Here is a 57,671-nt window from a genome sequence, read left to right on the forward strand (position 1 = left end):
GCTGGCTCTGGGGTTAATTCGGCGGTGTCGTCCACGGTCGGCTGGGTGATGCACTCATCTGTGGACGGCGTGGCCTGCGGTGTCGATGTTGGGACAGGGACAGCCGTCTCGGTAGCTACCGGTGTGGTGGTTACGGCAATGGGACTGCATGCGTTGACCGAAGGGTCGGGAGCCTGTGAGCCGGTTTCCGACTGGCTCGATACGTCAGGGGCAGTGGTCGGCTGTGCCGTTGCCGCTGCTCCGCCGGTGGCCAGAAGGATTGCGACGGCACCGGCAGCCGCGAAACCTCTTGCAGCAGATGGAGGGCAAGGTATTCGACGCAACCAGGGTTTCGATGGGATTTGCATGGACCAACTTCCGATAGAGGCGACTGGTCGGTTCGTCGCGCTCACAGCATCCTGTAAGAGAATTCACAGAATCACAAGAGCAACATTGACCTCACCTGCCACATCGACCGGTTTCGCCAGTCGAATATGTTTTCGTTCGGGCTGAAGACTCGAAATACAATCCATTGAAACGTTTCCCCTATAGGTACCAACCGATTTCCCTCGCCTCTCAAGCGATCCCGCCAAGGCGGGCGAGGAGTCATGCGAAGGCGCATCGTCACCAATCTGTGTCGTTCCGTCCTATCGATCCGTCGTTCTGCGGTGTGGCGACACCGGTGACGGCCGTGGGCCTCTTAGGGTTCGGCCCATGGAATCGCGCGATACAGGTGACGCCGATCGACAACCCACAGACGACACCGACAGCAATAGCAGCGGCGCGGACGCCGCCCCTCCCGGCCGAGACGGCAGCGGTGACGGTGTGGTCATTCCGGTGGACTTCGGGGCCGGAACTCCTCGACGGGGCGATGCCCCCTCCCCTGGCTCGGAACCGGACCTGTCCGCAGATATCGACGGCGACCCAATGTTCGAGGATCTGGTGATCGAACTGACTGCCCGGCAACGCCGGTTCGTCGAAGTCGCAGCCTGGACCCTGGCCGACGACGTTTACGACGCGATCGAGGAGCTACACCGACGCCCCGAGTCGGCATCACACAGCTCGTCGATTCTCAGCGACTTCCCGCCCGTGACGTGGACGCAGCCCGCGGCATGGTGGCGCGAGCAGGCCCGCTGCTTCGACGATCTCGCACTCGAAGCACAGTGCGGTAACGACCCCGATCCGGTCTGCACCGGCGAAGAGATGGCGCTGCACCTGATACTCGGTCGAGCACGGGCAATGGCCACCGACGAGTCCGATGACCGTATGGACCTGGTCGGCGGCATCGCCGCGCACGACAGCGATGATGACTGGGAAGGTCCGTTGAATTTTCTGTTCCAGGACCACGATGTGCTGACGTTGTTCGACAACGATCTCGAACCGTTTCCCGGTGCAGCCAATCTTGCGCCCGTCGATTGGTTCACCCCGTTCGTCGACAGTCAGTCCCGCAGGCCTGATCGCGGCTTTCGGCGCTGACACCCATGGTGCGGTCGCGCAGTTCGGTTCATGAGCACCCGTCCAGGGCCGGATGATCGCTCTTTTTGACCGGATTCGGTCCAGTAGGCGAGCTGCTGCGTTCCCAGGAGATCGACCCTCTCCACAATCTCGAGCAGACCGAGCGCGTCATCGACTGAAACCCGGGCAACCGCGTTCTCGACCGTCCGTTGTGACGATGGTCAGAACGCATACCCAAACCCGCAGGAAGCCCCTCAGGCGATTTCAGCGAAAGCCGTTGCCGTAAAGAGTGACGCGTTCGAGACGTACCAGCGGGTTAGTCATGGTTCAGTCGCACGGGCACATGGTTGCCAGGTGGAGCTTGGCGTCGACTGGTGCACATGGCGTCGCGAATGTGATTCGCAAACCAAACGCCCCGAATGGCCGGGGATTCGTGCCAGGCTGTGAGCCATGCGCACCTCCAGCCAGTGGCTTCTGGTCGAGACGTTCGACGAGGCCGATCCAGCGGTCATTGGGATCGGGAATTTGTCGAAGAAGCGTATTTCGTTGACTGCCTTCTTTCGGAGCGATGTCGACACGACGGTAGTTCTACGTGCGGTGGTGGCGGCCACTGCTACCAGTCGACCCGTATTGCTCGATGCGTCGAATAGCCGAAAAGTGTTGGCCGAGCCGATCCTTGGTAGAGAAGATCAACGGCCACATGCCCTCTGGCTCAGAATCGCCAGCCCTACCTCACCAACACCCGTACGACCCGACGCGCACACTCTCATGTGGAATCTCACCACCAGGACCGCGCTTCGGCCACCCTGGCAGCACAGTGACGGAAGCTCAGCTATGTGGTCCATCCCGGAGGCCCTCGAAATGGTCGATCTCGGGAGCAACGTCGCCGATGCGCTCGCCATCATCATCGACGCACCCCACGGCTATTCCCGACAGTTACAGGCAGTCGTCAGGCGAGACGGCGGCCAGCCAAGACGCGTCAACCTCACCGTTCGCGTTCAACACGAGGAGGGCGATCGCATACTCCGCGGGATATCGCACGAAGTCGGAGTCGCCACCCCAGAAAGCAGCGCCGCGGCCTCGAGTTTGTCTGACCTTGTAGTCGGTGCGCTGACCAACTCTATGAGCTACCTCGCCGTTGTCGACCTGTACAGTCTCGAGGCGATCTTCTGGTACGGGACCCCGCCCGATGACATCGTCTGGCGTTCTGAGCACAGAACCGGCCTCGACCGCATTCACCCAGACAGCATGCCTGCGGTGAAGTCGATGTCGAACTCTGTACGAACAGCAGCCATCTCGGCCTCAGCCACCGACACCATTAAGCTCCTGAACCGCGGCGGTCACTACACACCGTTCGTCGTGACCGCTGCACCGCTTTCCCTCGGAACCAGCGGAAGAGCTGGCCTGGTCACTCTCACTCGCTTGAGATGAACACCAGCACCGATGTCTCGCGCGGGAATGACCCCCGTGAGCTACGATTACTTTCGTCGCCTCACAATCGAGGCTGCGGCTTACCTTGTACCTCTCGGGATGGCCGTCACAGACATTCGCAACTTCGTACTGCGCGCAGCCTGATCGACCAGTTGCATCCCGCGCTGACTGTAGTCACGGGATAGCCGCGAAATCTTGCGCGCGCATCCAAACTCCGCCGAAGATGCGAGGTCTCCGATTCGTCCGTTGATGACTTGATCGAGGAGCACACATGAATCGCACACGCCGCATTGTCATATCCGCGCTGCTGTCACTGGCGTTCGTCGCCACCGGCAGCGGACTCTCCCAGGCCGCCACGGCAGTCGCCAGCACGTCCACTGCGACCTACAGCGTCTCGCAATCCACAGTTGCTCATGCAGAGGGTATTTCGGCTGTGCGCGGGCTCCAGCGACAGAGTGAGCCCGGCGACTATGCTCACCGCATATTCAATTCCGAGCAGGAATGCCGCCACTACGAGCGGTCAGGATTTATATGCATTCCGTTCCGGGGAGCCTGGGCTCTGGTGGAGCTGAAGTACGTCTAGCTCCGGCTGACGACTCCTTCGGTGAACTCGACATTGCCTGTGCTGTCGGATAAGACAGTAGGTATGACAGCACAGCACATCGCGCCCAGCTTTTCGGCGGGCGTAGCGATACGCGCCGCGCTGTCCGATGCAGGGACCGAAGGCACGATCCTGATCAACGACGACGATCTGAGTTGCGGCCCGATCGACTCAGCGGCGTTGTACCGGAATCAATTTCGGTGGATGGTCAGCTATGTCGATGTAAGCGATGGACACTCAAGTCACACGGGATGGCTGCCGGCCGATGGCCTGCGGAATGCGCTCTCGGCCGACGCTGAGGCCCGGCCGATCCTGTGGGTCAGCCGGACCTCAGCGCAGGAAATGATCTTTCAGCTGCACTTTGCTTCCCTCGCTACTGATTTCCCCTGGTCGGTCATAGACGTCCCAGGTGTTCGCGGCGACGGGAGCAGCGATCGAGCTAGTCACGGCAGCGCCGGAAGCTCTGCCGCTGAATCAGTTGCGGATTCGCATCCATCCCGGCTGCGATCGTTGTTGGGTACCGAGCAACCAGTGAGCCGACACGACGTCAAGGAAATGGTCGAACGCTGGAGCAAGCTGCAAGCCGAGAACGCGCCATTACGGGTGCTCACCGACGATGGACTGCTGTCGGTATCCGCGGACTACTTCGACAAAGCGCTGATCGAGCACACCTCTGCGACCGCACCGACTCCCATGGCACGCGTCATTGCCGACACCATGGGTTCACAGCCGTTCCCAGTGGCGGACCACGTGCTGCATCGCAGGCTGATCGCCTTGGTCGAGAACGGCACTATGACGGCCGAAGGCCCCCCACTCAACATGGGGTCGTGCCGGATATCCCGCACGAGACGATGAGCCATACATCAACGATCCTTCGCGAGAGCGGCGAACCGGCTGCTGCACGGTTTGTGCGCCACATTCGAATCGACCCACACTCGAGTACCGAGACTTATCCGTTCTCTCTTCCGGCGATCAGCTATCTCCGCCGAGCGGGGGGGCTTCCGTTGCACGGAGGTGTCACCTTCCTGGTCGGTGAGAACGGGAGCGGCAAATCCACACTCCTCGAGGCCGTCGCAGTCGCTGCAGGGATGAATCCTGAAGGTGGGAGCCAAAACTACCGATTCTCGACACGGTCCAGCGAATCCTCCCTCAGTGACCACATCACTCTTGTGTGGGGCACCGAGAAGCCGCGTAGCCGGTTCTTTCTACGTGCAGAGACGTACTACAACGTCGCCACCGAAACCGAGAGGCTCGGACCGGATCAGGTCGCCGCACTCGGCGGAACTTCTCCGCACGAGCGGTCTCACGGTGAGTCGTTCATCGATCTGATGATGCACCGGTTCCACCCCAACGGTCTGTATCTACTGGATGAACCCGAAGCGGCACTGTCTCCTCAAGCATGCCTGGCTGTGCTCACGCGACTGGCCGACCTTGTCGCGCTCCGATGCCAGGTCGTGATCGCCACCCACTCACCGATCCTGCTTGCACTACCAGGTGCCACGATCTACGAGATCTCCGACGACGGCGCTATCGCGCTCACTGACTACGATGACGCACAGCCAGTTCGGCTGACCAGGAGTTTCCTCAGCAATCCCGAACGCTATTTACGGCACTTGACCAGCACTGACCACAGTCCAGACGACGTCTGATCATTGGGTCACAACCGAACCGCTGGCCACCTCGTCGATGAAGAAGACCAGATATTGGTTCTGGCCGCCCAGGTGTAGAGACCCGCGGCCGGTGCCGTGCCGTACGAAGCAAGGCCCGCGACCCAGCATCGAGCAGACTGATCAGGACACCCGTTATGTCGATGGTCAAAACGCACACCCAAGCCCGCAGGAGCCCACCGAGGGAAGGGTCCGGTGTTTCGATCTGGTCGTCGCCAGGCCGGGCGTGCGTTGGCGCACTACCCTCATGCTTCAACACCATGAGAGGAAGTTGCCGTCATGAGTGACATCGGCCAATTGATTATCGAAGAGCTCAGCGCTGAACAGGCGCGCGACGAGATAGGCGTCAGGACACTCGCGGCTTGGCGCACCTACCTAGAACAGTCGGGCGGTGAAGTGCCTGGCCCTGAGGGCAGCACGCACACGGTGTCCCTGGAGTCATGGAAGAAAGCACCACCGGATACCCTGCTGAAGATCGTTGTGCGGTGGGTCGACCCCAGTCGCGTCGGTACATACGACAAGGGTTAGTCCCCGAGTATGTAACCCGATCGTCGACCTAGTGCCGCTTTGTGAACACGACTTCTGAATGTCGTCTGCCATGAGCATGGGACCAGCGTGACCTGATTTCTGCCAGGGTGATGGGACCACCTGGATTGCCAGTTATGGGACCACCGGCGCGCCTTGCCGGCGGTCCCGTCGTTTGCTCGTTCGATCGTCTGTGACAGCACGAAGTCCGTCACGGAGGTCGGTGAGCATGGCTTTTCGGGAGATCAGTGTGAACGAAATCAGAGAAGTACTACGGCTGTGGCTCGGGACGGCGGCACTGCCCGCACCGGGGCTGCGCACGATCGCCGAGCATGCCGGTGTGGATCGCAAAACGGTCCGCCGCTACGTCGAGGCAGCCCAAGCAGCCGGCCTTACCAGAACCGACGATGCCGACGCGGTCAGCGACGAGGTGATCGCAGCTGTCGTCGCCACTGTCCGACCCGACCGACCCCACGGTCACGGCGCGGCATGGGAGCAACTGGTGCCCCATCAGGAGCAGATCACCAAGTGGGTGGCAGGCGACGGTGAACGTAAGCCGCTCACGATCGCGAAAATCGAAGTGCTGCTTGCCCGTCAAGGATGCGTGGTGCCGTATCGGACGTTGCATCGGTTCGCGACCGAGCGGTGCGGTTTCGGCCGCAAGAACCTCACCGTCCGCGTCGTCGACGGCGAACCCGGGATCGAATGCCAGGTCGACTTCGGGTATCTGGGGATGCTCACCGACCCCGACGACGGGCGGGTCCGCAAAGTCCACGCCCTGATCTTCACCGCGGTCTACAGCCGACACATGTTCGTGTGGCTGAGCTATTCGCAGACGTTGGTGGCGGTGATCGCCGGCTGCGAAGCAGCATGGAAGTTCTTCGGCGGCGTGTTCGCGGTCTTGATCCCGGACAACCTCAAACCTGTTGTCACGACGGCAGACCCGATCACTCCGCGGTTGAGCGATGGCTGGCTCGACTACAGCGCCCACGTCGGGTTCATCACCGACCCGGCGCGGGTGCGGTCGCCGAAGGACAAACCGCGAGTCGAACGCACCGTGCAGTACGTACGCGGAAACTTCTGGGCCGGTGAACGATTCAACAGCCTCACCCAAGCACAGGAGGCGGCGGTGCGGTGGTGCAGCAGTACCGCGGGTATGCGTATTCACGGCACGACCTGCGCCCGACCGCTCGAGGTGTTCGAGGACTCCGAACTGTCGGTACTGCTTCCGGTTCCGCCGGAGTACGACGTGCCGATCTTCAAGGACGTGAAAGTTCACCGCGACTTCCACGCGGAGGTCGCACGGTCGTTGTATTCGTTGCCGCAACAGTGGATCGGATCGACACTGTCGGCCCGGGCAGACACCGAGCTGGTGAAGTTCTATCACCGCGGCACCCTGGTGAAAATCCATCCCCGCCAACCTGCAGGTGGGCGGAGCACCGACCGCGCCGATCTCCCCGAACACAAGAGCGACTACGCATTACGGGATGTGACCTCCTTGATCAGGACCTGCAACGGCCATGGCCGCAACATCGGGATCTACGCCGAACGAATCCTCGACGACCCACTGCCCTGGACGAGGATCCGCAGTGTCTACCGGCTGCAAGGATTGGTCCGGCGTTACGGAGCCGAGCGGGTCGAACAAGCCTGCTCACTGTCGCTCGATCTCGATGTCGTCTCGGTCACCAAGATCGCGTCCATGCTCGAGCGGGCCACCGAAAAGACCGCACCCGCATTGCCGAAAGCAGTGGGACAGGCATCGACGCGCTTCTCACGTGACCCCTCTGAATTCCGTTCCACCGCAACACCATCACTGACCGTCGTAGACGCCGGCTCCGCATCCCCGGAAGGACACTGATGACCACCACTCGCACCCCAGCCACCACCGAACCGGTCGGCACAGACCTCGTCCGACTGCTCAAGGCCCTCAAACTCGGCGCGCTCGCCGACACGCTCCCCGAACGAGCAGCTCTGGCCCGGCAACACAAACTCAGCCACATCGGGTTCCTCGAAGTACTCCTCGCCGACGAAGTCAACCGCCGCGACTCCCGTTCGGCGACATTGCGATCGACCAAAGCAGGACTGGATCCGGCGATGATCTTCGAGGCATGGAACACCCACGACGACCTCCGCTACGACCGGACCCTCCTCGGTGATCTGACCTCACTGCGCTTCCTCGATGCTCACCAGTCCGCGATCATCCTCGGACCGGTCGGAGTCGGCAAGACGCATCTGGCAACAGCGTTGGGACACATGGCCATCCGCCGTCGACACAGTGTCCTGTTCGCGCGATCGGACAAACTGTTCACCCGCCTGCGAGCGGCCCGCCTCGACAACACCGTCGACGCCGAGATCCGGCGCTTGACCGCCATCGAAGTCCTCATCATCGACGACTTCGCTCTGCGCCCACTCGATGCCACCGAAACCAGCGATTTCTACGAACTGATCGTCGAACGCCACCGCAAGAAAACCACCATCGTCACCTCCAACCGCGAGCCGTCGGAGTGGCTGACCATGACCGCCGACACCCTTCTCGCTCAATCCGCCATCGACCGGTTGACCTCCACCGCGCACACTCTCGTCATCGAGGGACCGTCCTACCGACAACGCACCCGACCCGGAACAGTTGACGCCACCACCGACAACGAGCATCCTCAATAACGCGCCACGGTGGTCCCTACCCTCTGGCAACCAGGTGGTCCCATCACCCTGGCAAGCGACAAGGACGGTCAGCCGCCACGAAGTAGCTTTCGACGGACAGGTTCAGCAGATGACTTGGGCGTTAGCGCCGGCGGTGTAGGTCTCGGCGTAGTGCTGCCCATTGGGGTGCTTGAGGTGGACCTGGAAGTACACGCACGTGGCACCCGGTGCGTAGACCTGCATGCTGTAGCTCGATCCGCTTCCGTAGTCGACCTCGTTCAGTGCTGAGTAGTTGGCGGTCCAGATGCTTTTGACGGCCGCACCTCCAGCTGGGTTGTTTCGCACTCGAATCCAGTTGGTCGAGCAACTGTGTGAGTAGTACACGTCCACGTAGGAAACGACCTGGCCGGACTCGGTCTGGATACCGCGGGTTGCCACTAGCGAGGCGTTCTGGTTGCACCCTGTGGTGGCCGGGTTGGTGCCGTTGTGTTGAGAGCCGGCCGAAGCAGACCCGGTTCCAAGCCCCAGCGCCGCGATGCTGAAGCAAGCAATGAGCCATACAGCAAACCAGTGCCGCCGGCGGTGAGGCGAATGTTGCCGTGGGGCGCGGGAAGCGCTGTACGTCGGAGCAGTTGAGGTCGGATTTGTCGTCATGTCGTTCTCTTTCTCACGATTGAGCCGGATTGCTCGAACGCTGCGTAACCGACCATCACCGACCAAACGTCCATCTACCTCGGTGGATGGACGGTATAGATGGTGAAAGATGGTCGGGTCCGACCCCGCGGGTAAGGGGCGGCCACGACAAGCGGGGGGCAGCAGCAATGAACAACGATCAGACCCGTAGCGACGAGGACGACTCAGTCGATGCGTTTCTCGCAGACCTCCGCATGCTTCGCGACAGACACAATCCGCCCCGCTCGTTCAAGGGCATCGCCCAAACCGCCGGACAGCGCGGTAAACCCACCAGTCACGGGTCGATGCACAACGTGTACCGGGCAACCGACCTCCCGACCGAAAGCGCCCTTCGCTCCTACGTTGTCGCCCTGGCAGGCAGAGACGCGGTCGAGCCTTGGGTCACGCGGCGGGAATCGCTCAGTCAAAATACGCCGGGGATTAGCGAGTCCGACCGAGAGCCGGCCCACGCGGCATTCGGTCAGCAGCCAGCGGAAGCTCCTCGCTCGGCTCGGCGACCTGGCCGGTGGTGGTGGATCACCGCAGTCGCCGTTCTGGTCCTGAGCAATGTGACCACAGGAGTAGTCGTCGCCTGGTCTACACAGCCCGCAGGATCCGACACCGATAGCAACTCGTTGCTCCCGGCCACCGGTACCGACCCCGGCACACAACCCGAATGCTTGGACGATGTGGTCGTCGCAGCGAGCTCGAACGAGGGCCAGTTCCTGCTCAAGCTGCTTTACTCCGCGACGTGTCAGAGCGCATGGGGGAAGGTCGACCGAACCGACAACAGGGGTGAAGGCAATACGATCAGCCTGACCGCCTATCGGCGCGCGGACCCCGAAGGACCCGCGACTCAGCGTGCCGTCGAACCCGACGTTCAATCGGCGTACACAGCGCTCATCGTCCGCGAGGATGCCGCCGACCGGATCTGCGTCAGCGGCGCTGTCACCGTTGGTGCAGAGACCATCGAAGCCTCACGGCCGCTGTGTAACTAGTCATGGGTTCGCATTGATGTCATCCCACGCTTCTAATGCGTTTTGGTAGGTCGCCACAGTGCCAGATTCCGTCGGAGCGTCGCACAGCGAGATCGTGGCCCTGGCAAGTGATGCGATCGCAAGGTCCCCCAGACCCAGGAGAGCGTCATCGCCACCACTCAGCAGCGTCAGCACCGTGGTAGCCATCATCTTCGGATGTTCCAGGACCTCGGCTGGCTGGGGCTGGCCCAACTCGATCAGGGTCAGAGTGTCGAGAAACATCGGTACGGCGAACGCCACCCTCGGATTGATTGCGCTCATAGCGTGAAGGTTAGCAATTGGCCGAACACCGGATGTTCTGGAGAATCTCTGAGACGGTGAAGGTATGACATCGAAACGTACCCCCGCGGGTGGTGGCAAACGCGCTCGCAAGGTCCAGCAGCGTCGAAAACGACTCGCTCAGCAAGGAGTGTCACGGGAGCAGCACGCTGCGCTTGTGCTCGAACGGAGCGGCGATCCCTCGTTCGTACAACGGCGCACCAATGCAGACGGCGGTCGAACCCTGTCGTGGAGCAACGCCACGGTGGGGGGTGCGGAAATGAACGAAGCTCTCAACCAGCAACGAAAAGCGTTTCAGGACAAGTTCGGTCGAGACTTTGGACCCAACGATCCATTGTTCTTCGACCCAGATGCCGACACGCCCCAGGAGATCAGCGAGGAAACCCTGTTGGCGGACGTGGACTCGCTCATCGACAAGGCCCTTGCGGCAGGAGAGAACCCCGCCTATTTCCAAGCATGGCGCGACACCGGGTTCTTACTCACCGAACACAACATGCACCTATTCTCTGCCTCGGACATCGACGAATCGTACGCCACGCTCGAACGCCATTGGAACGAAACAACGTTCGGGCCGTTCGACGACGCGCCCTAGTACAGCGTGATCTAGTCCACCACCCTAAACTCCAGCTCATGTCCCGAATCGGCGATCAGTTCCGAAGGCAACTGAAATACCTCGAAACATCGTCTCAACTGTTCGACCACGGCGACACCGACGAAGCAATCCGACTCGCAGTGACCCTGCGAGTACTGCTCCACGACACGTACAAGAGCCACTCGCTGCTGACGCAGATGGGCGTGAAATCAGGTCTGCAAGTGCTGGACACCGCAATCCGGGGAGGCACTGAAATCTACGCAGGTGGCATAGTCGTCCAGCTCGAATACGAGACCGAAGACGGCACCCGCCACCTTGCCCCATCCGGCCAGGACGGACTCACTGAGATCATTCCAGCCGAAGACCACATGTCACCGGTCATCGTCGCTCCGAAACGCCTTCGAGGCCACGAGCAGTACGTCGACGTCGACACCTGGTGGACTGAGAACGTCATCGACTCCGCCAACGGCCCAAAAACGTTTTCACGAAGGCGCGTCGTCCTCGTCATGGCGAACAAGGACGGCGGGGCTCATGTCGATCCAACAGGCCCCGACGCCGACTACCTCACCTTCGCCGAACGCGGATACGGCGAGACCTATTCCACCGAGAGCTCCGACCTCATCCGCGACACCGGCTACCTACCGTTCAACGGCAACGCCGCAGCCGAAACCGTGCGACAAATAGCATGGGAACTGACCGAGACACTTGCCGCCGATCCAGCCGTCATCGGCTGGCTCAGCCTTAACTGAACGACTCAAACACCCTCAGAGACAACCGGATAGACGTCGAACTCGGAATCGCTGGTCACCGACAAATCGAACGCGTCCGAACCGTCGACCGGTGCAACGAGAATCGTCCACCCCGCATCCAAGGCCGTGATGATCCGCCCCCACCTCTCAGACTCATCGCGGACCAGGCCGAGGCGATAGTTTCCGAGGTCACAGCCACCGGCGGTGACGACACGAGCCGGGTCGACAAGCGTGTTCGTGAACATGATGACACCGTACTCGAACACGTAAAGCCATAGCGCACAACACCATCGGGCAGGACAGACCTGCCAAACGGTAGCGCAGTGCAGGTCGCGTCGCGTGCGCGAAGACTCGGGGCGTCTACCGTCGAAATCCCCGACGAGGGTCGCGTGGCTCGTGACCGTCCCTGGCCGTGAACCACGTATCGCACGGGAAGACACGTAGGCCACGAGCCGCTGTCGCCGGGTGATAGAACACCTCCACGTCATGGTCGCCCATCAGAACGTCCGTGACGGCGTCCCAGTCGCCGTCCCGCGGATGGGATGCCAGGACGGCGACATCGTCGCCGTACCCCTCGTCGGAGAGAGCTGCCGCAGCTTGGGCGATGACGATCACAAGCGCGAGCTGTTCGGCCATCGTGCGAGGACGGGGCAACTGTCCGGCATCGAGGTCCTCGGCCAGGTCGTCGAAAGATCGCGCCATCTGACGTCGCCACATAGCGGATTCGGCGAAGGTGCATTCGGGAAGTCGGTCCAACAGATACCACCACCGATCCGTGTCGACGGGATCGTCACCGCGCTCCTCGAGGTCGTCGTACGCCATGTCGGCGCACACCCACGCGTGGATCCGGATCAACTCCCGTTGCCGATCGGTCAGCGTAAAACGCGGCACGAACTCGATGACATCGCCCATGGTCGTCCATGGTGCCCGTCCGATAGATGATCTGCGCACGGATCGAGAACATCCGCGCGCCGGTCGCCTTGGCGAGGACACCAAACGATCTACGAGACAGTGCCCTTCGGGCAAGTTTTCCCGACAGCGACTGGGTCGCCAGAAGGATGTATCCCGCGCACGACAGCAGCCAGGCTCCACCCGACGGGCGCAAAAACAAACGCAACATACTGGCGTACACGTGTGTGACAGTGTTACGGTTAGCGTCATACAACAACACAATGGGAGTTCTCATGGCAGTCCTGAACGTGCGAGTAGATGACCGAGTCCGCGACGAGCTGAAGGACATGGCCGACAGCGCGGGAGTCTCTGTCAGTGAGTACGTCCGCGATCTGATCATGGTGGCGATCGTCCCCGGATACGAGCCCACAGACGGCCACGGTGATCAACCGGCACCGGAGAGCATGCGGATTGCCGATCGGCAGGTGCTCTCGCTGCTCCACCGCATCCTCGCGCGCGTGCTGCCCGACGATGACAACGAAGATGGCGATAGGGACTATCAGTTGGCACGCGCAAAGGTCATCGAGTCCGGCTTCACCGGCGAGTATTGGCGAGAAGTCGCCGGGTTCAGCCCCGAACTATCCAAACGCGACTGCGGCCGCGTCCTGGACATACTCGACATGTTCCGCGTCATCACATTCAGCCTTCAGCAGATGGAAAAGGACGGAACCACCGTCGGCGAGGACCTCAGATACGACCTGGAATTTCTGGGGTTCGACGGCAACGACGGGCTCGAAAGTCATATGGCCAGCTATGTCGAATTCTTGATGAGTGACGGCCGCTGGACCGAACTGAAAGAACAGGTGGACAACAACGACGGGGGGAACTCCCACACACTGATGCTGGACACATATACGCGGATGACCACCGAACACCGCCGTATCAAAGCCAGCCAAGACCGCGGATACCGCCCAAAGGACTACCTGCTCTCCCTCGACGAGCTAAAGCAAATCGCCGCCGCTCGAGTCCACCCGTCCCGCCGCGCATGACAGATGGACTCGACGACTCCATGATCGCCCACGGGACTGCAGACGTGACGGGCCGATCAGCCCGTGATCGGACTGTCGATTTCGGCGGCGACACAACGTGGGTCCGTTGCCCGCTGTGCCGACACAGGTGCCTGGTTCCACTCACTGAGCTGTACAGAGACGAACGCCCCTGCCCGAGGTGCGCGCTCCTCGTCGAGCCCGGATCGGGCCGGTGAAGACTGCGGGTATCGACGCTGGTTACCCTGAACGGAGGCAAATAGGTGACGCACGGTAACGGAGAAAAGAAAGGTTCTACGGTTGTGGCCAAACGAGTGACAACGCAATTGGTGGACGATATCGACGGGTCGGTCATCGACGACGGGTCGGGCGAGACGATCGAATTCGCGGTCAACGGTGTCGAATATTCCATCGACTTGAAAGCAAGGAACGCCACAGAGTTTCACAAAAAGCTCGACCACTACATCGAGAACGCAACGCGGGTCGGTGGTCGCGAGCGTAAGCCCTCCCCCGTTGCCGCGTCGACCGTTGGGGTACCGGCAAAGCGTGATCCGGACCAGACCCGGGCGGTTCGCCAGTGGGCATTCGATCAGGGGTACGAGATCAACGAACGCGGCCGTATCCCCGCCCATATCGAAGAGGCATACAACTCCGCCCACTGATTACCGAGATGTCGGTCTCGACGACAGTGGTTGACTTACGCATGATCGGGCGTCGGGCGCGCCCAAGTGACTCAGGCCTCGAGCTAGGTGAGTATCGAGCGTGAAGCCCGCCCAGTTGTGATGGCTCAAAACTCGGGTTGGAGTGGACCGACCTCTTATGGCCGCACGTGAGCGGGCCGAGCGAGCCGACCGTCGAGTCCATGCAGCAGCGTGTCGAGTCCACGTTCGAGTTCTCGATCACCGTCGTAGTCGGTGACAATCGGCGGAAACGTCGACAGCAACGGAAACCGGTCGGCAGGAAACCTGCGCACCGCAATTCGGAGTCTGTCTGCGGTGTCTTCGGGCCGTTCCACTGTTTCTTGCGCTTCGCTGAGAATATGCCCACGCAGATACGACAGCAGCGACCGGTAGCTCGAGATCGCGTCCGATGCAGTGAATCCAGCGGTGGTGAGTAGCTCGAGGATGCCGTCTACAGGTGCGAGCGAGCTATGGGTGCCCAACCCGAGCGGGGTCGACGGCGGCCGGGTCGCCAACAATATCGCGGCGTGGGGGTGACGCAGGGCGAGTTCGCGGTACTGGCGAGCGAAGAGTCGGAGTTGGTACGTCCATTGCGGATCGGTGGTGACGACGCAGGGCAGGGAGGCGAGAACGTGGTCAGCGACGGCGTCGAGCAGTGCTTGCTTGGTCGACACGTAGCGGTAGACGGTCATCGGGTCCCGATCGATCGATGCCGCGAGGCCGCGGATCGACAAGCTGTCGAGGCCGGCCCGGTCGATGATCGTTAAGGCTGCTGCAACGACGTGTTCCCGGTCGATCTTGTCCCTACCGGACGGGCGACATCGGCGTGATTGCGGCACTGGCACCCCTCCCATTCATCACCGCCCGAACTCGTCGACTCGATTCGGCGCGTCCACAACAATCCCAACCGGCCAAAGCTACCTCACCGAATGCTGCAGGCCTGTGACCCTAGCCCGTTCTGTGGAGACCTGCGACTATGGACAAGCGTTCGAGTGCATTTCGTATCTTGCTGGAAGATTGCCAACCCCGCCCACCCATCGAGAGCGAATGCAGATAGGCGACGATGTCAGCGAGCCGCCCTAGGACGCAGCAGCATCGAGCCCACTGCTGTGTTCGCACTCACAAGCCTCTTCCATCGAACCAGGTATGGGGCGAAGGACCTCAGTCGCTCTATCCGACAGCGAACCCCCACACACCTGCTCACTCGCCGAATCGACGCGGGCGCTCCACCGCGCGCAGGGAGTAGGCGATGAGCCGACCTCGGAGTTCAGGGTCGATTGCCCCGGCGCGGTCAGGTTTGCTCAGTCGGGCGAACAACCGACGCTTGTATTCGCCCATGTCCAATCCGAATTCGACGAACACCTCTGCGGACGGGGCTCCCCCGAACGGCTCCCACGTCACCGCGAAGTCCACCAGCGCATCCCCCAACTTCTGCATGGCCACCGCTGTCACTGCGGCTTTCCGGCAGAGTCCTCGACGAGGTCATTGTCGTCGACAAACACAAGAACGCCCGTGTCGAGCGCGATCGCCCATCGGTGCGGTAGCGCCCACTCGCGTCCCATTTGGTCACCGGGGACCAGCGAATCTGCGAAGTCTTCGACGATCGACCCGCCGACCACGGTGCCGTCGCGGCGAACCTGGACCTTCTCACCAATAATGCGGCCAGCGTTTGTGTTACCTCGCGTTGCGGTCATGACGGTATTGAAACAGATTCTCGACTCCCGCGAGGTGCGTACAAGCGGCACACTCAACACCATTGCGTGGCAATCACATCCGCTGCGTAACACTGCGTATTCAGACGTAATGCGCACGCACCTGCGCCTCCGCCCACCTGCCCATAAAAGGCAAGCGCCAATCTTCGCACCCACCCGATGGTAGCTGCGACATCGAAAAATTCAGGTGCACACTACTTCTGGTCGGGCTTGCCGACGATAGCCGCCAAGAACTCCCCCGCGAGCAGCAGCAGGACCACGCGGTCCGTGCGTTCGCTACTCGACAGATTGGACCAAATGAGCACTTGAACGGCTACGCCGAGCAAGATAGAGGCCAAGAACGCTGCTGCGATAGCCGATTCTACGCATGTCGTGAGCCTATCGAAGGGCTTGCATCCGGACTCAAAACATCAGGTACGTTCAGCGAGTCCGATGCAGATTTCGCTGCCAGACGCACCGCCGACTCAACTCGGTAGCCGCACTTGCGGCGTGGGAGTGTCTGAATAACGGTGGATCCGGTCCTTGGTTCGACACGCCGAGCTGAGCTTGGCGGGGTCCCTGTTCGGGTCCCCGACACCGCGCCAGGACAGGGCGTGGGCGACGGTGACCGGCAGCGGCATGACGTGGGCTCGGTAGCGGCCATGCCGGGTCGAGACGTTCACAGGCAAGTGCTTGGTGAGTTCCCTGCATCCGGACCTTGGGTCCGACCGAGCGGTACGGTGCCTGGGTGGCACCTTCGCCATCACCGCTCGGGCCACGAGTTCCTGATTGTCACGACGAACACGGGGTGGGGACTTGTAGTTGGCCAGATTCAAGGCCCCGATTTGAACTGCGCTGCAAGTGCCCTGTTTGTCTTGTCGACCTGTTGTATGAAAACTCGAATCGTCCCAGCTCAAAGGGCACTTTCTTCAGTTCGACATCCCGCTACCTCGCAGGTTCATCATGGATCGAGGCTAAGGGTTTCTGTAGGGGTGGGTAGGTAAGCCCCTATTTTCGGACGTCCGTGGAGCCGGTAGCTTCATGACACCGACAGTGGCGTCGCGCAGCATTTCCTCGTCGTACCGGTCTTTACGCGAACGGCTTTCAACTTCGATACATATTCCGACGCGTGCGCGTGACGCGTCCGTCAAACCAAGGATGCCCCTCATGGCACGAACTCGTTCGGACTTTCTGGTCCTCGGATCGGGAACCGCAGGCTCCATCATCACCCGCCGACTGCTCGACGCCGGCCACACAGTGACGCTGGTCGAGGCGGGTGGACTCGATTCCAACCCTGCCATCCACGACCTCTCGCGGGTCGGCGAACTGTGGCTCGGGCCGGAAGACTGGGGCTACTTCTCGACTCCGCAGCCGCGTGCTCTTGGCCGCCGGTTGCACGTGCCGCGCGGTAAGGTAGTCGGTGGATCCAACCAGCTCAACGGGACGATCTGGGTGCACGGAAATCCATGGGACTACGACCAGTGGGCGGCGGCCGGTAACCCCGGCTGGGGGTGGGAGTCCGTCGCACCGATATTCGATCGACTGGAACACAACGCCTCCGACGGCTTGCTCGACGTCGTCGAGCCACCTCTGTCACCTATTCAACAGTCGATCCTCGACGCGGCCGTCGCGTGGGGGATGCCGCACAACACCGACTACAACCACGGCGGCCAAGAGGGCGTCTCGGCGATGAAGTTGAATCTGGCTGCGGGGAAGAGACTTTCGACGTGGGCAGCTTACCTGCGTCCCGTTCTCGATCACCCGAACCTTACTCTCGCACTTGGCTCCACGATCGATTCGCTGATCGTGGCCGACGGTGCTGCCATCGGCGTACGCGTCATCGTCGACTCCGAGACCCAGGAGCTCTTCGCCGATACTGTCGTATTGTCCGGCGGCGCAGTGGGATCGCCGGCAATTCTGTTGCGCAGCGGCATCGGACCGGGCGCTGAATTGAAAAGGCTGGGTATCGATGTCGTCGTCGACTCCCCCGGTGTAGGGAAGAACCTGCAGGACCACTTCCTCGTCCCCGTTGTCTTCGGCACCACCCGACCCATCGATCCACCGACACCGTTCCACCCCGTCACACAGACGCATTGGTTCTGGAAGAGCGACCCATCGCTGCCGGTACCGGACACCCAGCCGATCAACTTCAGTGTCCCGATGTACTACGACGAGGGTATGACCGGACCGCCATCGGGATTCACCCTGCACGCCGGTCTCATTCGACCGCACAGCACCGGAAGCGTCACATTGACCTCGACGGACCCGACCGAGCACCCCAGCATCGACTTTAACCTGTTCGACGACCCACGAGATATTGCCGCATTGGTCTATTCGGTGCGCCAGTGTCGGGAGGTCGGACGGCAGGCACCCCTCGACCTGGAGTGGGGTGCATATGACGCGCTCCCCGGGACCGAGGTGCCCGACGAAGACGAGGCCGTGGCTGCGTGGGTTCGACGCGCCGTCAATACCTACCACCATCAAGTGGGCACCTGCCGAATGGGAACGGACGACCATGCCGTCGTCGCCCCTGACCTTCGACTACACGGACTGGACAGCTTGTACGTCGCCGACGCGTCGGTGATGCCCTCGGTGACCACCGGCAACACCAATGCCCCCACCGCCATGATCGCCGAGCGGGCAGCGGAGTTCATCATGTCGGTCTGAACCTCGCCGAAGTGTAGAGAGCTGCTCCGCTTTCGGTGGCCGGTCCGTCGAGCCCAACGGACCGGCGACGCCGCATCTCACGACGGTGGAGCGAACCTGGTACGCACTGCGGCGGCCACCGGACACAGACCACACTCTCGCAGAGCCTGGCGTGGACTAAATACTCGATTGGGACTCGGTGCGGCAGCGCTGTCCGTTTTCGCCTACGCCGCCATTCAGGCGGGGATATACGGTCTGGGCCAACGCGATCGACTCACTGGTCGTTCAGTACGGCGACCCCGATTTGCCTTGGGGGGGTGTGTGGGCGTTTGCGCTGATCGCCTGCGTCGGGTTGGTGGGGTATCGAAACACCGATGTCGGAACAAAAGCGCTCGGGTGCCTGCTAGTGCTCGAAGTCATTGCAATCGTGGCACTCTCGGCTGCAGTGTTCATCAGGGGCGGGGCACACGGTGTCGACTACGAGTTGTTCACACCGGACGCGTTCTTGTCGGCCTCCCCCGGCATCGCGATGATGTTCGCCGTCGGATTCGAGGCAACCGCAATCTACTGAGAAGAGGCGCGCGACGCCAAACGAACCGTTCCGATCGCAACAAACGTTGCCGTCATATCGATCGGGGCCCCTTACACCGTCTGCAACTGGGCGTTGGTGCTGGCCTACGGTAGCGACCGGATAGCCGCTGCCGAAGACACAGCCAACCTGACATTTGCCGCAGTGGCAGTCTACCTGTCACCTACGGCCGCAGACGTCATCGCGATCACGCAGGTAGCGAACTTGTTCGCCGCCGTGCTCGCCTTCAACTCGGCCATCTCTCGATACGTGTTCGCCCTGGCACGTTCGGGTTATGCCCCGTCGCGCTTCGCGGCGGTACATCCCACGCATGGCTCACCGCACCGGGGATCCATTCTGCAGACGGCATCCGCAGTAGTCCTCGTCGTCATCTTCGCGATTGTCGGAGCAGACCCCGTACTACAGCTGTTCACCTAGATGTCCGGGATCGCGATCGTCGCGATCCTTGCCGTGATAGTTCTGACAAGCTTCGCCATCGTGGTGTTCTTCCGACGTACCGACGTCAATTCGCGGTTGTGGAACACCCGGGTCGCCCCCGTACTGGGCAGCGTTGGCCTCATTGCGATCACGGTGCTTGTCCTGGACAATTTCACCGCTCTCATTGGCGGCTCTGCGGGTGGTCGCCACCACGTTCCTCGTAATGCTCTGTCTCGTGTTCGTCGCAGGCGTGATCGGTGGCCTTGTCATCGACAACAAGCGCACAGGCATCCTCACTCGATCGCGACGACACAACTCCTTGAGCCTCGATCGACACCCGATTGTGGCGAGCTCGGGCCACCGAGGATTGTCGGTGGTGCTTCTGCGTCGAGGTCAGCTATCGACTGCGACGTCGGAGAGCGCGTCGCCCCTGCCGGCCGCTTCCGGATCCGTTTCGAGCATTGCAGCCACAGCTCTGGCACTCTCGATCCAGTCAGCAACCAGACGTCCCTGCACGTTTTGCGGTACCTGAGCGAGCCGAAGAGTCAGGGTGTGGCGACCGGCCGGATCGCGGACGGGCAGCACGATCGACCCGACGTTGTAAGTGCCCTGCTCGAACAGCACCTGTGGACGGTAGTCGACGGAGGTACGGCCGATCTGTGCACGAATCTCGCGTTCCTGTCTCGGCGTCAGGCGGCCGGATTCGTATTTTTTGGTGGCCTGACGCATCTCCGTGTACGCCGCGGAGCCCTCGGAGGGAAGGAATGAGATCCCGTACCCGTGTTCGCGGATGAAGTCGAGCCGGTTCCTGTGAACCTGCGTGTCCTTCTCGTCACCCTTCAGCTTGTCGATCCAGCGATTCTGCTCGGCTTCCGGGAGAGCGAAGACGTACGAGTCACCGATCGGCGGGACGATCGGTATCCGCTGCGCCAGACCAGCATCGCGATCGACGCCCGGTGCTGTCGCAGAGAGCACCGTGGCCATCTCGTCGGCACTGACCGCAGTCAAAACCGATACTTCGCAACCGATCTCGGCGGCGAGGGCTTCGACCTCGGAGCGTGCAGCGTGGGCGGCGTGAATGGCCGGGAGAATTTCGTGGTCCATCCGGGCGAGTAACGAAGTACAGACGAAGCTGCCGTAGCCGCCCTGGAAGAAGATCAGCGGGGATACCGGGTTCGTGATCGCCATGTCCTGAACCTCGCAGAGCACGATCCAATGATCGCCGGCGTCGACGGTCTTCCATATCTCGGTATCGATCCATCCGATCGCGTCGGTGAGAACCGGGCTTCCTTGTGGCGATGGGTACCAATCGATTCCGTCGAATTTGTTCTCCCAGCGCTGGGCGATCGACATCACCTCGCGTTCCTGATCGCCGCCGACGATGTTAATGCACAGCGAAGAACACTCCTCCATCTTCGTGAAGGTGCGCGAGGTCTTCATGGGCATGAAAGACACCAGCGGTGGATCCAGCGAAACGGAACTGAATGTGCCGACCACGAGCGCAAGCAATTCGCCCGTGGGATGGACACCGGTCACCACCGCGACTCCCGTCGGGTAGTGCCCCGTCACTTCTCGAAACGTTCTCTGCGCATCCTCTATTGCCACTGCGTTGGGCATGTCGATCTCCTGAGCATTCTCGACGGATAACCGAATTGGTATGACTCCAAATCCTCCAGAGCGCCGACAAGGGCATCGACGAGGGCCGACGGCCGGTCTCGGCACCAGGCCAACGCCAGATCGATGGTGCTCGCGCCGGCGATGTCGCGGAACACGACGCCGTCTGCTCGCCCGCCAGGTGCTGTCTGCTGTCCACGACACCATCCGTGAGCACAATGTCACCTACGACGAGTACAACGCCCTCAAGGCGTGGCTGATCAACGTCGGTCAGACCGGCGAGTGGCCGCTCTTCCTCGACGTCTGGGTGGAGCACGTCGTCGAAGAAGTTGCAGGCGAAGCACGCGAGGGAAGCAAGGGCACCATCGAAGGCCCGTACTACGTTCCGGGCGCACCGGAGTTGGGTTCGGCCGCCATCCTGCCCACCCGCGACGGTGAGCTCGGCACCCCGCTGCTGTTCCAGGGTCAGGTGAGGGCGGTGGACGGTACGCCGCTCGCGCACTCGGTCATCGAGATCTGGCATGCCGACGCCGATGGCTTCTACTCGCAGTTCGCGCCCGGAATCCCGGAGTGGAATCTGCGCGGCACGGTGACCACGGACGATCAGGGTCAGTTCTGGATTCACACCATGAAGCCTGCGCCGTATCAGATCCCGACCGACGGTGCCTGCGGCAATCTCATCTCCGCCGCCGGCTGGCACCCGTGGCGTCCGGCGCACCTGCACCTCAAGGTTGCGGCCGATGGCTACCAGCAGATCACCACTCAGCTCTACTTCCCCGGTGATGCACACAACGACGACGACGTTGCCGACGCCGTCAAGCCGGAGCTCATCCTCGACCCCCGGGAGGTCGACGGTGGCCAAGAGGTGACCTACGACTTCGTACTCGACAAGGGCTGAGACACATGCTCTTTGCCGTGAAGATGGATGTCGCGCTGCCGCAGGATCTCGACGCGGACGTACGAACCGACACTCTCGCACGAGAGAAGGCGTACTCGCAGCAGCTGCAGCGCGACGGTGAATGGGTGAGTATCTGGCGCATCGTCGGCCAGTACTCCAACCTCAGCATCTTCGACGTGCGCGACAACGAGCGACTCCACGAGATCCTGTGGAATCTACCGCTGTTCCCGTACATGTGCATCGACGTGAGCCCGCTGGCCCAGCACCCGTCGGACATTTCTGCGGAGTGGAAGAAGGGCCCGCACGAGTAACTGTGGACGGGGGATTCCGACTCGGGCCGAGAGCTAACCAACGCCCTGCACCGTCCGGCTGAGCACTCGACGGTGCAGGAACCCGACTGATTCAACGCCGGTGCCGTATCCGCATTGGTTGACTGCTGACGGCCGGACACTTCGATGTTGCACAGGATGCCTCGTGCGCCGCTACTGAGATATCCTCTGCCGCCATTGATGCACCCAGCCGTACCTGCCACCGCCGGTACGAATATCGACACACGTAGCCACCCAGCACGAAACGCCCGCTCCGAAAGCTGGAGCGGGGGCTTCCACTACTTCGGCCTCAGTCGTTTTCAGGGAAGCCGAGGTTGATGCCTCCGTGACTCGGGTCGAGCCATCGGCTGGTGACGGCCTTGCCGCGGGTGAAGAAGTGCACGCCTTCCATTCCGTGGGCGTGGGTGTCACCGAACAGACTGTTCTTCCAGCCACCGAAGCTGTAGTACGCCATGGGCACCGGGATCGGGACGTTGATGCCGATCATGCCGACCTCGACCTCGTTCTGGAAACGCCGGGCCGCACCGCCGTCGTTGGTGAAGATGGCGGTGCCGTTGCCGTACGGGTTCGAGTTGATGAGTTCGAGTGCCTCGTCGTATGTATCGACACGGACCACCGACAGGACCGGTCCGAAGATCTCGTCGGTGTAGATGGACATGTCGGTGGTGACATTGTCGATCAGCGTCGGGCCGAGCCAGAAGCCGTCCTTGCCGCCGTCGGCCTGGACCGTACGGCCGTCGACCACGATGGTGGCACCGGCGGCTTCTCCGGCATCGACGTACGAGGCAACCTTGTCGCGGTGTGCCTTGGTCACCAGCGGTCCCATATCGGCACCCGTGGTTCCGTCTCCGGTGACCAGCGGCGTGGTGCGTTCGACGATCTTCGCAACGAGGTCGTCGGCGATGTTCCCGACGGCGACCAGCGCGGAGATGGCCATGCATCGCTCGCCTGCCGATCCGAAGCCAGCGTTGACCATCGCGTCGGCGGCGAGGTCGAGATCGGCGTCGGGGAGGACGATGGCGTGGTTCTTCGCGCCGCCGAGAGCCTGGACGCGCTTACCGTGCGAGGTGCCGGTGGAGTAGACGTATTGAGCGATCGGCGTCGACCCGACGAAGCTGATCGACTTGATCGACTTGTTCTCGAGCAGTTCGTCGACAGAGACCTTGTCACCCTGGAGCACGTTGAAGACACCGGGAGGTAGGCCAGCCTCTTCCCAGAGCTCGGCGATCCACAGCGACGCCGTCGGATCCTTCTCGCTGGGCTTGAGAACTACGGTGTTGCCTGCCGCAATGGCGATGGGGAAGAACCACATCGGAACCATCGCCGGGAAGTTGAACGGGCTGATGATGCCCACGGGGCCGAGAGGCTGCCGGATCGAGTAGATGTCGACCTTCGTCGACGCGTTCTCGGTGAAGCCACCCTTGAGCAGATGGGGAATGCCACAAGCGAATTCGACGACTTCCTGGCCGCGACTGATCTCGCCGAGTGCATCGGAGAGAACCTTGCCGTGCTCGGCGGTGATGATCTCGGCGAGCTCGCCTTTCTTGGCGTTGAGCAATTCACGGAACTTGAAGATGATCGCGGTTCGCTTGGCCAGCGAGGTGTCTCGCCAGGCCGGGAATGCCGCTGCGGCAGAGGCGATGACCGCGCGTGCATCGTCGACGGTGGCCAGCGCTACCTGTCCGGTGATCTGTCCGGTCGCGGGGTTGGTGACCGGAGCGGTCTTGTCTGACGTGCCGGCGAACGGCTTTCCGTCCACCCAGTGTGCAATAACGTTGTCGGTCATGTTGTGTCCCTAGGTAAGTGAAAATCAGGAGTGCTCGGAGACGTACTTCCGAATGGTGTCGAGCTGATAGCGCGAGACCTCGTGCGCGTTCTCGTTCTCCGCGAACACACTCGAGACCATGACGGTGTCGCGGTCGTAGAAGCCGAGCTTGCCGAGGCCGCCGAAGAACTGGTTCCAATCGACATCGCCGTCACCGATCTTGAGGTGCTGATGCACGCGTACGGCGTTGCCCGGAGGATTGGTGATATGCTAAGGCTTACGCGAGCGGTTCTCGCGCCTCCCCGAGATCTGCCACGAAATCGGTCAAGTCGAGAGACGTCGTGATGGAACGGAGTCGGATCGAGAGCGATCTTCATTCGCTTCACGCGCCCGGGATCGAGGAACGCAGAACCATGTCCACGGCCACGGGAGCACCCGACTCGAGCGACTTCACTCCGGCCTCGCACACAGCTGCTGCAGCATAGCCATCCCATGCGCCGGGACCGTCGACGTAGTTGCCGGTCTCGGCACCCGAGCGCACGGCGTCGACCCACCGCTGAATTTCCGTGTCGTATGCCTGACCGAAGCGCTCCTTGAACGACGGTGTGATCGTGCCGCCCCAGGTTCCGGGTGCGGACCTACGCACCAGGCCCACATCGAGACCGATCATGGCACTACCGCGTTCGGCCACGACCTCTGTCCTGACCTCGTACGCGACACCCGTGGTCACGAACACCTCCGCGTCGACGTGCCGACCGGTCTCGGTCGCGAAGATGGCGATCTGTGGATCCTTCAGTCCCGCCGGCGCATTCGTGTTGGCCGACGGTGTGATGATCTGCACGGTCGTGATTTCCTCGTCGAGCAGGAAGCGGGTGACGTCGACTTCGTGCACCAGCGAATCCTTGACGATCATCGCGCTGTCGAAATGCGGCGGCACCGCCGGGTTTCGATGTGCGCAGTGCACGACGAGCGGCCGACCGATATCTCCGGAGTCGATCAAAGCTTTGAGATCTGCGTACTCGTTGTCGAAGCGGCGCATGAATCCGACCTGGATGAGTTTCTTACCCAGTTCGGCCTCCGCCTTCACCACTGCGAGCGAGGTTTCGACGTCCGTGGTCAGCGGCTTCTCGCACATGACGGGCTTGCCGTACTCGAGACACGCGAGGAGCTGCTTCTCGTGTGTCGGACCGGGGGTCGCGAGCAACACGGCATCGACCTCGGGATCGGCGATGGCGTCGCTCGGGTCGTTGACGACCCGAGCGCCAGGGATGGACGCGGCGAGCTCTTCGGCCTTTTCGGTGAAGTAGTCGTTGACGACGGCAACGCGTGCACCGGCGATCTTCGAGGAGATGCGAGCGACGTGGTCGGCCCCCATCATGCCGACACCGAGGACTGCGATGCGCAGTTCGTTGGTCATGAAAAAAGTCTCCTTGCGGGTATCAGCTGAACTGGACGGACGGGACCCCGCGGGCTGTTTGGGAAGTCGATGATCGGTGACGGTGTTCGTCAGTGTTCCGACGGACGCAGGAACGGCCGCTGAATCTTCTTCCACGTCTGGTATGTCTCGTATGCGGTCCGCGTCGACTCGAGGGTCGAGGTGGCACTGACCGGCACATCCCACCAGGACTCGGAATCCGGAGCAGCGATGAGTGGGTCGGTTTCGACGTGGATGACCGTGCTCGTCTCGCTCGCCTTGGCCGCCTTCACCGCATCAGTGAACTCGCTTCCGTTGTTCACGCGGACGACGTCGACGCCGAGGCTTGCCGCATTCGCGGCGAGGTCGACGGGCAGGATGCCACCGTCCAGGCGGCCTTTCCACAGCCCCGTCGCTTCGCTCGCCCCGTCGTCACTGCGATACCGGTAGTCGGTGCCGAATCGCTGGGATCCCAACGACTCCGACAGTGATCCGATGGATGCGAACCCGTGGTTCTGCACCAAGATCATGATGACCTTGACGCCTTCCTGTACGGCGGTGACCAGTTCGGTCGCCATCATGAGGTAGGAGCCGTCGCCGACCAGGATGAACACGTCGCGGTCGGGCTCGGCCATCTTCGCACCGATACCGCCTGCCACCTCGTAACCCATGCACGAGAAGCCGTACTCGACGTGATACCCCTTCGCATCCCTTGTGCGCCAGAGCTTGTGCAGATCACCCGGCATCGAACCGGCTGCACACACCACGACGTCGCGGGGGTCGGACAAGGTGTTCGCGAGACCGATGACCTGGTTCTGATTCAGCGGTGCGGACGAATCCTCGATGGCATACACCGACGTCACCGTGTCGTCCCATGCCTGTGCGAGCTCGGCGACTCTGCTGCGATAGTCGTCCGAGACCGTGAAGTCCCCGAGTGCCTCGGCCAGCGCGTCGAGGCTCTCGCGGGCGTCGGCGACGACGGAGACACCGCCCTGCTTGACCGAGTCGATCGAGGCCACGTTGATGTTGACGAACTTCACGTCGGGGTTGGTGAACGCGGTGCGCGAAGCGGTAGTGAAATCGCTGTAGCGCGTACCGATTCCGATCACGACGTCGGCTTCGGTGGCGAGCGCATTGGCGGCCGTCGTTCCGGTGGAGCCGACGGCACCGACCGATTGCGGGTGGTCGTACGGCAACGATCCCTTGCCCGCCTGGCTCTGCCCGACGGGGATACCCGTCGCTGCGCAGAACGAGGCAAGTGCATCGGTTGCACGCGAATAGATCACGCCGCCGCCTGCGACGATCAGCGGCTTCCGCGCACTGCGAATCACCTCGGCCGCCCGCTCGACGGCGGACTTCTCCGGAACAGGCCGGGCCATGTGCCACGTGCGGGGAGCAAACAACGATTCCGGCCAGTCGAATGCTTCGGCCTGCACGTCCTGCGGGATGGCGACAGTCGCCGCACCCGTCTCGACCGGATCGGTGAGCACGCGCATCGCACCGAGCAGAGCGCTCGGCAGCTGCTCGGGGCGCCACACCCGGTCGAAATAGCGCGACAGGGGCTTGAACGCATCATTGACCGTGACGTCGCCGCTCGACGGAAGCTCGAGCTCCTGCAGCACCGGCGCGCTGGCGCGGGTCGCGAAAGTATCTGCGGGAAGCAGCAATACAGGAAGACGGTTGATCGTGGCCAGAGCTGCGCCGGTCAGCATGTTGGTCGAGCCCGGCCCGACGCTGGCCGTCACTGCCCAGGCCTGCAGACGGTCTTTCTGGCGCGCATAGGCGACGGCGCTGTGCACCATGGCTTGTTCGTTACGTCCGAGGACGTACGGCAAGTCCGGTTCGGTGCCGGCTTCGACGGCGTCGATCTCGGCCTGCAGCAATGCTTGCCCGAGGCCAGCGACATTCCCGTGACCGAAAATGCCGAAGGCTCCCGCGAAGAACTTGGTGCGGACGCCGTCACGCTCGACGAACTGGTTGGCCAGAAACTTCACGACGGCCTGCGAGACAGTCAGATGCACTGTCGGTTCGGCGTTGTCGTTCTTGCTCGCCGAGATCGGCGCTGTGGACACCACAGTCATGCTCCTGTCGGTGCGGTGTGGAGGGGAAGGCGGGGGTCGACCGGCTGATCGGTCCAGCTGCCGCGAATCCACGTGTGTTCGGGATCGTCGACGATGTTCCAGGCACGCTCGGCACCCGGTCCGGCCATGACGTTCAGGTAATACATGTGATAGCCGGGGGCAGCAACGGACGGACCGTGGTAACCATGCGGCACGAGGACCACGTCTCCCGTTCGCACTTCTTCGAGCACCTCGATCGGTCGCTGCGGGGTGCCGTAGACCCGGTGGTAGCCGAAACCTGCAGTGCCCTGAGGCCCGTCGGCGATCTCGAAGTAGTAGATCTCCTCGAGCGCCGATTCGGTCGCGGTGTTCTCGTCGTGCTTGTGGCCGGGATACGAGGACCAGTTACCACCGGGGGTGATCACCTCGCAGGCGATGATCGAGTCGGCCTCGAACGCGTCTGCCGTACCGAAATTGTGGACCTGCCGACTGCAATTACCCGCGCCGCGCAGTTCGACCGAAATATCCGAAGCGGGCACGTAGCGGAACGGGAGCTCGTTCTTCGCCCGCGCACCGCACAGGGCAAATCGGCCACCGGCTGCGCTGGCCACCGAGTACGCCGAACCTTTGCCGACGTAGGCGAAGTCGGACGGGCCGTCGAACACCGATGCACGGCCGGCTAGCTCGAACGTGGTGCCGACACTGGTCACCGATGCCGATCCCGCCAACGGGAGCACCATGATCTCGTCCGGACCCGAATTCAGGTCCACCGACTGACCGGCAGAGAGCGTGATAGTCCACAGGCTCGATTCGGTCCACCCTGCGCTGTCGGGTGTGACGGCGACGTCGAATCCGTTTTTGCTACCTGCGCCGGCAGCGATGTAGTACTCGGAGTTCATGTTTCACCTCACCATGTCGACGGCGGTACCGACAGCAGCTTCGACGTTTCCGTCCGGCGGGTAGAGCAACGTGCGACCGACGATCAGGCCCCGAACCGCGGGAATCTCCAGCGCGCGCGCCCAACTGGCGTACGTCTCCTCCGGAGCGGTCTGCGGGTCGCCACCGAGGAGCAGAGTCGGGAACGTCGTTGCATCCATGACGCGTTCCATCTCGGGCACGACGGGAAGCTTCATCCACGTGTGGGCCGAGCTGGATCCGAGGCCTTGGGTGATGTGAATCGATTTGATGACCGCGTCGGTACTCAAGTCGTTCTTGACGCGACCTTCGACCCTGCGCGAGAGGAACGGCTCGACCATGGCGATGAGGTTCGCGGCGGCCAATTCGTCGATTGCCTGCGCGCAGGCGGTCATCGTCGCCAGGGTGCCCGGATCGTCGAGCGCGATCCGGGTGAGCATCTTCGCACCGTTCATCCGCGCCTTGGCCGTGGAAGCCGCTGTGGCACCGGTCATTCGATCGTCCAACTCGAACGACGCGCCGGCCAAGCCACCGCGGTTCATCGACGAGAAGACCACCTTGTCCTCGAGCGCACCGAGCAGCACGAGGTCGTCCAGGATGTCGGCGGACCCGAGCACACCGTCCACGCCGGGGTTGGCGAGCGCAGTGCGGAGCCGGTCCAGCAGCTCGGTGCGGCTGTTCATGGCGGTCATGTTCGAGCCGACCGACAGCGCTCCCCGTGCCGGGTGGTCGGCAGCCACGATCATCAGCCGGCCGTTGCCACGGATCGTCGGGCGGGTGACACGAGTCGCCCATGCACGTTCGATGGCCTGCGGGTCGGTGGCGCGAATCGCGGTGACCTCGGCGTAACTGGCGGCCGCGGGTGCGAGGCTCAAGGTGGTCTCAGACATTGACAGCCTCCGTAGCGGTTTGTTCGGCGAGTAGAGCGACTTCGGTGGCGGTGGGCATTGCCGTCGAACATTCGAGGCGCGATGCCACGATCGCTCCTGCGGCATTGCCGTAACGCAGGATCTTCTCCAGGGGCCAACCGGCCAGCAAGCCGTGGCACAGCGAACCGCCGAAGCTGTCTCCCGCCCCGAGTCCGTTGACCACGTCGACGAAGTTCGGTGCCACGGTGACGGTCTGCGTCTTGGTCTTGCCGAGAACACCTTTCGGGCCCATCTTGACGATGGCGAGGGAGACTCCGAGATCGAGGAGCGCATCGGCCGCCTTGTGCGGGTCCGTTTCGCCGACTGCGATCTGGCACTCTTCCTTGTTTCCGACGGCGACCGTGACCTGCGCGAGCGCCCGGCGCACCTGCTCCGTCGCGGCGGCGGGCGAATCCCAGAACATCGGCCGGTAGTCCAGATCCAGCACGGTCAACGGTGCTCGATCTCGGGCCTCCCATGCAGCGAAATGAGCGCTGCGACTTGGTTCTTCGGACAAACCGGTGACTGTCGACCAGTACAGGCGTGCGTTGCGGACAGCATCCACGTCGATGTTCTCCGGACGAATCTGGAGGTCGGGTGCCGATGGCTTCCGATAGAAGTACAGCGGAAAGTCGTCGGGCGGGAAGATCTCGCAGAACGTGACCGGAGTCGCGAACTGGTCGTCGGTGACGACGAATCGGTTGTCGACGCCCAACCGGGCCAGTTCAGCTGCCACGTATCGACCGAAGGGGTCGTTGCCGACGCCGGAGATCAACGCCGAGCGGCAGCCCAGTCTCGCGGCGGCGACGGTGACGTTCGCGGCGCTACCGCCCAGGAACTTTCCGAAGGTGTCCACCTCCTCGAGACCGACGCCGGTCTGCAGAGGATAGATATCGACACCGCTTCGCCCGATGGCGAGGACGTCGAAGGCCGCGGTGTTCGCGTCGGCTGAGGTGGTCACGATCGACTCCATTGGTGTGAGGTGTTCGTTTTCGATGAGGGCTTCCGCACGTTTCTTCGGTGCGTCCACTGTGCGTGAGCTCACATACGAATGTCAATAGTTTGTCCTGACATTCTTACTTCCGGTCAAGTGATGTTATCCATCCCCTAGACTTCGTACAAGCCGGTGCCCCACAGCGCCCACCGACAGACGGGAGAGACCAGTGACCACGTCGAACACAGCGGCGGCTGGAACCGAGGCGGCTCAACTGCCCGTCGAACTCAACCGGTCGAGTCCGGTGCCCCTGTACTTTCAACTGGCCCAAGCAATCGAATCCGCCATCCTGCAGGGCGTCCTCGCGCCGGGAGAACGCTTCGAGAACGAACTGGCTCTTGCCAAACGACTGAGCCTGTCTCGTCCCACCACTCGCCGCGCAATACAAGAACTCGTCGACAAGGGGCTGCTGGTACGTAAGCGGGGCGTCGGCACACAGGTGGTTCAGAGTCCGGTCCACCGACCGGTCGAGCTCACCAGCCTGTTCGATGACCTCGCCCGCGCCGGGCAGAATCCGACAACCCGCCTCCTCGACTACCAGGTCGGTCCGCCGACCCACGACGTCGCACAGGAACTGAACATCTCCGACACGACGGACGTCGTCACCATTCGCAGGCTCCGAAGCACCAACGGTGAGCCGCTCGCGGTCATGGTCAATTATCTGCCGAGCGAACTGGCCCCGGAGCCGGACGAGCTGGAGACCCAGGGCCTGTACTCCTCGTTGCGTACGCGAGGAGTACACATCAGGCTCGCCCGCCAACGCATCGGTGCCCGCGCGGCCGACCGCGACGAGGCGGCCCTGCTCGACGAAAAATACAAGGCACCCCTACTGACCATGCACCGCACCGCTTTCGACGACTCGGGCAGCGTCGTCGAGTTCGGCGCGCACGTATACCGGGCGTCCCGGTACTACTTCGACACCACCCTCGTCGATCGCTGAGCGAATCGCGGGAGCCGCCGAAGTCGACACACAGAATCGCGTGACTCGAAAGCATTGACGGGCCGCCGGCAGCGACGGAGTAGACCTACCGTGCAGACCGAGATTCGCTCAGCGAGACCGGCACCGCACTACTGGTCATCGACTACCGCTCATGGCGAGCGTTCGCGACCGAACCCCCTCTTCACGAACCACAACTGGCCGGGGTTCGTTGTTCCGTCGACTACGTCGCGAAACCCTCTGCCATACAACGACTGACGTCATCTCGACTCTCCGGAGACCCGGCACCGCCTCGGGGTCGAATCGCCGGGTCGTGGCCGCCAAGCCCCCGGGTAGATATTCTAATGTCCGGACAAACTATTGACTTTTCGGTGTGATCGGTATTACATCTTTTCAAGCAGTGCGCCCGGCCCGACATCAGCGGGTCGTCTGGTCATCGAGAGGATGTTTGGAAAATGACGTCTCGTGTGGGTTCGGTAGCGGATAGGGCCCCAAAGAACCTGGGGCGCAAAACCATCGCACTGGCGATGGGGGTCGCGTTGGCGGCATCGGTCGCCGCGTGTTCGTCCTCGGGAGGTGCTCCCGAGGAGTCCGACTCCGGGAACAACGCGGGAGTCGCCGACACACCGGCGGCGACGATAGCGATGATCACCCACGAGGCACCCGGCGATACGTTCTGGGACCTCGTGCGCAAGGGTGCCGAAGCCGCGGCCGCGAAGGACAACATCGAACTGCGCTACTCCGCAGATCCCGAAGCACCCAACCAGGCCAACTTCGTCCAGAGCGCGATCGACTCGAAGGTCGACGGCATCGCTGTGACGCTGGCCAAGCCCGACGCGATGGCCCCCGCCGTCGAGACGGCCACTGCCGCGGGCATTCCCGTGGTCGCGTTCAACTCCGGATACGACTCCTGGAAGGACATGGGAGTCGGCCAGTACTTCGGCCAGGACGAGACCATCGCCGGTCAGGCCGCAGGTGCCCGCCTGACCGCGGACGGTGCGAAGAAGACCCTCTGCATCATCCATGAGCAGGGTGCCGTCTCGCTCGAGGCACGCTGCGCCGGCGTCGAGCAAGGATTCACCGACGGTTCCACGGAGATCCTGAACGTCAACAACAAGGATCTGCCGTCGGTAGAAGCCACGATCACAGCCAAATTGCAGCAGGATCCCGCCATCGATCACATCGTTGCGCTCGGTGCCCCGATCGCATTGACTGCGGTCCAGTCCAAGGCAAACGCCGGTAGCAACGCCACCGTTGTCACCTTCGACACCAACGCCGCGCTCGTCGACGCAATCAAGTCCGGCGATGTTGCCTGGGCGATCGATCAGCAGCCGTACCTGCAGGGCTACCTGGCCATCGACGCGCTGTGGCTATACATCAACAACGGCAACACCATCGGCGGCGGCACCCCGGTTCTGACCGGACCCGCGTTCATCGACTCGTCCAATATCGACGCCATCGCCGAGTACGCCCAGAACGGTACTCGCTGAGCCCGACGCTCGCCGGCACGCGATTCGCTGCCGGTGAGCGTCGTACCAGTAGGAAGGAACACCATGTCCACGCAGGCCGATCTGGATCTGTCCAAACACACTGTCGTCGTCGATGAGCGAGTCAAGAAGCAAAAGCCGTTGCAGCGGTTACTGATTCGACCGGAAATCGGTGCCCTGTTCGGCGCAATCATCATCTTTGTCTTCTTCTGCATCGTCGCACCACCGTTCCGCTCCCCCGAAGCCCTCGCCACCGTCCTCTACGCGTCGTCGACGATCGGCATCATGGCCATCGGGGTCTCGTTGCTGATGATCGGCGGCGAGTTCGACCTCTCCACCGGGGTTGCGGTCACCTTCTCGTCCATCATGGCGTCGATGATTGCCTACAACCTGCACCTGAACGTGTGGATCGGATCGGCGCTGGCGTTGGTACTGGCGCTGTCGGTCGGGTTCCTCAACGGATACCTGGTGATGAAGACCAAGATCCCCTCGTTCCTGATCACACTCGCAAGCTTCTTGATGCTGACCGGCATCAACCTCGCCGTCACCAAATTGGTGACCGGACAGGTAGCAACACAGTCGATCTCGGACATGGACGGATTCGATTCCGCCAAAGCGGTGTTCTCCTCCTCGTTCTCACTGTTCGGGATTTCGATCCGCATCACCGTGGTGTGGTGGATCGTGTTCACTCTCGCAGCCACCTGGGTACTGATGAAGACCCGGATCGGCAACTGGATCTTCGCCGTCGGCGGCAACCAGGACTCGGCTCGCGCGATCGGTGTACCGGTGACGAAGGTCAAGATCGGCCTGTTCATGTTCGTCGGCTTCTGCGCCTGGTTCGTCGGTATGCACCTGCTGTTCGCGTTCAACACCGTTCAGTCCGGCCAAGGCGTCGGCAACGAGTTCCTCTACATCATCGCCGCGGTTATCGGCGGGTGCCTGCTCACCGGCGGGTTCGGAACTGCCATAGGTGCTTTCATCGGTGCGTTCATCTTCGGAATGGCCAACCAGGGCATCGTCTACGCCGGCTGGAACCCCGACTGGTTCAAGTTCTTCCTCGGCGCGATGCTGCTGTTCGCCGTCATCGCCAACAACTCGTTCCGCACCTACGCCGCGAAGAGGTAAATCATGACCGTTCATGCCGACACACCCATCGAATCCGAACCCGCAGGCGGAGGGAATACGCCCCTCATCGAACTGAAGAACGTGGGAAAGAGCTACGGCAACATCATCGCTCTGCAGGGCATCAACCTACGCGTGGGTGCCGGTGAGGTCACCGCAGTCCTGGGCGACAACGGAGCCGGCAAGTCCACCTTGATCAAGATCATGGCCGGCCTGCATCAACAGAGCGAAGGAGAACTGCTCGTCGACGGCAAGGCGACCACGTTCGACTCCCCCAAGGACGCGTTGAACCAGGGCATAGCGACCGTCTACCAGGACCTTGCCGTGGTCGGTCTGATGCCCGTATGGCGCAACTTCTTTCTCGGTCAGGAGCTCCGCAAAGGCAGCGTATTCAAGTCACTCGACACCAATGCCATGCGCGCGACGACCATCGAGGAATTGCACAAGATGGGCATCGATCTACCCGACGTCGATGCACCCATCGGCTCCCTCTCCGGTGGTCAGCGTCAGTGTGTTGCCATCGCCCGCGCCATCTTCTTCGGTGCGCGTGTTCTGATCCTCGACGAGCCGACCGCAGCCCTGGGCGTCAAGCAGTCGGGAATGGTGCTGCGCTACATCTCCGCAGCCAAGGAACAGGGCTTCGGCGTCGTCTTCATCACCCACAATCCCCACCACGCGTACATGGTCGGCGATCACTTCGTCCTGCTCAACCGTGGACGCCAGAAGCTCGACTGCAGCTACGAGGACATCTCGCTCGACGACCTCACGAAGGAAATGGCCGGCGGCGACGAGCTCGACACCCTCACCCACGAACTCCGGCGGTAAGTCGGGTCCGCTACCCACATGCTGTATCGGGCCGGTCCGACAGGACCTGCCCGCACATCTTTCGAAAAGGAGTTTGGTTGTGCGATCGACTCGGTCTGTTCGTGTCGGAGTAGCTGGTTTCGGGTGGATGGGACGGGTGCACACCCAGGCGTATTCGCGTCTGACGCAACACTATCCAGACCTGGGCCTGCGCCCCGAGTTGGCAATGGTCGCGGACGAGCTCGAAGGCCGAGCGGACGACGCTGCCGATCAGTTCGGCTTCACGGCCGCCACCACCGATTGGCACGAGATCCAATCCGAACCCACGATCGAGGCCGTATCGATCACCGCGCCCAACTTCCTGCATCGCACCATCGGCACCGCGATGGCCGAAGCGGGAAAGCACATCTGGATCGAGAAGCCGGTCGGCCTGACCGCCGACGATGCGCGCGCTGTTGCACTCGCGGCGGACAAAGCGGGCGTGCAGACGGCCGTCGGATTCAATTACCGCAACGCTCCTGCGGTCGAGGAAGCCAAAGCCCTGATCGAATCCGGCGAACTCGGAACGATCACTCATGCCAGATTCAGATTCTTCAGCGACTACGCGGCGCATCCCGACGGAGCGCTGAGCTGGCGCTTCGAACGGGCCCGCGGCGGTAACGGCGTACTCGGCGATCTCGCCTCACACGGAGCCGATCTGGTCTACTACCTCCTGGGCGAAATCGAGTCCCTGGTGGCAGACACTGCCATCTTCGTCCCCGAGCGAACGAAGCCGAGCGGGTCCGCCACAGGGCACGCTCTCGCCGCCGGAGGTGAACGCGGGACCGTCGAGAACGAAGACTTCGTCAGCAGCCAACTCCGCCTGCACAGCGGAGCTCGCGTCGTACTGGAAGCCAGTCGCGTGGCCGTCGGCGATCAGAACGCCTACGGATTCGAGATTCACGGCACGAAAGGTGCTGTGTCGTGGGACTTCCGCCGCCTGGGCGAACTCTCCCTCAGCACAGGTCACCGATACCAGGATCAACCTGCCTCCACCGTCTACGTCGGACCCTCGCACGGAGAATACGGCGCATTCCAACCCGGTTCGGCATCCTCCATGGGGTACGACGATCTCAAAGTCATCGAGGCAATGCGCTTCTTCAAATCCATCGCAGACGGAAAGCCCTACGGCGCAACACTACGAGACGCCGTCCGCAGCGCCGAAGTACTCGATGCCATGACCGAATCGGTCGTATCCGGTCGCTGGATCCAACCCGGTCGAGACCGAACGGCTTCGGGTAGCTAGCAGCCATCACTGTGCAGAGGTGTGGTGATCGACCGGTCCACTGCGAAGGACCGAATCTCTATCGGAAGGTACGACCGTCTGGGTGCAACAACATTCGATATGACGCATCTGGCTACTGCCGCCACTGAGTACACAGCAAGGACGACACGGACGTGGCGAGGTGGGATCAACAGCTTCCTGCCCGGCAACCCTCCAACCCGGTGCGACCTCCCCGCACCTGACAACGCAATTTCTTCACATGGACCGCTACCGTTCGGCCTACCGGGACGAGCTCGACGCGCTCCTGCAGTTCGCCGGCGGCACCACCGAACCTCGCTGCGCCGCGCAGGTCGCGGCCGAGGTCGCTTGAGTCGCCGAAGGTACAACCGTTTCCCTTCAACAGCACCGTCAGGTGCAGATCGACGAGGTACAACTGTGAGCGCTATCCGTATTGCCGGAGCACCTATTTCATGGGGAGTGTGCGAAGTCCCGGGGTGGGGCTACCAGATCTCGCCCGACCGGGTACTCACCGAGATGCATGACGCCGGGCTCACCGCGACAGAGGTAGGACCGGAAGGATTTCTACCAGCCGAGCCCGCAGAGCTCGCCGCAACCCTGGACCGCTACAGCCTGACCTCGGTCGGTGGTTTCGCGCCGGTCCTGCTCCACGACTCCGAGCACGATCCTGTTCCCGGAATCGCACCCTTGCTGGCTGCGTTCGTGGCATCGCGCGCCGAAGTGCTTGTACTTGCAGCCTCCACCGGAAGCGAGGGGTACGACTCGCGGCCGGCACTCGACGATGCCGAGTGGTCGACCTTGCTTCGCAACCTCGACCGGTTGCAGGCGGCCGCGGCAAAATACGGTATCCGGGCCGTGTTGCACCCGCACATCGGCACGATGATCGAACGGCGCGACGAGGTGTACCGGGTGTTGGAAGGCTCGACTATCCCGTTGTGCCTGGACACCGGTCACCTGCTGATCGGAGGCACCGACCCGCTCGAGCTTGTCACGAACTTCGCTGATCGGATCACCCACGCCCATCTCAAGGACGTCTCGCTCGCGTTGGCAGCTCGAGTGCAGTCCAGTGAACTCACCTACACCGAAGCCGTCGCTCAGGGCATGTATACGCCCCTCGGTACCGGGGACGTCGACATCGCAGGTGTCGTGGGCGGGTTGCTTAACGCTGGATTCGAGGGCTGGTTCGTGCTCGAGCAGGACACCATCCTCGCCACCGAACCGACGGACGCCGGTCCCGTTCTCGACGTCATCGCGAGTGTCGAGTACTTGCGCAAACTTATGGACGATCGCGCAGGTGTACCTGAATAGCCGCCGACGCAAAAGCGATCCCCGAGGCGGTCGCCGCAAGACTCACCTCTCGAAGATACGGGCCTTCGTGATGAAGCACGACGTAGATCGGCGCGATCCGTTTCGGTAAGGGCGCGGTCGGGCGGGAGTGCTTACAGGTGCAGATCGGTTCGCCCAAGTCCGGTCACCCTCACCGCGGCGCAATTCTGAGCGGGAGAGCATCAGGACGATCAGACGGTTGCGGGCAGATCGGCTTACTCGAAACAACGACACGATCGATCACGGTTCGATCCAGATCAGGTGGAGCCGCATGGCCCGACCGAAGGACAATCTCAGCGTGGCCCCTGCCCTCGGTGGCTTCAGTCGCGTGACTCATACTTTCGGCCTGAACGCCTCTTACGGAATGCGTCGATCCAGTCGATGTTCGGAACTTCTGTCCGGCAGCTAAGGCGGCGAGTCCGCGTGGGATCCGTCCTTTGCGGCTGTGCGGCGGTCGGTGTTCGCCCCTGCCATCGTCGCCTTTTCGAGGGGCGTAGATATGCCCGTGATCGCAGACCATCGCATCGGTCCCGTCGGCTCCGAGAAGGAGTCAGGCGATGGTGATGCCCGAGGTGGTGTCGATGTCGATGACATCAATCCTCCGATGCCAGTCTGAAGGAGAATCCGGCAGCCGAGTCCACTGAAAGGGCCCGAGTTTGCTCACGCTCTTCCCGGCGGAGCCGAGGGTGAGGCCGGGGACTGTGACGGTATCGGACTTGCCAATACTGTTTGTTCCGATCGGCCGCGAAGGGTGACGCTGTCGCCGAACTTCCAGTTCTCGGCCTCGGTCGAGTGAGCACCCTCAACAGTGATTTTGGAGGCCAGTACTGCTCCGGGCACGTTCTTAGCGAGATCAGACAAACGGGCTGCTTCATTCACCGAGTCACCGATGACGGTGTACTCGAACCTCGACTTCGCACCGATGTTTCCTGCAACTGCGCGGCCGGATGCGACGCCGACGGCGGCTCTGCACTCCGGAACTTCCTCACGAAGTCGGACGCTGATCTTCCTGGCCGCAGACAGTGCGGAGCCGCAGCGATCGTCGATTTCACCGGGTGCGCCGAAGATAGCGAGTGCTGCGTCGCCTTCGAATTTGTTGATAAACCCGCCGTGCGCGTCGACCTCGTCGACGACGACAGCGAAGAAGCGGTTTAACAGCGCAACGACCTCGGCAGGAGGCCGCGAGGATGCAATTTCGGTGGAACCAATGAGGTCAATGAAAAACACCGCGATATCGCGTTCTTCGCCGCCGAGTTCGGGGCTTTTCAACAATGCAGCTTCTGCGACTTCGTGACCGACGTGCCGTCCGAATAGGTCTCGGATGGTCTCTCGTTCGCGAACCTTGTCGGCCATTCGGTTGAAGCCGCTCTGCAATTCCCCGAGCTCCGTTCCGTCGTAGACTGCTAGGCGAACGTTCAGGTTGCCGCGTTCGACCTCTGCCATCCCGGAACGAACGTTGCCGATCGGCGCAGTCGTGGCGAACCCGCTGAGAAACGTCAAGAAAAACCCGAACACGAGGGTGATGCCGCCGAGCGCAAGGATTGCGATGGCCATTCTGTCGGATGTGGTTTCATACGGCCGGGTGAAGCTGAAAGTGGCGATGATCATCAGTCCTGAGACCGGTACACCGGTGCCGAGTATCCAGGACAGTATCGAGCGGCCCATCACTCCGGCGATCCTAATTCGGCGCGGATCGCCCGCCTCCAACGCCCGCGCTGCCGCGGGCCGTAATGCGAATTCGCTCAACAGATAGCTGAAGGCGCAGACGACGGTGCCACCGGCGCCGATCGTGAACGCCACCTTGGGAATCGACTGAGGGTCGATGATGCCGTCGATAGTTGTGATCAGAACCAGGCCGACGGTCCACAGGAAAATCTGGACACGCGTGAGTTGCCACGGCATCGACAGGGTGTTGACCTGTTCCTGACGCGTCGGCTCCCGATCTTCGATCGCCCACCGCAGCGCCCGCACCGCTCGGGTGGTCCCCCAGACGACCCCTACTATGAACGCCAAAGCGACGTACGCAGGGATGACAATGACGTTCACCCACCAGTAGGACTCGAGGTCCAACACGTTCGGCCCCGGAACGACGACGCTCACGAGCGCACCCACTATCACTGCGCCGATGAGGTTGGCACCCAGCAGGAACATCGTGAGAAGTACTTGTACGCGCACCCGTCGTATTGTCGGTGACTCTGCTGTATCACCGAGAAGACGTGATCCTAGGGGCGCGGCTGACCGTCGCAGTTTACGCATGATAGTCACAGACTGCTCGACTTACCGCGAAGCAGGCAAGCGGGTACCTTGCATGCTTCGCGGTAAGGTACGACTTCGGACTGTGTTCACTGCCCACCTTCCACCAACCCGGAGGCCGCAGCTGGGCACGTCCGAGGAGTCATTCAGCGTTGCACGCCGACGACCGAGCAACGGGCCCGAATAGAGCTCGTACGTCATTTCACAAGGTCGTACGACCTTCCTGGACCCCAGATTCTTTGCTGTCGAATCGAGGGTTCTGAACAGACTACTCACCATGGCGGCGAGCCTTTGTCGTCCTCGCCGGGCCGGGGATCGCTACCGGAACTGCTCGAATCAGTAGAGGCTCGGGCACCCGACGGTGTCGGGTTTCGGTCGCAGCCGTGATCAATCGAACAGGTGTTTTTCAGTTCGCTGGCTCGTCGAGTGAACGGATGGTTTCTCGGCACGGTCGACGGTGGTCATCGTTCGTCCACCTCACCATTGGTACCAGGTGCAGCGGGCGGGTCGCTCCCCCGTTTCAGTACGAACGCGCGGGTATTGCGGGCTCGCGACTGCTTTGACGACCGTCTGGACGGCGTCAGTGAATAGGTCGCGCAGCTCAGGCCGGCCGCCGCTCGCCGGGATCATCGATGATATTCCGCGTGATCACCACTCTTACTTCGGACTCGACACGTATTGATGGTATCGACTCTCGCACTGTACGACTCGGAGATGCTCGACCGCCAAAAGTCCTGGACCGTACGGGCGAGGTGGAGGGGAAGTCCGCCCCGTCTCTGCACTGGTTCAACGCTGCCCGACTGCACTTCTCGATCAGGTACACCTCGCCCATCGACTACGAGAACAGTGACCGCCGGAACTGTCTGACTACTGCCTCCGGCCGCAGAGTGGACTAAACCGGGTCTGCCTCAGTTTCATGGTGGTCAACGACAGAAGCGCCGTGCCCGGCAGATGCAACGTGCTCCAGAATCGTTACCCGACGCGCTCAACGTCGACGGAGGACGCGGACCATTGGATCAGGCGCGCCTTCAGCGGAGGGTGACCTGGGTACCCCTCAGTGCAGGTGCACCCACGGTTGTCGTCCAGGAAGGGACCGCTTCGGGCGCGATTCCCGCCGCACCGCCATAGATGACGGCCAGGGTCTGCTGCTCGGTGACCGAGCCCGCGTACGAGGCGGGTACAGGGGAGAGCTGCGGTGCCGAGAGCACCGGGATGTTCTGCTCGCCCGGGTTTCTGGTGGGTACCTGGTAGGAGCCGTCGTTGACCGACCCGCCCGGGTACTGCGGGAAGTACTCTCCCGTACTGCGCTCGAGGGGGATGTAGCAGGTCGGAGTCCGATTCTCGAACAATCGTGGCTCGTCCTGGTTCGGGAGGTACCGACCCTTGGGGTTGACGATCGGCATCGTGACGTTGATACCGGGGAATTCGTCGCCACCGCCGGTGACAATCACTCCACGTCGCGCGCCCTCAGCGAACTCCGCGGCCGTGCAGCCCAGGGCAGGCGAGAATTCGGCCAGCACTTCGAGCGCCTCGCGGGAGTTCACAGCCAGGCCGATCAGCTGAGCCGAATTGGCCTCCAGGAATCCGGCCGTCGTATTCGAGGCGGACGTCATCGATGAGTAAAGCGTTTCGAGCGCGGACTTCTTCTCTACGACGGTGTTGCCGGCGGTCCGTAAACTATTCAATGCGCTGATCAGCTCTGGTGCTGCGTCAGAATAGGTCTGGGAAAAGTCGGCCAATCCGCGCAGGTCCTGCTGGATGGTCGGAAGTTCGGTGTTCAAACCGGAGAAGATGCTCTCTAATCGATCGATGGTCAAGCCCAATTGTTCGCCGCGCCCACTCAATCCCTGTGCCAGCGCACCCAGGGTGTTCGAGAGGTCCTGCGGCGGGACGGCTTGGAGCAGCGGGAGCAGACCGTCGAGCAGTTGTCCGACCTCGATGGCGTTTCCGCTGCGATCCTGCTTCAGCACGGTGCCCTCGGCGATGGGCGAACCGGGCTTGCCGTCCGGCAGGATCAGTGCGACGTACCGCTCACCGAACAGCGTCTTGGGCAAGAGTCGGGCAGTGACGTTGGACGGGATCATCGGAGCGCTGTCCGGGTCGATCGCCAGTTCCGAGGTGACGACGCCGTTCGCGGTCGACGCCGATCGAACCTCGCCGACGACCATGCCACGGACCTTCACATCGGCATTGCGTGGCAGCGCGTTGCCGACGCTGTCGGTCTCGAGAAACACGGTCACGACCTCGACGAAAGTTTTGCTGTACGAGGCGACGCTCCACCCGACAAATGCCACGATGAGCACCACGAGGGCAACTCCGAGGAGACGGTTCTGCACCGGCGACGGTGAACCAGTCATGCGACAGACAAGACGACAGTAGCCATGCCGCGGATTTTAGTGGTACCCGACGTTACATACAAATTGACACTGTGAGACATAGTCCATTTTTCCAAAAATAGTGTTACATATCACCAATGCGATCGAGTCATGCACCAGGAGCGCTAGGTGAGGAGCAAGATCTTCCGATAGACGGGGCAGCGACTACGTATGAGCACATGTTCGACACCGGAGACCGGGTGATGTGAACGTATAACAGGTCAGCGTCGGATGATCGACCCGCAGCCAGCAGGGCTGTAACGCGTCGGCGTTGCTGCGCCAGATTCGCAAAGGCTTCTTTCGACCTTATCGGACGGCCGACGCCGCCGTTCCGTCGAATGCTTAGCTTCTTGGTTTGCGAGCGACCTGCCCTCGCCGAAGGTAAAGGACGCGGCAGCCTGATCGGCCAGGTACTTCTCCACTGACAGATCCGGGCCGATTGGATCGAGGGTAGCGTCCCTTTTACGAACGGCCGGCACTGCGCTGGGTCGACGCTTTGGCAGAGTCCGCCAGGTTCCAGCATTTGCGCCGCGTTCCGCAGACCCGAGTAGGGGTCATCCCTCGGTGCGAGATTTAGTTGAACGACAATGGCGTCGAATCGCAGATGTGCTAAGGGTGAGGTCTCCAGGTTCTCCGCTGTTTCACACTCCAAGCGCAACGACGGATTGTGCTGCCGCGCCTCTTGTATGGTGTCTGGGTTTCGGGTCGATTCCCATCACGTCGGCGTTGAGAAATCGAGACAGGGCCAGCTTTACGACTCGCCACTGCCGCATCCGATGTCGAGAATCCTGGCCGGTGGACGGCTGCCGAAGTGCTCTAGCAATGCACCCAGCGTGTGTTGAGAACACCAGCCGGTGAACGCGTGATCATGTTCGGAACTGGCGGCCCTAAGGGGTTGTTGACTGAACCAGCGGGACGCGATCGACGAGTCACGCACTTGGGACCCCCGAGGGCACGCCGCATCGAGCCAGTAGTCCGAGGACCAGCATCACCTGGAACGGGACTCACACATGATGATGGGGGTCAGCACCGTCTAACACGCTCCTACCGTTGATGTTTGGACGTCTTGGAATCGATTCGACTCGCGAACCAGGCACGATCCGGCATGTGTACCGCGGGGCCCTCACGCACACATGGATCTCCCTATGCGGTGCAGCAGCAGGGCGCGGTCGTAGGGGTGCAGCGTGCCGCAGTAGGCTCGAACACCTTCACCTCGGCGGTGATCCGCTCGACTCCCAGTTCGGCGATGTCGGGGAGGGCAGCGATGAGACGAGACATGTCGCCTACCTTTAATTGTCACGCTGCTGGATGACTGTTACCGCCACCAAACGCAACCAGACCTTGCGGTCGGTAACGACATTAGCGGGCTTGTGCGACAAGGGAGGTTAAAGACCATTAATGGAATATTCAGTCTGCAGTCTACGAATTTGGGCAAAACCGACCATGCGCCTTACTGCCGAGTCAGGGGCATAGAGCTTCCCTCACGCTGGGTGAAAGCGCGCATCGAACACGTTGAGCACGTCGTGAACTCGGTGTTTAGCCGGAACAGGACTTCCCGTCGAGAGGCGGAGGATGACGTACGACAACATCGGATCTAGGGGCTCCACGGCTGCGCGGCTCGATCGCCCGAGCAGGTCGCATCCCCGTCCAGGTCGGACTACACGATCATCGATGCATGCACGCCGAACCAGGAACAACTGCACGAAGGAGCGCCTCAAACAGCCGCCCGCGGCAACACCGGACCTCTCACGCTCATCACGCCTTTGCGTCTACGCGGCGGCGAGCGTAGGCAGTGTCAATTCTCAGGCGATCTGTGGTGTGGTGGCGAATTCTCATCGAATGGGGGCGAGGATGATGTCCGGTGCTGGAATGTCAGACTCAGCAGACAGCGTCTGCCGGGGATTTCGAGTCCGTATTCACTCCCGAGAGTGGTGCGGAGCGGCGTCTGCCGTGGATGTCGCTGCCTGAGGTTTTGGCGAGCGGGGTCGACCGGTGCGGTCGTTTCCGCCGTATCGGGGTCAGCGAATTTCCCGGGTTGGTACTGGTCTGCCACATGCACTCGACCCGGGGAATTGAATGCGCCGGCGATATCGTGAATTAGGCGTGCGACCGGTGCGGGTTTGCCCAGCCCGTCGTCGAGCGACCGTGTCGATCTAGTTGGTGGTTCGGGCACTGTTGCATTCAGCACGGTAAATTTCGCTTCCGGCATTCGGAAACGCAGTCGCGCTGCGTTCATGGCGCAGGTCACACTCGACAGCGAAAAGGCAGACGTTGACGCACATGCCACAGTCTCGGAACTTCATCCGGCATGCATCCGAAGTAGCGGAGGACACAAGATGACGACGATCGCCCGTAACCAGTGGTACGTAGCGGCATACAGCCGCGATATTGGCCGCGAACTATTCTCGCGGACGATCTGCGAAGAGCCGATTCTGTTCTGGCGACGGAAGTCCGGTCACATCTCGGCGATGAGTGACCGTTGCGTCCACCGTCGTTATCCGCTTTCTGCCGCACCCAGCCGCCTTGAAGGCGATACCGTGGTGTGTGGATACCACGGCTTCACTTACGGAAGTGACGGAAGCTGTGTCTCCGTGCCCGGCCAGGCGCGCATTCCGAGGACCGCGCGGCTCTCGACGTACCAGGTTTACGAGCAAGACTCCTTCGTCTGGGTCTGGATTGCTGACTCGAACTATCCCACGGTAGGAGACCCCACCCGAATCCCCCGCGCCCCTTGGATGGCGTCCCCCGATTACACCGTCGTGAGTGGGATGGAACCGATCGCATGCAACTACCGCTTACTCGTCGACAACCTGATGGATCTCTCGCACGAGACGTACTTGCACGGCGGCTATATCGGTACCCCGGAGGTCGCCGAAACCCCCATCACCACTGAGGTCGACGAGGATCGAAACGTCATTTACGTCTCGCGTCACATGGACGACGCCGAGTGCCCCCCGTTCTACTCGAAATCAACCGGTATCGAGACTCGAATCTCCAGGTGGCAAGACATCGAATATACCCCGCCGTGCCTATACCTTCTTCACAGTAGGATTGCGCCACTCGGCGCGCCCTTACCTGAGGCAGACGGTTCGGATGTGCACGCTTTCCACAGTGAGATCGTCTATGCGATCACCCCTGAAACCGAAAGCTCCACCCACGACTTCTGGGCAGTTGCACGTGACTTCGCAGTCGGCGACGACGACGTCACCGCATATCTGGCGGAAAGCAACAGAACAGTTGTCATGCAGGACGTCGTCGCACTGGACATACTTCAACAAGCGTTGAACACCGAGAAGACCGGCTACCAGGAACTCTCGATCAACATCGACGCAGGGGGCCTGGGTGCCCGCCGACTTCTACAAAAGCTCGTCGATGCTTCGCGTCTGGGTACTGAGGTTTCGGTATGACCCTTGAACCGGCCCGGATGTTGTTGGGAACGAACGTACTACGCATTGTCTGGGTTCCCGGAACGGACAGGCTACGAGGTGTCTGCCACTGCGGTGCTTCGCTCGAGGAGGGAGATCCCGCTGTCCTCTGGGAGTGGTTGCTCGCGCATCCGATCGGCCATCGAAACGCTGATGAGCCCTGTGACCCCGTCACACCATGCCCGGATCTCGGATGTCTCTACGAAACTGCGGACCGTTATCCAACCCACGCATAGAGCCCGCACCAACGAAACGAGTTGAGACCAATGAAACGCACCCACGATGAAGCGAACCTCCAGCTCGTTGTCTCCGCAAAGAACGACGGCGCAGACGGTGTTGCGGTGATCCAGCTTCAGACGCCAGAGGGTACCGACCTCCCAGCGTGGTCACCGGGCGCACACATCGACTTAATGTTGACCTCTGAAATCACCCGCCAGTACTCGCTGTGCGGTGACCCCGCGGATCGCTCCACCTGGCAGATAGGAGTCCTTCGCGAGCCTGCCGGTCGCGGTGGGTCGCAGTATGTACACGACAAAATCTCGGTCGGAGACCGCGCACACATCCGCGGCCCGCGCAACCGCTTTGAGCTCGATGACTCACCGAACTATCTGTTCATTGCGGGAGGAATCGGGATCACCCCCATCATGACGATGGCCGCCGAAGCCGATCGAGCGGGAGCTCAGTGGACGTTGATATACGGCGGTCGCAGCCGCAGCACGATGGCCTTCGTCGACGAACTGTGCTCTCGCTATCCGGACAACGTCATAGTGTTTCCGCAAAACGAAAGGGGTCTGATCGACCTCGACCGACTCCTTGGTACTCCGCTACCGGCCACCTTGATCTACGCCTGTGGCCCCGGCCCCCTTCTCGATGCTGTCACCGAAAAATCACGCGGTTGGCCCGACGGCAGCCTTCGCCTCGAACGGTTCAGTGCCAAACCGCTTGATGAGCCGGTACGAGAGTCTTCGTTCGAGATCGAATTGTCCTCGACCGGCAGCAGAATAACCGTACAACCCAACGAATCCATTCTTGATGCTGTGACAGCTTTCGGAGTTCAGGTTCTTTCCTCCTGCAAGGAAGGCACGTGCGGCACCTGCGAAACCCCAGTACTGGAGGGCACTGTCGACCACCGCGACTCGCTACTGACAAAAATCGAGCAGGACGCCAACGACACCATGATGATATGCGTGTCCCGGTCGAGCTGCCCTCGCCTTGTGCTCGAATTGTAAATATCCTGGTCTACAACGAATTACTCCCTGGTGCAGTCTGGTTTCGGCAAGAAAGGCCCTCATGACCACCGAATCGTTGCCCGCCGTCGACATTCCCACGCTGAGTGACGACCCGTTCGGTACGGCGATCCTTACCGACCCGTACGACTTCCACGAACGGCTTCGAGAGGCCGGGCCGGTGGTTTACTTGACGAGATACCAGGTCTACGCCATGGGGCGGTACGAGGAGGTGCACGCTTCGCTTATCAACTGGGAGACCTTCGTATCGAGTCGCGGTGCTGGTCTGTCAGACTTCAAGAAGGAAAAGCCTTGGCGAACGCCGAGCCTGCTACTGGAATCGGACCCACCCGATCATACTGTGGTCCGGTCTGTCATGGGTGGAGTGATTTCTCCGCGCACGGTCCGCCAATTACGCACCGACTTCACCCGCCATGCCGAGGAGTTCATCGACTCCCTGCTCGATCGGCGTTTCGTCGACGCCGTGACCGATATTGCAGAGGTCTATCCCCTCCGGGTCTTCCCTGACGCAGTCGGGCTGCCCCGTGACGGACGCGAGAACTTACTCCCCTACGGCGCGTTGGCTTTCAACGCTTTCGGTCCTCAGAACGATCTACTCGATGCAGCACTGTCCTCGGCAGCACCCGTGCAGGAATGGATCTGGAATAGCTGCCAACGAGAAGCTCTCGATGACAATGGGTTCGGAGCCCAGGTGTGGGCAGCTGCAGACCGAGGAGAAATCACAACAGCGCAGGCTCCCCTGCTGGTTAGGTCGCTGCTCAGCGCCGGGGTGGATACGACCGTTTACGGTATTGCCAACACGATGCATTCGCTCGCTACCAATCCTCCGCAATGGGCAGCCCTGCATCGCAATCCGGGATTGGCAAAGTTCGCTTTCGACGAGGCACTACGATTCGAGTCGCCGGTTCAGACATTCTTCCGTACAGCGTCGAAGACCTCGATGGTCTCGGGTACCGAGATTCCGGAGGACTCCAAAGTCCTACTATTTCTCGGCTCGGCCAATAGAGATTGGCGCAAGTGGGGGACAAATGCAGCAGAATTCGACATCCAACGCCAGGGCGGTGGCCATGTCGCGTTCGGAATGGGTGTGCACCAGTGCGTCGGCCAGCCCATCGCACGACTCGAGGCCGAAGCCATCTTCGGTGCGTTGGCCAAGAAAGTCGTCAGAATCGAACTAACGGGGGAACCTCGCGCGAAACTGAATAACACCCTGAAAGGGTGGGAGTCAATACCGATCGAACTCGTGCCGCTGTGAACGCCGGTGCGAACGTCCATACCGGGTCCGTGACAATACGCGCTTTAAAATTGCTCGAAACCTTCACCGCTGAAAGGCCGGAGCTAACTCTCGGCGAACTTTCTCGACGATCGGGGCTGCCGCTGTCCACGACACATCGACTTGCTCAGGACCTGCTCGAATGGGGAGCAATTGAACGCGACGAGTTGACTGGTCGGTTCCATGTCGGCCTGCGACTATGGGAAACCGCTTCCCTTGCTCCCCGCGGACTAATTCTTCGAGAAATGGCACTACCTGTGATGGAGGACCTCGCACAGGTCACTCATGAAAACGTGCAGTTGGGTGTACGCGACGGCCACGAACTGGTGTTCATCGAACGAATCCGCAGCCGCGACTCGGTACCAATTCTCACCCGGGTTGGTGGACGCTTCTGCTTGCCCGCCACAGGCCTGGGCCTGGCCCTGCTCGCACACGCCCCGATCTACATACAAGACGAAATTTGCGCAATGCCGCTGGACAGATACACCGAATACACCCTCTGCGACGCCGGCGCGCTGCGGCGTACTCTAGCTGAGATTCGACAGAGCGGAATCGCAATCAGTGACAGACAGATTACTTTGAACACCGTTTCCGTGGCCGCGCCGATCTTCGACAAGGGCGGAACAATTCGCGCAGCCATTTCCGTCGTGGTAGAGGCGCACAATTCCAAACCTCGATTGCTGACGCCGTTGCTCCAAGCCGCTGCGCTGGGCATCGGGAGAATGTTGTCGCCTTATAGTATCCACACTGCAGCGAAGGACGATTTCCGCACGGATGCCGTTAAACAATCAGCAGATGAATACCACCATTGACCGATGAGCGGTTACACTGCGTCTTTTCCCTCCCATTCAGATAGGCCATAAACATGGCATAATAAGCTCCGAATTATTGGCTTCGAGGCCCGCGGACACGGCGGCGAGGCAGCAACGGAGGCTCCCGCGACCGTGCTGAATTCGTTGATGGCCGTGACCGCAGCGGGAGGATCGGTCGGCATTCCGGGACTTTATGTCACCGGCGATCCGGGTGCGAAGGACGAGGCGGCAAAAGTCGGAGCCCTGTCGCTGAGCCCGGGAACAGGCTGCGTTATGTCGTTGTCGTTCGCGACCGGCCAATGCCCCACAATGCAGTACCACCACGGACTGATGAGGGCTATCCTGCACGAACGAATGCAGATCGCAACAGCCGTCAACGCGCAGGCCATCAGCCTCGACGAGGCACCTTAGGGATACGCAGAGTTCGACTCGGGTGAAGCCACCAAATTCGTCCTCGATCCACATCGACTCGTCGGATCACATTGAACATCAACACCATCGCCCTGACTCCACCACACCTAAACCCGAAAGTAGCTCATGCCTGAGACAGTCCGCGGCGTCATCGCCCGATCGAAAGATGCCGAAGTCGAACTGGTCGACCTCGTCATCCCCGACCCCGGCCCCCACGACGTCATCGTGAAGATACAGGCCTGCGGGGTCTGCCACACCGACCTCACCTACCGCGACGGCGGCATCAACGATGAATTCCCTTTCCTCCTCGGCCACGAAGCCGCCGGCATCGTCGAAACCGTCGGCACCGCCGTCACCCACGTCACCGTCGGCGACTTCGTTGTGCTCAACTGGCGCGCGGTATGCGGGGAATGCCGCGCCTGCAAACGCGGCCGCCCCTGGTACTGCTTCGACACCCACAACGCATCACAGAAGATGACCCTCACCGACGGCACCGAACTCACCCCCGCCCTCGGGATCGGCTCGTTTGCCGACAAGACCCTCGTCCACGAAGGACAGTGCACCAGGGTCGATCCCACCGCCGACCCCGCCGTCGTCGGGCTCCTCGGCTGCGGCGTCATGGCCGGACTCGGAGCCGCAATGAACACCGGCAACGTCGGCCGCGGAGACTCCGTCGCCGTCATCGGGTGCGGCGGTGTAGGCGACGCCGCCATCGCCGGAGCAGCCCTGGCCGGAGCGTCGATCATCATCGCCATCGACCGCGACGACACCAAACTGGCCTGGGCAAAGGACCTCGGTGCCACGCACACCGTCAACGCCTCGACGGACGACCCGATCGCTGCGGTCAAGGATCTCACCGGTGGTCACGGAGCAGATGTTGTCATCGACGCCGTCGGGCGTCCGGAGACCTGGAAGCAGGCGTTCTACAGTCGCGATCTCGCCGGCACCGTCGTCCTCGTCGGCGTCCCCACCCCGAACATGCGAGTCGAGATGCCGCTGCTCGATTTCTTCTCCCATGGCGGAACGCTCAAGTCCTCGTGGTACGGCGACTGCTTGCCCGAACGCGACTTCCCGACCCTGGTGGACCTGCACATGCAAGGCCGTCTCCCGCTGGAGAAATTCGTCACCGAACGCATCGACCTCGGCGATGTCGAGAAGGCCTTCGACCGCATGCACGCCGGCGAGGTCCTTCGATCGGTCGTGGTCCTGTGAGCGTGGAAACCCTCGTCAACGCGGGCGGTGTGCGGATCGAGCGGGTCGTCACCTCGGGGGTGTTCGCCCTCGACGGCGGCACCTGGGAGGTCGAGAACAACATCTACCTCATCGGTGACGACACCGACGTCGTGGTCATCGACGCCGCCCACACCGCAGCGCCGATCATCGAGGCCGTCGCCGGACGCCACGTCAACGCCGTCATCTGCACCCACGGCCACAACGACCACGTCACCGTCGCTCCCGAACTGGGACACGAGCTTCACGCGCCGATTCTGCTGCACCCCGGTGACGACGTCCTGTGGAAGCAGACGCACCCCGATACCGCGCATTGGACTCTCGACGACAGTCAGCGGATCGCCGCGGCCGGCACCGACATCGAGGTCATCCACACTCCCGGGCATTCCCCGGGATCGGTGTGCCTTTATCTCCCCGAGGTCGGTGTCATGTTCTCCGGAGACACCCTCTTCTCCGGCGGCCCCGGTGCCACCGGGCGGTCGTACTCGGACTTCCCCACCATCATCGGATCGATTCGTGACCGGCTCTTCGCCCTCCCCGAGGAGACCACCGTGCTGACCGGGCATGGCGATGGCACCACAATCGCGGCCGAAGCGCCCTACCTCGCCGATTGGATTTCGCGCGGCTACTGATCTGGCAGCTTGTTCTGAAGCAGAGAAGCACGGTGGGATCTACTTGCGCGTCGGACGCGACCCGGTCAAGCTTGGGCCGAACTCGATGATTGCCGGTTACGAGCTCCTACAGATGTGGGCGTCGGTTCAGGCTGCGCGCAGTCTTGTCGAGTCTTCGTCGGCGAACTCAAGTACTTCGATAGTATGTGTCATTTGATCGCAGACGCACGAACGCATTCGACGTTCTGGAGCCAGAGAACGCGGGATGCACGCATCGGCCGTCGGTTTCCTGCGTTGCCAGGCGGACGCTCGCTAAGTGATCGCCAATCGCTGCGGGCGAGAAGGGTATGACGCGCAACACTGCCGGGTCATGCGTTCCGTCTTGGTCTGTCGAGCTAGAAGTGACGACCGACCCGTAGTGCCGAACTACGACCGCGCGACAGATCATCCCATTTACGTTGCACAGCGAGGGCATCCCTGGCGGCGGCGACATCGTGCGTCCGTATGATTGAAGCACCACCTCGAGATGCCACCAGGGTGTGCAAGGCAGTTGTAGCACTGTCGCGATGGGCGGCAGGGCGATTCGAAACCTCGCGTAGAAAGCTCTTCCGACTCGCTCCGATCACAACCGGTAGCCCTAACGAATCTGCTAGTAGCGGAAGCTGTTCGAGAATTTGCCAGTTCAACTCCGGGTCTTTCCCGAATCCGATTCCCGGATCAACGAAGAGTTGTTCGGCACCGACCCCTGAACGAAGAGAGTGCTCGACTGTTGCCTTCAGTTCTTCGATGACAGCACGAACATCGAAAACTGTACGAGTGGATGTGCGGGGAAGGTATCGCCGCCAGTGGCCGATGACGAACTGCACCCCGCTTGCCGCCACCACGGAATGCATCCGTGAATCAGCGAACCCGCCAGAAACGTCGTTGATCATGGAGGCACCTCGCTCGACGGCGCATTCCGCCACGTCTGCGCGCATGGTGTCGATCGAAAGGCGTGCGCTTGTATTCGCAGCGACCCAATCGATAATTGGCAGCACGCGCCTGCATTCTTCCTCTGCGTCGATTCGATGTGCTCCGGGACGCGTTGATTCTCCACCTATGTCGATTATGTCGACATCTTCATCCAACAGATGGTGAATGTGCGTGGTCGCTCTTCCCAGGTCGAGGTATCTACGGCCGTCACTGAACGAGTCTGGAGTGACATTGACGATGCCCATCAGCTGCAGATGCAGCCGGTTCGAGTCCGCATGCGATGAGCCTGTGTGTGACTTTTCGGCGAACGGCGCGCGATCCGAGCTAGGAAGGTCCGGTGCCGACATCTGCCACTGCTGACGTCGACCGTTGAAGTTTGGCTGCTGCGAGCGTATTTCGCATGAGCTCCACTATTGTCATCGGACCTACACCACCTGGAACAGGAGTGGCGAAAGCGGCATGTCCGAGGAGTTCGTCGTAACGTGTATCCCCACGCAAGCGACCGTCGACACGGTGGATGCCGACATCGACGACAACCGCTCCTCGGCGGATGTCAGTAGCGCCGATCAAACCTGGTTGCCCGGCGGCCACAACTACAACGCGAGCTCGGTTCAGCACACGTGCGGTATTCACCGACCTGGAATGGAGAACTGTGACAGTTGCGTCTCGTGCTGTAAGCATCTGCGCAAGTGGCCTCCCGACCAAATCGGATCGTCCCACGACGACGGCCTCGGTACCAGAGAGTTCGATACCGTAATGATCGAGGAGTGTGATCACCCCGGAGGGGGTGCAAGGCCGCAATCCTGGGCGTCCACGATTGAGCAGTCCGGCACTGGTGGTGGTAAGACCGTCGACATCCTTATCCCAAGGAATCAGGTCGATGACTGCAGCTGCCTCCACCCCATCGGGCAGGGGCAGCTGGACAAGAATTCCGGCGACGTCCGAATTATTTGCCAGCGATTCGACCACCGCACAGACATCGGCAGTACTGGCTCCGGCAGGAAGGTGATGATGTATATCAGCAAGCCCAACCGATGCCGCAGTTTTCCGTTTGTTGCGTACGTACACTTCCGAGGCTGGGTCGTCTCCGACCAGTATGGTGGCTAGGGCGGGTTGCCTGCCAGTGGCCGAGACGAAGGAAGCCACGCTCTCAGACACCTCTTCGCGCACGCTTGCTGCGACGGCCCTCCCATCGATGACCACGGTGTCCAGTGTCATAGTTCCATCACCTTCCATCGCATTGTTCTGCTCATGGAGATCAGCCCACCTACCTGTCGTGCGGCGAACGATTCAGATCGACAGGACTAAATTGCCCAAATTGTCCATCCGTGCGGTCTGCCCCGGTCGGACGACGACCACAGTGTCGGGAAGTTGCAATAGCATCGGTCCCGTCATCTCGTCGTCGATCCGCCCGGACTGCAAGCTGATGACCGGTGTCTGAACTCGTTCGCCGAGCTCCGACCAGTAGACCGATCGGCTCGACCGAGTCACGCCGACAGCTGGAGCGGCGAATGGCTGCGACGCACGTTCTAGAGCCCCTTTCGCTCGAATGACGAAACCCGTCAGCGTGACGCCGCCCGCCCGATGTCCCGCACCCTCGCCGTGAAGGGTGTCGTAAGTGCGGCCGAAGTCGTCAACGATCTGTTCCATGGCGGCTTGGTCGAAAGAGCCTTCTTGGATGGGTAGCTCGATTGTGTGCAGTTGTGTTGTGTATTTGACTTTGATCGATCGCTCGATCCGCATCTCGGGGTCGTCGAAACCCTCGCTGGCGAGCAGTTCGTGAGCGTGCTTCTCGAGGCGTGAGAAGGTTTCTGCGAAGTGCTCAGGCGGGCAAGGCAGGGTCATGCTTTCCCAATGCTGAACGACGTGCACCATGTCGGAGACCGTAGCCCCGTACGCACACCAAGCGGAGGCCATGTCGACCAGTGGAACGACGAGTGTTCGCACTCCCACGTCACGTGCGACGGCTGCGCCGTGGACCGGCCCTCCGCCTCCGTAGGCGAATACGGTGAACTCACGCGGGTCGAATCCCCGTTGCACGCTCATCCTTCGCAGGAGGTCGGCCATTTTCGCGTCGATGATGCGGTTGATGCCGGCGGCGGCCTGCTCGATCGACATTCCCAGCGGTTCGCTGATCGTGGCTATGGCTTTCCGTGCGGCCGTGACGTCGAGTCGTCGTTCGCCGTGTAGAAATGCATCGGGGTCGACGATGCCGAGTACCACGTCTGCGTCGGTCACGGTCGGTTCGGTTCCGCCGCGGCCGTAACAGGCAGGGCCGGGAAGCGCGCCGGCTGATCGTGGTCCGACTTGCAATTCTCCTGCACTGTCGATCCAGGCAACGCTACCGCCGCCGGCCCCCACGGTGTCGACATACACCATGGGAAGCGCCACTTGGAACCGTTCTAGTGTCGAGACGTCGCGTAGGTCGGGGCGGTGATCTCGAATGACGCTCACATCGAAGGACGTACCGCCCATGTCGGCGACGATCAGATCCGGTCGGCCCATCGCGTCGGCCATATGTGCGCTGCCCAGCAGCCCGCTGACCGGACCGGAGTGGACGGTACGTACAGGTGCCAGACGCACCTCGTCGCCAGTGATGGCCCCACCCGCGGCCTGAGCGAACAGCAGCCTCCCGTAGTAGCCGAGATCCGCTGCCCTACGCTCGATTCGGTCGACGTAGTCGATCATCAACGGGCCGATATAGGCGTTGACGATGCCCGCCATGGTGCGTTCGTATTCACCCACGTAGGGCGAGACGGATGCAGCAGCGGTCACGAACACTCCCGGATGGCGTGCGGCGATGAGGTCTGCTGCTCTGCGCTCGTGTGTGTCGTTACGTACCGACCACAGGAAGCTGATTGCTATGGCTTGGGCACCTGCTTCGACTAGCTCGTCGGCCGCTGCCACCACCCCGACTTCGTCGAGAGGAACGACGACCCGGCCTCGGAAGTCTATTCGCTCGTGTACTTCCCGAATCAGTGCGCGGGGTACCAGGAATTCGGGCTTGTCCGAGCCGGGGAGGTCCCAGATTTGGTCCGGATCGATTCCGACGAGACGCCCTTCGCCTTTCATGATGAGGCTCGCGTCGCCGTGGCCGGTCGTGGTGACGAGCCCAACTTGCGCGCCGCTGCGTTCGATGAGCGCGTTGGTCCCTGTCGTCGTTCCATGGATCAAGAGGCGACAACGTTGGAGTGCGGTGTGCAAATCGAGTCCGACTCTGTTTCCTGCGTCTTCGATGGATGCGAAGAAGCCTTCCGACCGGTCGTGTGGTGTAGTCGGTGATTTGCCGGGCGCTGAGCGTCCATCTGGCAGGACGATCGCGCAGTCGGTGAAAGTACCGCCGATGTCGACGCCGATAACCAGGTCCTGGGTAGATGTGGTGGAGTTCATCGTCTGTCTCCTACGGCGACGAGCGCGTCGAGTTGGATAGGGGTCGGGATAGGTTCGTCCATGGTGCAGAAATCTTGCAGTAGCAGCGCGCCGCAGTTAGGGCAAAGGTACTGGCGCACAACGATCGAGGGATCGCCGAAAGCCTTTGGATCGAGATACCGTGGTGGGTCGATGTCCTGAGGTGCAACTTGTTTGACCCCTGCACCGGCGACGTGCGAGTCGGTCGCGGGTCCGAGCCAGACAGCGCACCTGCCGCACGACCACCCAAGTGCGGTATCGACCCTAATCAGGTCGACGGGACCTGCAGCTCCAAGCAGAACTTTTTCGATCTTGCCGGTGGGCGCTGGTCTCGGCATCGGTGCCTGATAGTCGGGGTGTGTAAGCCGGTTGTTCCGTATACGCGAGCGTGCTGTTGCGGTACCGGGCTCGTCGTAATCGCCGCTGGAGGTGAAAACGATGCCCCAGACTCGCTCGGCCGCCTCTCGGCTGATGTGACCGTCTCGGATGTCGTCCAATATTCGCTCTCCCTCGCGGTCGAGGGGATCGCCGTATCCGCCGCCGGCGCTGTATTCGGCGATCAGAGCAGTTCCGGGGGCCAGTGGCATGAATGCGGACTGCGGATGTACCCGCACAGGATCGGCACCTGCTTCGATGAGCTGCTCGCGCGATCCAGGCATCCGGCCCGCCGAGATCGACGCTGTAACGGCACCGTCTCGGGTTTTCAATTGGTTCCCGCTGGAGCCGAAGTACCCGCCGGCCAATCCTGTGGCCATGTTGGCACCGGGTTCGACGAAGACCAGTTGAGCGAAGCTGAGGAACGCGTCGTGAGGCATCCACGCGGCCTCGACGCCGTTCCCGCCCCGCCACCGACCGGGGCCGCCGCTGTCGATCTTTTCCCGGCGGTACAGGGCGAGTCCGACTCCTTCACTTTCGTAATCTTCGACGTTGCCGGCGGAGGTTCCCAGCATGTGCCAGGAACCGCCGGAATTGATGCCGTCCCGGTCGGGGAACGCCCCGATAGCTCCTGCCATCAGTGCGCCGTGTACAGATCCGGGCGGCGCGATCAAATGCATCTGCTGGTCCATTCCGAACGACACGTCTGCCATCGGCATCGAGAATCCGCCCGCGGCGGATGCGCGGCGTCGGAGTTCGGGGGGAGCGGCGAGAAGCATCTGAGATACGACGAGTCCGGCGATGTTCATTGTGGTCACGGCGCTGTAGATGGCGGAGGTGGCGGCCGGCGGGTTAGCGGCATTGCGGGTGCCGAAAGTCGGCTCGAACATCACGTGGTCTGCGACCCCCGCCAGGCAACCGCGCTGGTCCCAGGCGAGGGCTGCCGCCAGCGCAGATACAATGCCCGAACGCAGTACCGAATAGGTGGAGTTGCCCGGTCCCGACTGCGGAGACGTGCCGTCGTTGCGGCAGGTGATGTGGCGTCCTTGCTTCTGAATCGTGAGTACCTCGCGGTGCGACACACGGTCGACTCCGGTTGCTCCGGTGGCGAACGAGCGTTGGGTCCAGGTGCCGTCGGGGATCAGGTCGAGCCGGTCGCCTACAACGCGTGAGGCGGCGGCGATCATTTTGCGCATCGCACCTTTCACGGTCGCTGCGCTCTGTTCCTCGACGAGCTCACGAATTCGGGTGGTCATAGCCCTCACGCCCGCAATGCCGCTGTTGATGTTGAGACGGAGTGTCTCGGAGTCGCGACCTTGGTGTACCCACATCGAGATGACGTCGGAGCGTACGACTCCCCGATCTGCGATCTTGACCGGTGGTGTCGCGGCCCCGTCCTCGAAGCGGTCTCGTGCGTGAACGGCCCAGCCTCCAGCATCTACGCCACCGAGGTCTCCCATGTGGAGGGCGTTGTACGCCCACGCGAAGAGTCGACCGTCGACGAACACCGGTGCGAACACAGCGGTGTCGGGTTGCTGCCCGGCAGCAACAAAAGGACTGTTCTGAAGGAAAATGTCGCCTTCTTGGATACCCGGGTCTTCGCTGCGATATTCGAGCGTCCACTTGACCACGAGGTCCGCGAGGGTCGAGAAGACCTGAACAGTCGGACTGACCACGACTATTTCACCGTCTTCGGTCAGCAGTGCCGTGGCGAAGTCTTTCGAGTAGACGACGGGAGCAGAACCGGTAACTCGTTGAATGATGTCGCCGTGTTCGACGTTCATGTGCCACAGCCTCGACCTGAGCACCTGGTAGGTGATGGGGTCCACAGACAGGT

Annotated in this window: 53 protein-coding genes and 2 pseudogenes (1 of these 55 cut by a window edge); 32 read left to right on the plus strand and 23 right to left on the minus strand. The window is 61.8% G+C overall.

Features of this window, described 5'->3' with window-relative positions; genetic code table 11:
* Positions 1 to 693: 693 nt before the first annotated feature.
* The 9 genes and pseudogenes from CH295_RS25655 to istB all read left to right on the plus strand — a co-directional run bounded on the left by CH295_RS25655 (position 694) and on the right by istB (position 8,319).
* Positions 694 to 1,455: a hypothetical protein gene (locus CH295_RS25655; RefSeq protein WP_094742284.1), complete on the plus strand. Its 762-nt coding sequence runs from the start codon at positions 694 to 696 to the stop codon at positions 1,453 to 1,455.
* A 429-nt stretch (positions 1,456 to 1,884) separates the two neighbouring features.
* Entirely contained in the window at positions 1,885 to 2,865 is a 981-nt protein-coding gene (locus CH295_RS27570) for a GAF domain-containing protein (protein WP_141217085.1), read from the plus strand.
* A 271-nt stretch (positions 2,866 to 3,136) separates the two neighbouring features.
* On the plus strand, positions 3,137 to 3,448 hold the full coding sequence (locus tag CH295_RS25665; protein WP_094742286.1) for a hypothetical protein: 312 nt from the start codon (positions 3,137 to 3,139) through the stop codon (positions 3,446 to 3,448).
* Positions 3,449 to 3,469: 21 nt separating this feature from the next.
* Entirely contained in the window at positions 3,470 to 4,321 is an 852-nt protein-coding gene (locus tag CH295_RS25670; RefSeq protein WP_141217086.1) for a DUF3658 domain-containing protein, read from the plus strand.
* A pseudogene (locus CH295_RS28350) lies at positions 4,318 to 4,611 on the plus strand (AAA family ATPase); the annotation flags it as partial. The gene CH295_RS25670 and the pseudogene CH295_RS28350, both read left to right, overlap by 4 nt.
* A gap of 24 nt (positions 4,612 to 4,635) precedes the next feature.
* Complete coding sequence (locus tag CH295_RS28355) at positions 4,636 to 5,115, plus strand: AAA family ATPase (protein WP_252342233.1); 480 nt, start codon at positions 4,636 to 4,638, stop codon at positions 5,113 to 5,115.
* 297 nt (positions 5,116 to 5,412) lie between these two features.
* Entirely contained in the window at positions 5,413 to 5,661 is a 249-nt protein-coding gene (locus tag CH295_RS25680) for a hypothetical protein (RefSeq protein WP_094742288.1), read from the plus strand.
* 226 nt (positions 5,662 to 5,887) lie between these two features.
* Positions 5,888 to 7,516, plus strand: a complete 1,629-nt coding sequence (istA, locus tag CH295_RS25685) for an IS21 family transposase (protein WP_094742289.1) — start codon at positions 5,888 to 5,890, stop codon at positions 7,514 to 7,516.
* Positions 7,516 to 8,319, plus strand: a complete 804-nt coding sequence (istB, locus tag CH295_RS25690; RefSeq protein WP_094742290.1) for an IS21-like element helper ATPase IstB — start codon at positions 7,516 to 7,518, stop codon at positions 8,317 to 8,319. The genes istA and istB overlap by 1 nt, the downstream gene beginning before the upstream one ends.
* Positions 8,320 to 8,421: 102 nt before the next feature.
* Here the strand turns inward: istB and CH295_RS28450 are convergent, their stop codons facing one another.
* A complete protein-coding gene (locus CH295_RS28450; RefSeq protein WP_094742291.1) occupies positions 8,422 to 8,952 on the minus strand; it encodes a DUF2690 domain-containing protein in 531 nt (176 codons plus the stop codon).
* Between the two features lie 167 nt (positions 8,953 to 9,119).
* Here CH295_RS28450 and CH295_RS25700 point away from each other — a divergent pair, with 167 nt between their 5' ends.
* A complete protein-coding gene (locus tag CH295_RS25700; RefSeq protein ID WP_170946082.1) occupies positions 9,120 to 9,968 on the plus strand; it encodes a DUF2690 domain-containing protein in 849 nt (282 codons plus the stop codon).
* Here the strand turns inward: CH295_RS25700 and CH295_RS25705 are convergent, their stop codons facing one another.
* A complete protein-coding gene (locus CH295_RS25705; protein WP_094742293.1) occupies positions 9,969 to 10,268 on the minus strand; it encodes a hypothetical protein in 300 nt (99 codons plus the stop codon).
* Between the two features lie 175 nt (positions 10,269 to 10,443).
* Between CH295_RS25705 and CH295_RS25710 the strand changes: the two genes are divergently transcribed.
* The gene (locus CH295_RS25710; RefSeq protein ID WP_141217087.1) at positions 10,444 to 10,878 is read left to right on the plus strand and encodes a hypothetical protein; all 435 of its coding nucleotides are present in this window, start codon (positions 10,444 to 10,446) and stop codon (positions 10,876 to 10,878) included.
* A 38-nt stretch (positions 10,879 to 10,916) separates the two neighbouring features.
* Positions 10,917 to 11,627 (plus strand): hypothetical protein, encoded by a 711-nt coding sequence (locus CH295_RS25715; RefSeq protein ID WP_094742295.1) that lies wholly within the window; start codon positions 10,917 to 10,919, stop codon positions 11,625 to 11,627.
* A gap of 5 nt (positions 11,628 to 11,632) precedes the next feature.
* On the opposite strand, the gene CH295_RS25720 is transcribed toward CH295_RS25715, so the two are convergent.
* Entirely contained in the window at positions 11,633 to 11,872 is a 240-nt protein-coding gene (locus tag CH295_RS25720; RefSeq protein ID WP_141217088.1) for a hypothetical protein, read from the minus strand.
* 115 nt (positions 11,873 to 11,987) lie between these two features.
* Positions 11,988 to 12,539: a hypothetical protein gene (locus tag CH295_RS25725; protein ID WP_094742297.1), complete on the minus strand. Its 552-nt coding sequence runs from the start codon at positions 12,537 to 12,539 to the stop codon at positions 11,988 to 11,990.
* 272 nt (positions 12,540 to 12,811) lie between these two features.
* On the opposite strand from CH295_RS25725, the gene CH295_RS25730 reads away from it, so the two are divergent.
* Positions 12,812 to 13,567, plus strand: coding sequence for a YfbU family protein (locus CH295_RS25730; protein ID WP_094742553.1), 756 nt, complete (start codon positions 12,812 to 12,814; stop codon positions 13,565 to 13,567).
* A 299-nt stretch (positions 13,568 to 13,866) separates the two neighbouring features.
* Positions 13,867 to 14,226, plus strand: a complete 360-nt coding sequence (locus tag CH295_RS25735; RefSeq protein WP_094742298.1) for a histone-like nucleoid-structuring protein Lsr2 — start codon at positions 13,867 to 13,869, stop codon at positions 14,224 to 14,226.
* Positions 14,227 to 14,381: 155 nt separating this feature from the next.
* On the opposite strand, the gene CH295_RS25740 is transcribed toward CH295_RS25735, so the two are convergent.
* The 4 genes from CH295_RS25740 to CH295_RS27985 form a co-directional block, all read right to left on the minus strand.
* A complete protein-coding gene (locus tag CH295_RS25740) occupies positions 14,382 to 15,083 on the minus strand; it encodes a TetR/AcrR family transcriptional regulator C-terminal domain-containing protein (protein WP_252342191.1) in 702 nt (233 codons plus the stop codon).
* A gap of 361 nt (positions 15,084 to 15,444) precedes the next feature.
* Positions 15,445 to 15,696 (minus strand): hypothetical protein, encoded by a 252-nt coding sequence (locus tag CH295_RS25745; protein WP_094742300.1) that lies wholly within the window; start codon positions 15,694 to 15,696, stop codon positions 15,445 to 15,447.
* On the minus strand, positions 15,693 to 15,938 hold the full coding sequence (locus CH295_RS25750; RefSeq protein ID WP_094742301.1) for a hypothetical protein: 246 nt from the start codon (positions 15,936 to 15,938) through the stop codon (positions 15,693 to 15,695). Before CH295_RS25750 ends, CH295_RS25745 begins: the two co-directional genes overlap by 4 nt.
* Before the next feature lie 212 nt (positions 15,939 to 16,150).
* Positions 16,151 to 16,294 carry a hypothetical protein gene (locus tag CH295_RS27985; RefSeq protein ID WP_170946083.1) on the minus strand — a complete coding sequence of 48 codons (144 nt, stop codon included), beginning with the start codon at positions 16,292 to 16,294 and terminating at the stop codon, positions 16,151 to 16,153.
* Between the two features lie 808 nt (positions 16,295 to 17,102).
* Between CH295_RS27985 and CH295_RS25755 the strand changes: the two genes are divergently transcribed.
* The 3 genes from CH295_RS25755 to CH295_RS27995 all read left to right on the plus strand — a co-directional run bounded on the left by CH295_RS25755 (position 17,103) and on the right by CH295_RS27995 (position 19,587).
* On the plus strand, positions 17,103 to 18,602 hold the full coding sequence (locus tag CH295_RS25755; protein WP_094742554.1) for a GMC family oxidoreductase: 1,500 nt from the start codon (positions 17,103 to 17,105) through the stop codon (positions 18,600 to 18,602).
* Positions 18,603 to 18,987: 385 nt separating this feature from the next.
* Positions 18,988 to 19,152: a hypothetical protein gene (locus CH295_RS27990; protein WP_170946070.1), complete on the plus strand. Its 165-nt coding sequence runs from the start codon at positions 18,988 to 18,990 to the stop codon at positions 19,150 to 19,152.
* A 60-nt stretch (positions 19,153 to 19,212) separates the two neighbouring features.
* Positions 19,213 to 19,587, plus strand: a complete 375-nt coding sequence (locus tag CH295_RS27995; RefSeq protein WP_252342234.1) for an amino acid permease — start codon at positions 19,213 to 19,215, stop codon at positions 19,585 to 19,587.
* 393 nt (positions 19,588 to 19,980) lie between these two features.
* Here the strand turns inward: CH295_RS27995 and CH295_RS25765 are convergent, their stop codons facing one another.
* Positions 19,981 to 21,204, minus strand: a complete 1,224-nt coding sequence (locus CH295_RS25765; protein WP_094742302.1) for a flavin reductase family protein — start codon at positions 21,202 to 21,204, stop codon at positions 19,981 to 19,983.
* Positions 21,205 to 21,244: 40 nt separating this feature from the next.
* Between CH295_RS25765 and catA the strand changes: the two genes are divergently transcribed.
* Together catA and catC are read left to right on the plus strand one after the other, a co-directional pair.
* A complete protein-coding gene (gene catA, locus CH295_RS25770; protein ID WP_094742303.1) occupies positions 21,245 to 22,099 on the plus strand; it encodes a catechol 1,2-dioxygenase in 855 nt (284 codons plus the stop codon).
* Between the two features lie 5 nt (positions 22,100 to 22,104).
* Positions 22,105 to 22,410, plus strand: coding sequence for a muconolactone Delta-isomerase (gene catC, locus CH295_RS25775; protein WP_094742304.1), 306 nt, complete (start codon positions 22,105 to 22,107; stop codon positions 22,408 to 22,410).
* A gap of 307 nt (positions 22,411 to 22,717) precedes the next feature.
* On the opposite strand, the gene CH295_RS25780 is transcribed toward catC, so the two are convergent.
* From CH295_RS25780 to iolC, 7 genes and pseudogenes are all read right to left on the minus strand, one after another.
* Positions 22,718 to 24,214, minus strand: coding sequence for a CoA-acylating methylmalonate-semialdehyde dehydrogenase (locus CH295_RS25780; RefSeq protein ID WP_094742305.1), 1,497 nt, complete (start codon positions 24,212 to 24,214; stop codon positions 22,718 to 22,720).
* A gap of 24 nt (positions 24,215 to 24,238) precedes the next feature.
* A pseudogene (locus tag CH295_RS25785) lies at positions 24,239 to 24,463 on the minus strand (sugar phosphate isomerase/epimerase); the annotation flags it as partial.
* A gap of 112 nt (positions 24,464 to 24,575) precedes the next feature.
* Entirely contained in the window at positions 24,576 to 25,610 is a 1,035-nt protein-coding gene (locus CH295_RS25790; protein WP_094742555.1) for a Gfo/Idh/MocA family protein, read from the minus strand.
* 89 nt (positions 25,611 to 25,699) lie between these two features.
* Complete coding sequence (gene iolD, locus CH295_RS25795; RefSeq protein WP_170946084.1) at positions 25,700 to 27,688, minus strand: 3D-(3,5/4)-trihydroxycyclohexane-1,2-dione acylhydrolase (decyclizing); 1,989 nt, start codon at positions 27,686 to 27,688, stop codon at positions 25,700 to 25,702.
* Positions 27,685 to 28,566 carry a 5-deoxy-glucuronate isomerase gene (gene iolB / locus CH295_RS25800; protein WP_094742307.1) on the minus strand — a complete coding sequence of 294 codons (882 nt, stop codon included), beginning with the start codon at positions 28,564 to 28,566 and terminating at the stop codon, positions 27,685 to 27,687. The genes iolD and iolB overlap by 4 nt, the downstream gene beginning before the upstream one ends.
* A 3-nt stretch (positions 28,567 to 28,569) precedes the next feature.
* A complete protein-coding gene (locus CH295_RS25805) occupies positions 28,570 to 29,472 on the minus strand; it encodes a Cgl0159 family (beta/alpha)8-fold protein (protein WP_094742308.1) in 903 nt (300 codons plus the stop codon).
* Entirely contained in the window at positions 29,465 to 30,463 is a 999-nt protein-coding gene (iolC, locus tag CH295_RS25810) for a 5-dehydro-2-deoxygluconokinase (protein WP_094742556.1), read from the minus strand. The genes CH295_RS25805 and iolC overlap by 8 nt, the downstream gene beginning before the upstream one ends.
* A gap of 190 nt (positions 30,464 to 30,653) precedes the next feature.
* On the opposite strand from iolC, the gene CH295_RS25815 reads away from it, so the two are divergent.
* The 6 genes from CH295_RS25815 to CH295_RS25840 all read left to right on the plus strand — a co-directional run bounded on the left by CH295_RS25815 (position 30,654) and on the right by CH295_RS25840 (position 37,424).
* The gene (locus CH295_RS25815; protein WP_212556215.1) at positions 30,654 to 31,424 is read left to right on the plus strand and encodes a GntR family transcriptional regulator; all 771 of its coding nucleotides are present in this window, start codon (positions 30,654 to 30,656) and stop codon (positions 31,422 to 31,424) included.
* A gap of 452 nt (positions 31,425 to 31,876) precedes the next feature.
* Positions 31,877 to 32,911 (plus strand): substrate-binding domain-containing protein, encoded by a 1,035-nt coding sequence (locus CH295_RS25820; protein WP_094742309.1) that lies wholly within the window; start codon positions 31,877 to 31,879, stop codon positions 32,909 to 32,911.
* A gap of 63 nt (positions 32,912 to 32,974) precedes the next feature.
* On the plus strand, positions 32,975 to 34,033 hold the full coding sequence (locus CH295_RS25825) for an ABC transporter permease (RefSeq protein WP_094742310.1): 1,059 nt from the start codon (positions 32,975 to 32,977) through the stop codon (positions 34,031 to 34,033).
* A 3-nt stretch (positions 34,034 to 34,036) separates the two neighbouring features.
* The gene (locus CH295_RS25830) at positions 34,037 to 34,855 is read left to right on the plus strand and encodes an ATP-binding cassette domain-containing protein (RefSeq protein WP_094742311.1); all 819 of its coding nucleotides are present in this window, start codon (positions 34,037 to 34,039) and stop codon (positions 34,853 to 34,855) included.
* Positions 34,856 to 34,928: 73 nt separating this feature from the next.
* Complete coding sequence (locus tag CH295_RS25835; RefSeq protein WP_094742312.1) at positions 34,929 to 36,119, plus strand: Gfo/Idh/MocA family protein; 1,191 nt, start codon at positions 34,929 to 34,931, stop codon at positions 36,117 to 36,119.
* Positions 36,120 to 36,533: 414 nt separating this feature from the next.
* The gene (locus tag CH295_RS25840) at positions 36,534 to 37,424 is read left to right on the plus strand and encodes a sugar phosphate isomerase/epimerase family protein (protein WP_094742313.1); all 891 of its coding nucleotides are present in this window, start codon (positions 36,534 to 36,536) and stop codon (positions 37,422 to 37,424) included.
* A gap of 678 nt (positions 37,425 to 38,102) precedes the next feature.
* Here the strand turns inward: CH295_RS25840 and CH295_RS25845 are convergent.
* The 3 genes from CH295_RS25845 to CH295_RS28455 form a co-directional block, all read right to left on the minus strand.
* A complete protein-coding gene (locus tag CH295_RS25845; RefSeq protein ID WP_094742314.1) occupies positions 38,103 to 39,698 on the minus strand; it encodes an adenylate/guanylate cyclase domain-containing protein in 1,596 nt (531 codons plus the stop codon).
* Between the two features lie 1,025 nt (positions 39,699 to 40,723).
* Positions 40,724 to 42,052 carry an MCE family protein gene (locus tag CH295_RS25850; protein ID WP_094742315.1) on the minus strand — a complete coding sequence of 443 codons (1,329 nt, stop codon included), beginning with the start codon at positions 42,050 to 42,052 and terminating at the stop codon, positions 40,724 to 40,726.
* Positions 42,053 to 43,213: 1,161 nt separating this feature from the next.
* Complete coding sequence (locus CH295_RS28455) at positions 43,214 to 43,348, minus strand: hypothetical protein (protein WP_288143201.1); 135 nt, start codon at positions 43,346 to 43,348, stop codon at positions 43,214 to 43,216.
* 1,058 nt (positions 43,349 to 44,406) lie between these two features.
* Between CH295_RS28455 and CH295_RS25860 the strand changes: the two genes are divergently transcribed.
* The 7 genes from CH295_RS25860 (at position 44,407) to CH295_RS25895 (ending at position 51,100) form a co-directional block, all read left to right on the plus strand.
* On the plus strand, positions 44,407 to 45,477 hold the full coding sequence (locus CH295_RS25860) for an aromatic ring-hydroxylating oxygenase subunit alpha (protein ID WP_094742317.1): 1,071 nt from the start codon (positions 44,407 to 44,409) through the stop codon (positions 45,475 to 45,477).
* 284 nt (positions 45,478 to 45,761) lie between these two features.
* Positions 45,762 to 46,724 carry a PDR/VanB family oxidoreductase gene (locus CH295_RS25870; protein ID WP_094742319.1) on the plus strand — a complete coding sequence of 321 codons (963 nt, stop codon included), beginning with the start codon at positions 45,762 to 45,764 and terminating at the stop codon, positions 46,722 to 46,724.
* A 61-nt stretch (positions 46,725 to 46,785) separates the two neighbouring features.
* On the plus strand, positions 46,786 to 47,997 hold the full coding sequence (locus CH295_RS25875; protein WP_094742320.1) for a cytochrome P450: 1,212 nt from the start codon (positions 46,786 to 46,788) through the stop codon (positions 47,995 to 47,997).
* On the plus strand, positions 47,961 to 48,827 hold the full coding sequence (locus CH295_RS25880) for an IclR family transcriptional regulator (RefSeq protein WP_252342192.1): 867 nt from the start codon (positions 47,961 to 47,963) through the stop codon (positions 48,825 to 48,827). Before CH295_RS25875 ends, CH295_RS25880 begins: the two co-directional genes overlap by 37 nt.
* A gap of 132 nt (positions 48,828 to 48,959) precedes the next feature.
* Entirely contained in the window at positions 48,960 to 49,238 is a 279-nt protein-coding gene (locus tag CH295_RS25885; RefSeq protein ID WP_212556216.1) for an MDR/zinc-dependent alcohol dehydrogenase-like family protein, read from the plus strand.
* A gap of 126 nt (positions 49,239 to 49,364) precedes the next feature.
* Positions 49,365 to 50,450, plus strand: coding sequence for an S-(hydroxymethyl)mycothiol dehydrogenase (locus CH295_RS25890; protein WP_094742322.1), 1,086 nt, complete (start codon positions 49,365 to 49,367; stop codon positions 50,448 to 50,450).
* A gap of 2 nt (positions 50,451 to 50,452) precedes the next feature.
* Positions 50,453 to 51,100, plus strand: coding sequence for an MBL fold metallo-hydrolase (locus CH295_RS25895; RefSeq protein WP_094742323.1), 648 nt, complete (start codon positions 50,453 to 50,455; stop codon positions 51,098 to 51,100).
* A 374-nt stretch (positions 51,101 to 51,474) separates the two neighbouring features.
* Here the strand turns inward: CH295_RS25895 and folP are convergent, their stop codons facing one another.
* From folP to CH295_RS25915, 4 genes are all read right to left on the minus strand, one after another.
* Positions 51,475 to 52,398 (minus strand): dihydropteroate synthase, encoded by a 924-nt coding sequence (gene folP, locus CH295_RS25900; protein ID WP_094742324.1) that lies wholly within the window; start codon positions 52,396 to 52,398, stop codon positions 51,475 to 51,477.
* The gene (locus CH295_RS25905) at positions 52,376 to 53,269 is read right to left on the minus strand and encodes a bifunctional 5,10-methylenetetrahydrofolate dehydrogenase/5,10-methenyltetrahydrofolate cyclohydrolase (RefSeq protein WP_212556217.1); all 894 of its coding nucleotides are present in this window, start codon (positions 53,267 to 53,269) and stop codon (positions 52,376 to 52,378) included. Before CH295_RS25905 ends, folP begins: the two co-directional genes overlap by 23 nt.
* Positions 53,270 to 53,341: 72 nt before the next feature.
* Positions 53,342 to 55,441: a hydantoinase/oxoprolinase family protein gene (locus tag CH295_RS25910; protein ID WP_094742325.1), complete on the minus strand. Its 2,100-nt coding sequence runs from the start codon at positions 55,439 to 55,441 to the stop codon at positions 53,342 to 53,344.
* Positions 55,438 to 57,671, minus strand: partial view of a hydantoinase B/oxoprolinase family protein gene (locus tag CH295_RS25915; protein ID WP_094742326.1) — the 3' portion only. 160 nt of this gene lie beyond the right edge of the window; only the last 2,234 of its 2,394 coding nucleotides appear in the window; its start codon lies beyond the right edge, outside the window — the gene reads right to left on this strand; the stop codon is at positions 55,438 to 55,440. The genes CH295_RS25910 and CH295_RS25915 overlap by 4 nt, the downstream gene beginning before the upstream one ends.

Source organism: Rhodococcus sp. 14-2483-1-2, assembly GCF_002259405.1.
In the GTDB taxonomy this organism is placed as follows: Bacteria; Actinomycetota; Actinomycetes; order Mycobacteriales; family Mycobacteriaceae; genus Rhodococcoides.

Bases quoted from the DNA above. Each gene is read 5' to 3' on its own strand.
- CH295_RS25665 (WP_094742286.1), top strand. From the start codon at position 3,137: ATGAATCGCACACGCCGCATTGTCATATCCGCGCTGCTGTCACTGGCG.
- CH295_RS25700 (WP_170946082.1), top strand. From the start codon at position 9,120: ATGAACAACGATCAGACCCGTAGCGACGAGGACGACTCAGTCGATGCG.
- CH295_RS25890 (WP_094742322.1), top strand. From the start codon at position 49,365: ATGCCTGAGACAGTCCGCGGCGTCATCGCCCGATCGAAAGATGCCGAA.
- CH295_RS25905 (WP_212556217.1), bottom strand. From the start codon at position 53,269: ATGACACTGGACACCGTGGTCATCGATGGGAGGGCCGTCGCAGCAAGC.
- iolB (WP_094742307.1), bottom strand. From the start codon at position 28,566: ATGAACTCCGAGTACTACATCGCTGCCGGCGCAGGTAGCAAAAACGGA.
- CH295_RS25870 (WP_094742319.1), top strand. From the start codon at position 45,762: ATGAAACGCACCCACGATGAAGCGAACCTCCAGCTCGTTGTCTCCGCA.
- CH295_RS25715 (WP_094742295.1), top strand. From the start codon at position 10,917: ATGTCCCGAATCGGCGATCAGTTCCGAAGGCAACTGAAATACCTCGAA.
- istA (WP_094742289.1), top strand. From the start codon at position 5,888: ATGGCTTTTCGGGAGATCAGTGTGAACGAAATCAGAGAAGTACTACGG.
- CH295_RS25765 (WP_094742302.1), bottom strand. From the start codon at position 21,204: ATGCCCAACGCAGTGGCAATAGAGGATGCGCAGAGAACGTTTCGAGAA.
- CH295_RS25875 (WP_094742320.1), top strand. From the start codon at position 46,786: ATGACCACCGAATCGTTGCCCGCCGTCGACATTCCCACGCTGAGTGAC.
- CH295_RS25705 (WP_094742293.1), bottom strand. From the start codon at position 10,268: ATGAGCGCAATCAATCCGAGGGTGGCGTTCGCCGTACCGATGTTTCTC.
- CH295_RS25860 (WP_094742317.1), top strand. From the start codon at position 44,407: ATGACGACGATCGCCCGTAACCAGTGGTACGTAGCGGCATACAGCCGC.
- CH295_RS25655 (WP_094742284.1), top strand. From the start codon at position 694: ATGGAATCGCGCGATACAGGTGACGCCGATCGACAACCCACAGACGAC.
- CH295_RS28450 (WP_094742291.1), bottom strand. From the start codon at position 8,952: ATGACGACAAATCCGACCTCAACTGCTCCGACGTACAGCGCTTCCCGC.
- iolC (WP_094742556.1), bottom strand. From the start codon at position 30,463: ATGGAGTCGATCGTGACCACCTCAGCCGACGCGAACACCGCGGCCTTC.
- catA (WP_094742303.1), top strand. From the start codon at position 21,245: ATGACTCCAAATCCTCCAGAGCGCCGACAAGGGCATCGACGAGGGCCG.
- istB (WP_094742290.1), top strand. From the start codon at position 7,516: ATGACCACCACTCGCACCCCAGCCACCACCGAACCGGTCGGCACAGAC.
- CH295_RS25780 (WP_094742305.1), bottom strand. From the start codon at position 24,214: ATGACCGACAACGTTATTGCACACTGGGTGGACGGAAAGCCGTTCGCC.
- CH295_RS25725 (WP_094742297.1), bottom strand. From the start codon at position 12,539: ATGGGCGATGTCATCGAGTTCGTGCCGCGTTTTACGCTGACCGATCGG.
- CH295_RS28455 (WP_288143201.1), bottom strand. From the start codon at position 43,348: ATGTCTCGTCTCATCGCTGCCCTCCCCGACATCGCCGAACTGGGAGTC.
- CH295_RS27570 (WP_141217085.1), top strand. From the start codon at position 1,885: ATGCGCACCTCCAGCCAGTGGCTTCTGGTCGAGACGTTCGACGAGGCC.
- CH295_RS25910 (WP_094742325.1), bottom strand. From the start codon at position 55,441: ATGAACTCCACCACATCTACCCAGGACCTGGTTATCGGCGTCGACATC.
- CH295_RS25750 (WP_094742301.1), bottom strand. From the start codon at position 15,938: ATGACCGCAACGCGAGGTAACACAAACGCTGGCCGCATTATTGGTGAG.
- CH295_RS25830 (WP_094742311.1), top strand. From the start codon at position 34,037: ATGACCGTTCATGCCGACACACCCATCGAATCCGAACCCGCAGGCGGA.
- CH295_RS25720 (WP_141217088.1), bottom strand. From the start codon at position 11,872: ATGTTCACGAACACGCTTGTCGACCCGGCTCGTGTCGTCACCGCCGGT.
- CH295_RS25850 (WP_094742315.1), bottom strand. From the start codon at position 42,052: ATGACTGGTTCACCGTCGCCGGTGCAGAACCGTCTCCTCGGAGTTGCC.
- iolD (WP_170946084.1), bottom strand. From the start codon at position 27,688: ATGACTGTGGTGTCCACAGCGCCGATCTCGGCGAGCAAGAACGACAAC.
- CH295_RS25805 (WP_094742308.1), bottom strand. From the start codon at position 29,472: ATGTCTGAGACCACCTTGAGCCTCGCACCCGCGGCCGCCAGTTACGCC.
- CH295_RS25790 (WP_094742555.1), bottom strand. From the start codon at position 25,610: ATGACCAACGAACTGCGCATCGCAGTCCTCGGTGTCGGCATGATGGGG.
- CH295_RS25820 (WP_094742309.1), top strand. From the start codon at position 31,877: ATGACGTCTCGTGTGGGTTCGGTAGCGGATAGGGCCCCAAAGAACCTG.
- CH295_RS25755 (WP_094742554.1), top strand. From the start codon at position 17,103: ATGGCACGAACTCGTTCGGACTTTCTGGTCCTCGGATCGGGAACCGCA.
- CH295_RS25680 (WP_094742288.1), top strand. From the start codon at position 5,413: ATGAGTGACATCGGCCAATTGATTATCGAAGAGCTCAGCGCTGAACAG.
- catC (WP_094742304.1), top strand. From the start codon at position 22,105: ATGCTCTTTGCCGTGAAGATGGATGTCGCGCTGCCGCAGGATCTCGAC.
- CH295_RS25730 (WP_094742553.1), top strand. From the start codon at position 12,812: ATGGCAGTCCTGAACGTGCGAGTAGATGACCGAGTCCGCGACGAGCTG.
- folP (WP_094742324.1), bottom strand. From the start codon at position 52,398: ATGTCGGCACCGGACCTTCCTAGCTCGGATCGCGCGCCGTTCGCCGAA.
- CH295_RS25825 (WP_094742310.1), top strand. From the start codon at position 32,975: ATGTCCACGCAGGCCGATCTGGATCTGTCCAAACACACTGTCGTCGTC.
- CH295_RS25845 (WP_094742314.1), bottom strand. From the start codon at position 39,698: ATGCGTAAACTGCGACGGTCAGCCGCGCCCCTAGGATCACGTCTTCTC.